The sequence below is a fragment of the Amycolatopsis sacchari genome, assembly GCF_900114035.1.
Taxonomy (GTDB): domain Bacteria; phylum Actinomycetota; class Actinomycetes; order Mycobacteriales; family Pseudonocardiaceae; genus Amycolatopsis_E; species Amycolatopsis_E sacchari.
Genome location: NZ_FORP01000007.1, coordinates 1 through 56030 on the forward strand (window position 1 = coordinate 1; position 56030 = coordinate 56030).

The 56030-nt window shown below is 71.8% G+C and carries 51 protein-coding genes (1 of these 51 running past the window's edge); 22 read left to right on the top strand and 29 right to left on the bottom strand.

Going from position 1 to position 56030, the window contains the following annotated elements; genetic code table 11:
- On the top strand, positions 1 to 333 hold a 333-nt coding region (locus BMZ92_RS13850; protein WP_425425806.1), incomplete at its 5' end, for an AMP-binding enzyme.
- On the opposite strand, the gene BMZ92_RS13855 is transcribed toward BMZ92_RS13850, so the two are convergent.
- Positions 330 to 1667, bottom strand: coding sequence for an FAD-dependent monooxygenase (locus tag BMZ92_RS13855; protein WP_091507109.1), 1338 nt, complete (start codon positions 1665 to 1667; stop codon positions 330 to 332). The two genes, BMZ92_RS13850 and BMZ92_RS13855, sit on opposite strands and share 4 nt — an antisense overlap.
- A 51-nt stretch (positions 1668 to 1718) precedes the next feature.
- On the opposite strand from BMZ92_RS13855, the gene BMZ92_RS13860 reads away from it, so the two are divergent.
- Positions 1719 to 2318, top strand: coding sequence for a TetR/AcrR family transcriptional regulator C-terminal domain-containing protein (locus BMZ92_RS13860; protein WP_091507111.1), 600 nt, complete (start codon positions 1719 to 1721; stop codon positions 2316 to 2318).
- Between the two features lie 15 nt (positions 2319 to 2333).
- Here the strand turns inward: BMZ92_RS13860 and BMZ92_RS13865 are convergent, their stop codons facing one another.
- The 3 genes from BMZ92_RS13865 to BMZ92_RS13875 form a co-directional block, all read right to left on the bottom strand.
- Entirely contained in the window at positions 2334 to 3077 is a 744-nt protein-coding gene (locus BMZ92_RS13865; RefSeq protein ID WP_091507114.1) for an SDR family NAD(P)-dependent oxidoreductase, read from the bottom strand.
- An 88-nt stretch (positions 3078 to 3165) separates the two neighbouring features.
- On the bottom strand, positions 3166 to 4338 hold the full coding sequence (locus BMZ92_RS13870; protein ID WP_091507116.1) for an NAD(P)/FAD-dependent oxidoreductase: 1173 nt from the start codon (positions 4336 to 4338) through the stop codon (positions 3166 to 3168).
- An 82-nt stretch (positions 4339 to 4420) separates the two neighbouring features.
- Positions 4421 to 5365 (bottom strand): RNA polymerase sigma-70 factor, encoded by a 945-nt coding sequence (locus tag BMZ92_RS13875; RefSeq protein WP_091507119.1) that lies wholly within the window; start codon positions 5363 to 5365, stop codon positions 4421 to 4423.
- A gap of 251 nt (positions 5366 to 5616) precedes the next feature.
- On the opposite strand from BMZ92_RS13875, the gene BMZ92_RS13880 reads away from it, so the two are divergent.
- The gene (locus BMZ92_RS13880; protein ID WP_091507122.1) at positions 5617 to 6357 is read left to right on the top strand and encodes an RraA family protein; all 741 of its coding nucleotides are present in this window, start codon (positions 5617 to 5619) and stop codon (positions 6355 to 6357) included.
- Positions 6358 to 6366: 9 nt separating this feature from the next.
- On the opposite strand, the gene BMZ92_RS13885 is transcribed toward BMZ92_RS13880, so the two are convergent.
- The 5 genes from BMZ92_RS13885 to BMZ92_RS13905 form a co-directional block, all read right to left on the bottom strand.
- Positions 6367 to 7653, bottom strand: a complete 1287-nt coding sequence (locus BMZ92_RS13885) for a mandelate racemase/muconate lactonizing enzyme family protein (protein ID WP_091507124.1) — start codon at positions 7651 to 7653, stop codon at positions 6367 to 6369.
- Positions 7650 to 9677 carry an ABC transporter permease gene (locus tag BMZ92_RS13890; protein WP_091507127.1) on the bottom strand — a complete coding sequence of 676 codons (2028 nt, stop codon included), beginning with the start codon at positions 9675 to 9677 and terminating at the stop codon, positions 7650 to 7652. The genes BMZ92_RS13885 and BMZ92_RS13890 overlap by 4 nt, the downstream gene beginning before the upstream one ends.
- On the bottom strand, positions 9674 to 11098 hold the full coding sequence (locus BMZ92_RS13895; RefSeq protein WP_091507128.1) for an ABC transporter substrate-binding protein: 1425 nt from the start codon (positions 11096 to 11098) through the stop codon (positions 9674 to 9676). Before BMZ92_RS13895 ends, BMZ92_RS13890 begins: the two co-directional genes overlap by 4 nt.
- A gap of 96 nt (positions 11099 to 11194) precedes the next feature.
- The gene (locus BMZ92_RS13900) at positions 11195 to 12343 is read right to left on the bottom strand and encodes a Gfo/Idh/MocA family protein (protein WP_091507130.1); all 1149 of its coding nucleotides are present in this window, start codon (positions 12341 to 12343) and stop codon (positions 11195 to 11197) included.
- Between the two features lie 57 nt (positions 12344 to 12400).
- Positions 12401 to 13144, bottom strand: coding sequence for a FadR/GntR family transcriptional regulator (locus BMZ92_RS13905; protein WP_245783046.1), 744 nt, complete (start codon positions 13142 to 13144; stop codon positions 12401 to 12403).
- 83 nt (positions 13145 to 13227) lie between these two features.
- Between BMZ92_RS13905 and BMZ92_RS13910 the strand changes: the two genes are divergently transcribed.
- A complete protein-coding gene (locus tag BMZ92_RS13910; protein ID WP_091507134.1) occupies positions 13228 to 14385 on the top strand; it encodes a mandelate racemase/muconate lactonizing enzyme family protein in 1158 nt (385 codons plus the stop codon).
- A 191-nt stretch (positions 14386 to 14576) separates the two neighbouring features.
- On the top strand, positions 14577 to 15713 hold the full coding sequence (locus BMZ92_RS13915; RefSeq protein WP_091507136.1) for an FAD-dependent oxidoreductase: 1137 nt from the start codon (positions 14577 to 14579) through the stop codon (positions 15711 to 15713).
- 333 nt (positions 15714 to 16046) lie between these two features.
- On the opposite strand, the gene BMZ92_RS13920 is transcribed toward BMZ92_RS13915, so the two are convergent.
- The 5 genes from BMZ92_RS13920 to BMZ92_RS13940 are packed head-to-tail and all read right to left on the bottom strand — an operon-like array spanning position 16047 to position 20652.
- Positions 16047 to 16781, bottom strand: coding sequence for an HpcH/HpaI aldolase family protein (locus BMZ92_RS13920; RefSeq protein ID WP_091507139.1), 735 nt, complete (start codon positions 16779 to 16781; stop codon positions 16047 to 16049).
- Positions 16778 to 17530 carry an SDR family NAD(P)-dependent oxidoreductase gene (locus tag BMZ92_RS13925; protein ID WP_245783047.1) on the bottom strand — a complete coding sequence of 251 codons (753 nt, stop codon included), beginning with the start codon at positions 17528 to 17530 and terminating at the stop codon, positions 16778 to 16780. Before BMZ92_RS13925 ends, BMZ92_RS13920 begins: the two co-directional genes overlap by 4 nt.
- Positions 17527 to 18822, bottom strand: coding sequence for a histidinol dehydrogenase (gene hisD, locus BMZ92_RS13930; protein ID WP_091507144.1), 1296 nt, complete (start codon positions 18820 to 18822; stop codon positions 17527 to 17529). The genes BMZ92_RS13925 and hisD (BMZ92_RS13930) overlap by 4 nt, the downstream gene beginning before the upstream one ends.
- Positions 18823 to 18832: 10 nt before the next feature.
- Positions 18833 to 19513 (bottom strand): alpha/beta fold hydrolase, encoded by a 681-nt coding sequence (locus BMZ92_RS13935; RefSeq protein WP_091507147.1) that lies wholly within the window; start codon positions 19511 to 19513, stop codon positions 18833 to 18835.
- Positions 19510 to 20652, bottom strand: coding sequence for a cupin domain-containing protein (locus tag BMZ92_RS13940; protein ID WP_091507149.1), 1143 nt, complete (start codon positions 20650 to 20652; stop codon positions 19510 to 19512). Before BMZ92_RS13940 ends, BMZ92_RS13935 begins: the two co-directional genes overlap by 4 nt.
- A 117-nt stretch (positions 20653 to 20769) precedes the next feature.
- On the opposite strand from BMZ92_RS13940, the gene BMZ92_RS13945 reads away from it, so the two are divergent.
- Positions 20770 to 21765, top strand: a complete 996-nt coding sequence (locus BMZ92_RS13945) for a LacI family DNA-binding transcriptional regulator (protein WP_091507151.1) — start codon at positions 20770 to 20772, stop codon at positions 21763 to 21765.
- 4 nt (positions 21766 to 21769) lie between these two features.
- Here the strand turns inward: BMZ92_RS13945 and BMZ92_RS13950 are convergent, their stop codons facing one another.
- Positions 21770 to 22609 (bottom strand): carbon-nitrogen hydrolase family protein, encoded by an 840-nt coding sequence (locus tag BMZ92_RS13950; RefSeq protein WP_091507153.1) that lies wholly within the window; start codon positions 22607 to 22609, stop codon positions 21770 to 21772.
- Positions 22609 to 23937: a histidinol dehydrogenase gene (gene hisD / locus BMZ92_RS13955; RefSeq protein ID WP_091507155.1), complete on the bottom strand. Its 1329-nt coding sequence runs from the start codon at positions 23935 to 23937 to the stop codon at positions 22609 to 22611. Before hisD (BMZ92_RS13955) ends, BMZ92_RS13950 begins: the two co-directional genes overlap by 1 nt.
- 72 nt (positions 23938 to 24009) lie before the next feature.
- Here hisD (BMZ92_RS13955) and BMZ92_RS13960 point away from each other — a divergent pair, with 72 nt between their 5' ends.
- The gene (locus BMZ92_RS13960) at positions 24010 to 24960 is read left to right on the top strand and encodes a LysR family transcriptional regulator (RefSeq protein WP_091507158.1); all 951 of its coding nucleotides are present in this window, start codon (positions 24010 to 24012) and stop codon (positions 24958 to 24960) included.
- A gap of 11 nt (positions 24961 to 24971) precedes the next feature.
- Here BMZ92_RS13960 and BMZ92_RS13965 read toward each other — a convergent pair whose 3' ends face one another.
- On the bottom strand, positions 24972 to 26309 hold the full coding sequence (locus tag BMZ92_RS13965; RefSeq protein WP_091507161.1) for an MFS transporter: 1338 nt from the start codon (positions 26307 to 26309) through the stop codon (positions 24972 to 24974).
- Positions 26310 to 26823: 514 nt separating this feature from the next.
- Between BMZ92_RS13965 and BMZ92_RS13970 the strand changes: the two genes are divergently transcribed.
- The 3 genes from BMZ92_RS13970 to BMZ92_RS13980 are packed head-to-tail and all read left to right on the top strand — an operon-like array spanning position 26824 to position 30261.
- A complete protein-coding gene (locus tag BMZ92_RS13970; protein ID WP_091507162.1) occupies positions 26824 to 27030 on the top strand; it encodes a heavy-metal-associated domain-containing protein in 207 nt (68 codons plus the stop codon).
- Between the two features lie 25 nt (positions 27031 to 27055).
- Positions 27056 to 27979, top strand: a complete 924-nt coding sequence (locus BMZ92_RS13975; RefSeq protein ID WP_091507165.1) for a hypothetical protein — start codon at positions 27056 to 27058, stop codon at positions 27977 to 27979.
- A gap of 17 nt (positions 27980 to 27996) precedes the next feature.
- A complete protein-coding gene (locus BMZ92_RS13980; RefSeq protein ID WP_091507168.1) occupies positions 27997 to 30261 on the top strand; it encodes a heavy metal translocating P-type ATPase in 2265 nt (754 codons plus the stop codon).
- Positions 30262 to 30274: 13 nt separating this feature from the next.
- Here BMZ92_RS13980 and BMZ92_RS13985 read toward each other — a convergent pair whose 3' ends face one another.
- Both BMZ92_RS13985 and BMZ92_RS13990 read right to left on the bottom strand, forming a co-directional pair.
- A complete protein-coding gene (locus tag BMZ92_RS13985) occupies positions 30275 to 30850 on the bottom strand; it encodes a TetR/AcrR family transcriptional regulator (RefSeq protein ID WP_091507170.1) in 576 nt (191 codons plus the stop codon).
- Positions 30850 to 31260 (bottom strand): ester cyclase, encoded by a 411-nt coding sequence (locus tag BMZ92_RS13990; protein ID WP_245783048.1) that lies wholly within the window; start codon positions 31258 to 31260, stop codon positions 30850 to 30852. The genes BMZ92_RS13985 and BMZ92_RS13990 overlap by 1 nt, the downstream gene beginning before the upstream one ends.
- 154 nt (positions 31261 to 31414) lie before the next feature.
- Between BMZ92_RS13990 and BMZ92_RS13995 the strand changes: the two genes are divergently transcribed.
- The 3 genes from BMZ92_RS13995 to BMZ92_RS14005 are packed head-to-tail and all read left to right on the top strand — an operon-like array spanning position 31415 to position 34070.
- Positions 31415 to 32290, top strand: a complete 876-nt coding sequence (locus tag BMZ92_RS13995) for a helix-turn-helix domain-containing protein (RefSeq protein ID WP_091507174.1) — start codon at positions 31415 to 31417, stop codon at positions 32288 to 32290.
- The gene (locus BMZ92_RS14000; RefSeq protein ID WP_091507177.1) at positions 32287 to 33168 is read left to right on the top strand and encodes an NmrA family NAD(P)-binding protein; all 882 of its coding nucleotides are present in this window, start codon (positions 32287 to 32289) and stop codon (positions 33166 to 33168) included. Before BMZ92_RS13995 ends, BMZ92_RS14000 begins: the two co-directional genes overlap by 4 nt.
- On the top strand, positions 33165 to 34070 hold the full coding sequence (locus BMZ92_RS14005) for an MBL fold metallo-hydrolase (RefSeq protein WP_091507179.1): 906 nt from the start codon (positions 33165 to 33167) through the stop codon (positions 34068 to 34070). The genes BMZ92_RS14000 and BMZ92_RS14005 overlap by 4 nt, the downstream gene beginning before the upstream one ends.
- Here BMZ92_RS14005 and BMZ92_RS14010 read toward each other — a convergent pair.
- The 3 genes from BMZ92_RS14010 to BMZ92_RS14020 all read right to left on the bottom strand — a co-directional run bounded on the left by BMZ92_RS14010 (position 34049) and on the right by BMZ92_RS14020 (position 37319).
- Positions 34049 to 34336, bottom strand: coding sequence for a hypothetical protein (locus BMZ92_RS14010; protein ID WP_091507181.1), 288 nt, complete (start codon positions 34334 to 34336; stop codon positions 34049 to 34051). The two genes, BMZ92_RS14005 and BMZ92_RS14010, sit on opposite strands and share 22 nt — an antisense overlap.
- Before the next feature lie 69 nt (positions 34337 to 34405).
- Entirely contained in the window at positions 34406 to 35152 is a 747-nt protein-coding gene (locus BMZ92_RS14015) for an SDR family NAD(P)-dependent oxidoreductase (RefSeq protein ID WP_091507184.1), read from the bottom strand.
- A gap of 97 nt (positions 35153 to 35249) precedes the next feature.
- Complete coding sequence (locus BMZ92_RS14020; protein WP_091507187.1) at positions 35250 to 37319, bottom strand: glycoside hydrolase family 36 protein; 2070 nt, start codon at positions 37317 to 37319, stop codon at positions 35250 to 35252.
- A 63-nt stretch (positions 37320 to 37382) separates the two neighbouring features.
- Between BMZ92_RS14020 and BMZ92_RS14025 the strand changes: the two genes are divergently transcribed.
- Positions 37383 to 38156 carry a GntR family transcriptional regulator gene (locus BMZ92_RS14025; RefSeq protein ID WP_177228689.1) on the top strand — a complete coding sequence of 258 codons (774 nt, stop codon included), beginning with the start codon at positions 37383 to 37385 and terminating at the stop codon, positions 38154 to 38156.
- An 8-nt stretch (positions 38157 to 38164) separates the two neighbouring features.
- On the opposite strand, the gene BMZ92_RS14030 is transcribed toward BMZ92_RS14025, so the two are convergent.
- The 4 genes from BMZ92_RS14030 to BMZ92_RS14045 are packed head-to-tail and all read right to left on the bottom strand — an operon-like array spanning position 38165 to position 42476.
- Positions 38165 to 39109, bottom strand: coding sequence for a DMT family transporter (locus BMZ92_RS14030; protein ID WP_091507190.1), 945 nt, complete (start codon positions 39107 to 39109; stop codon positions 38165 to 38167).
- A complete protein-coding gene (locus BMZ92_RS14035) occupies positions 39102 to 40112 on the bottom strand; it encodes an N-acetylglucosamine kinase (protein ID WP_245783049.1) in 1011 nt (336 codons plus the stop codon). The genes BMZ92_RS14030 and BMZ92_RS14035 overlap by 8 nt, the downstream gene beginning before the upstream one ends.
- A complete protein-coding gene (locus tag BMZ92_RS14040) occupies positions 40096 to 41196 on the bottom strand; it encodes an SIS domain-containing protein (protein WP_091507194.1) in 1101 nt (366 codons plus the stop codon). Before BMZ92_RS14040 ends, BMZ92_RS14035 begins: the two co-directional genes overlap by 17 nt.
- Positions 41193 to 42476, bottom strand: a complete 1284-nt coding sequence (locus BMZ92_RS14045; RefSeq protein WP_091507197.1) for a D-tagatose-bisphosphate aldolase, class II, non-catalytic subunit — start codon at positions 42474 to 42476, stop codon at positions 41193 to 41195. The genes BMZ92_RS14040 and BMZ92_RS14045 overlap by 4 nt, the downstream gene beginning before the upstream one ends.
- A 64-nt stretch (positions 42477 to 42540) precedes the next feature.
- Here BMZ92_RS14045 and BMZ92_RS14050 point away from each other — a divergent pair, with 64 nt between their 5' ends.
- The 4 genes from BMZ92_RS14050 to BMZ92_RS14060 all read left to right on the top strand — a co-directional run bounded on the left by BMZ92_RS14050 (position 42541) and on the right by BMZ92_RS14060 (position 47756).
- On the top strand, positions 42541 to 43317 hold the full coding sequence (locus BMZ92_RS14050) for a GntR family transcriptional regulator (RefSeq protein WP_091507200.1): 777 nt from the start codon (positions 42541 to 42543) through the stop codon (positions 43315 to 43317).
- Positions 43318 to 43533: 216 nt separating this feature from the next.
- Complete coding sequence (locus tag BMZ92_RS38590; protein ID WP_281245172.1) at positions 43534 to 43662, top strand: hypothetical protein; 129 nt, start codon at positions 43534 to 43536, stop codon at positions 43660 to 43662.
- A 51-nt stretch (positions 43663 to 43713) separates the two neighbouring features.
- A complete protein-coding gene (locus BMZ92_RS14055) occupies positions 43714 to 46536 on the top strand; it encodes a lantibiotic dehydratase (RefSeq protein WP_091507202.1) in 2823 nt (940 codons plus the stop codon).
- Entirely contained in the window at positions 46533 to 47756 is a 1224-nt protein-coding gene (locus tag BMZ92_RS14060; protein ID WP_091507204.1) for a lanthionine synthetase C family protein, read from the top strand. The genes BMZ92_RS14055 and BMZ92_RS14060 overlap by 4 nt, the downstream gene beginning before the upstream one ends.
- On the opposite strand, the gene BMZ92_RS14065 is transcribed toward BMZ92_RS14060, so the two are convergent.
- Positions 47745 to 48950, bottom strand: a complete 1206-nt coding sequence (locus tag BMZ92_RS14065) for a glycosyltransferase (protein WP_091507207.1) — start codon at positions 48948 to 48950, stop codon at positions 47745 to 47747. The genes BMZ92_RS14060 and BMZ92_RS14065 overlap by 12 nt on opposite strands.
- Before the next feature lie 100 nt (positions 48951 to 49050).
- On the opposite strand from BMZ92_RS14065, the gene BMZ92_RS14070 reads away from it, so the two are divergent.
- Both BMZ92_RS14070 and BMZ92_RS14075 read left to right on the top strand, forming a co-directional pair.
- Positions 49051 to 49731 (top strand): glycosyltransferase family protein, encoded by a 681-nt coding sequence (locus BMZ92_RS14070; protein WP_091507209.1) that lies wholly within the window; start codon positions 49051 to 49053, stop codon positions 49729 to 49731.
- A gap of 95 nt (positions 49732 to 49826) precedes the next feature.
- Positions 49827 to 51284, top strand: a complete 1458-nt coding sequence (locus BMZ92_RS14075) for a serine hydrolase domain-containing protein (protein ID WP_091507212.1) — start codon at positions 49827 to 49829, stop codon at positions 51282 to 51284.
- Positions 51285 to 51287: 3 nt separating this feature from the next.
- On the opposite strand, the gene BMZ92_RS14080 is transcribed toward BMZ92_RS14075, so the two are convergent.
- Positions 51288 to 52514: a cytochrome P450 family protein gene (locus tag BMZ92_RS14080; RefSeq protein WP_091507214.1), complete on the bottom strand. Its 1227-nt coding sequence runs from the start codon at positions 52512 to 52514 to the stop codon at positions 51288 to 51290.
- A 90-nt stretch (positions 52515 to 52604) separates the two neighbouring features.
- Between BMZ92_RS14080 and BMZ92_RS14085 the strand changes: the two genes are divergently transcribed.
- On the top strand, positions 52605 to 54365 hold the full coding sequence (locus BMZ92_RS14085) for an MOSC and FAD-binding oxidoreductase domain-containing protein (RefSeq protein ID WP_091507217.1): 1761 nt from the start codon (positions 52605 to 52607) through the stop codon (positions 54363 to 54365).
- A 6-nt stretch (positions 54366 to 54371) separates the two neighbouring features.
- Here the strand turns inward: BMZ92_RS14085 and BMZ92_RS14090 are convergent, their stop codons facing one another.
- Positions 54372 to 55310, bottom strand: a complete 939-nt coding sequence (locus BMZ92_RS14090) for an SMP-30/gluconolactonase/LRE family protein (protein WP_091507219.1) — start codon at positions 55308 to 55310, stop codon at positions 54372 to 54374.
- 192 nt (positions 55311 to 55502) lie between these two features.
- Here BMZ92_RS14090 and BMZ92_RS14095 point away from each other — a divergent pair, with 192 nt between their 5' ends.
- Positions 55503 to 56030, top strand: the 5' end (the start) of a protein-coding gene (locus BMZ92_RS14095) for a long-chain fatty acid--CoA ligase (protein WP_245783050.1). 1113 nt of this gene lie beyond the right edge of the window; the window shows 528 of its 1641 coding nt (coding positions 1-528); its start codon is at positions 55503 to 55505; its stop codon lies off the right edge, out of view.

Sequence of the window (56030 nt, forward strand, 5' to 3'; positions counted from 1 at the left end):
GTCGAGTCGGCGCTGGTCTCGCACCCGACCGTCGCCGAGGCCGCCGTGGTCGGCGCGACCGACCCCACCACCGGGCAGGGCATCGTCGCGTTCGTCATCCTGCGCGGGGAAGCGGCTGTCCAGGAGCTGCGCGACCACGTCGCGAAGGAGATCGGCCCGATCGCCAAACCGCGGCAGATCATGGTCGTGCCCGAGCTGCCCAAGACCCGCTCCGGCAAGATCATGCGCCGCCTCCTGCGTGACGTCGCCGAAAACCGCCAGATCGGCGACGTCACCACCCTCGCCGACAGCTCCGTCATGGACCTCATCTCCGCGAAACTCGCCGAAGCCTAGTTCGCCCAGGCGACGTAGCCGTCCGGGCGGACGAGTGCGGACCGCACCCCCGCCCACTGCGGCGGAGCACCCACCAGCTGTATCCCGTCGAGGCGCACCGGCTCCCCGGAACGCAGGAGCGACAACAGGTTGCTCCCATCGGTGAGTGCGAGATCGGGAGCACGGGTGCCGGTCAGCGGATGGGCGCCGGGGTCGGCGGACGGGTAGGCGACGTCGAGCGCCGCCAGCCGTTCGGCGAGGACCCGGGACAACTCCGGCACTTCGGCGATCAGTCCACTGAGGACGGACCGGAGCGCCCGTCCCTCCGGCGTGTAGGCGGTCATCAGCGCGGTTTGCGCCCGGGTGTGTTCGAGCAGGGCCGCGCCGACCGGGTGCCGTTCGGCGTGGTAGCTGTCGAGCAGCCCGTCCTCGGCGGTGCCGTGCACGGCGGCGGCGAGTTTCCAGCCGAGGTTGGTGGCGTCCTGCACCCCGACGTTGAGGCCCACGCCCCCGGCGGGGAAGTGCATGTGCGCGGCGTCGCCCGCCAGGAAGACCCGGCCACTGCGGTAGCGGACGGCTTGGCGCGTGGCGTTGCCGAAGCGGGACAGCCAGTGTGGATCGCGCATGCCGAAGTCGGTCCCGAGCACCCGCGTGGTCTTGGCGCGCAGCTCGTCGAAGGTCAGTTCGCCGGGGTGGGCGCCCTGGTCCTCGGGCGTGTGCCCGACGATCCGGCTGATCCCACCCGGCAACGGCACGAGCATCACGCCGCCGTCCTCCCCGGCGACGTTGACCGGCTGTGCGGGCGGCTCGTCGAGGACCACGTCGCCCAGCCAGCCCCACACCGTGGCGTCGGTGCCCGGGAAGCCGATCCCGGCGGCCTGGCGGACGGTGCTGCGGGTGCCGTCGCAGCCGACGACGTACTGCGCGTGCAGCCGTTCACCGCCTTCGACCTCGACCGTGACCCCGTCCGCGTCCTGCGCCAGGCCGGTCACGCGGTGGCCCCACCGGATGTCCGCGCCGAGGGCACGCGCGTGCTCCTCCAGCAGTTCCTCGGTGCGGACCTGCGGCAGGAACAGCGTGTACGGGAACGGTGTGTCGAGCACGGCGAAGTCGAGCCGGTTCTCCAGCGCGCCGAAGTGGCCCGTCGGCACCGGCAGCCCCGCCGTCGTGAACCGGTCGGCGATCCCGCGCATGGCGAAGATCTCCAGCGTGCGCGGGTGGAGGGTGAGCGCTTTCGAATGCGGGCTGCGCTCCCGCCGCGCCTCCAGCACCGTGACCGCGACCCCCTGCAGCCGCAGTTCGGCGGCCAGCCACAGCCCGGTCGGTCCGGCGCCGGCGATCAGTACGTCCGTCATGGTTCTCCTCTTGGTCAGTGACCTAGTGACTTGATCCAGTAAACTAGGTCAATGACCAAGGCGCAAGGTTCCCGGCTGACCCCCGAAACGGTCGTCGCCACGGCGCTCCGCCTGCTCGACGAGCGCGGCCTGGAGGCGGTCACGACACGGGCGGTGGCCGAAGCGCTCGGCGTGCGGATGAACACGGTGCTGTGGCACATCAAGAACAAGGCGCGGCTGCTGGAACTGATGGCCGACGCGGTGGTGGGCGAGGTCGCTTACGACGGACTCCCCGAGGACGGTACGGAACGGGCACGCGAACTGCTGCGCCGCTACCGCCGGGCGCTGCTCGCCCACCGGGACGGCGCCGCGCTCGTCACCGGCACCTACGCGGCCGACCCGGGCACCCTCCGGTTCGCCGACGCCGTGCTCGCCGCGCTCACCGCCCGCGGGGACAGCGCCGAGGCGGGGGCCTGGACGCTGTTCGCGTTGATCTACTTCACGCTCGGGCTCACGCAGGAGGAACAGGCGGTTTCCAGCGCCGACGAGCCCCGGCTGCACGGTGCCGTGCTGGCGGGTGAGTACCCGGCGCTCCAGCGGGCCCTGCCCCACCTGACGGGCAACACCTTCGAGGACCGCTTCAGCGACGGGCTGAACCGGATCCTCGGCTGAGGCGCCCGATCAGGGTCAGAACTGGTTCTCGCCGCCGTCGACGTAGATGTTGGCGCCCAGGATGAAACTGCTCTCGTCCGAGGCGAGGAACGCGACGGCGGCGGCGACCTCCTCTGCGGTGCCCACCCGGCCGATCGGTACCCGCGCCGCGAAGCCCGCCTTGACCTCCTCGACGTTCTCCTCGCCCACCATGCCGGTGAGAGCGGGCGTGTCGATCGTGCCGGGCGAGACCGCGTTGACCCGGATGCCCCGGCCCTTGAGCTCGTTGGCCCAGGTCCGGGTGTAGGAACGCAGGGCCGCCTTGGTGGCGGCGTACGCGCCGAACGCCTCGACGCCGTCGTCTGCGCGGACGGACAGGTTCACGATCACCGAAGCACCCTCGTTGAGCAGTGGAAGCGCTTTCTGAACCGTGAACAGCGTGCCACGGACGTTGACGCCGAAGATCCGGTCGAAGTGCTCCTCCGTCGTTTCCTCCAGCGTCGCGAACCCGGCCGCCCCGGCGTTGGCGAAGAGCGTGTCCAGCCCCTTGCCCCGGGCACGCACCGCGTCGTAGAGCCGGTCCAGGTCGGCCGGGTCCGCGATGTCGCCGCGCACCGGGGTGGCCGAGCCGATCGCCTCGACCGCCGCGTCGAGCTCGTCCTTGCGGCGGCCGGTGACGAAGACGTGGGCCCCCTCGTCCGCGAGGCGGCGGGCCGCGGCCAGGCCGATCCCGCTGCTCCCGCCGGTCACGACCGCCGTCTTGCCTTCGAGCTGACCCACGTCTTCACCCTCCGCATAGTTGTGTACCGATCAGTACCGAAGTGGACCGTAGCACTTCCGTATCGATCAGTACACAACAAGAGGGGTGTCACACAGCGGTCGCGAGGACCTCGACCGGCACCAGGTGGCGGTGGCGGACCGGGAGCATCGACGTCGGGTGGGAAACGCTCCAGACGGCGGTCCTGCAGATCAGCTCCTTCATCCGGGCGGCCGCCTTGCCCGTGACCGCGGACGGTTTGACCTGGTCATCGGGGGTCACCCACTGCAGGACCCCGTCGCGGCGGCCCAGGCTGACGCACTGGGCGTTGTAGCCGATCTTGTTCGGCGGGACCGGCCGTCCGGTCAGGCGCGCGGCGATGACGTCGGCCGCGTGGTGGGCCGCCGGAACCCCCGAGGCGCACGACATGCGCAGCGGACTGCCACTCGCGCCCGGCGCAAGCGCGGCATCCCCGACCGCGTAGACGTCCGGGTGCGAGACCGACCGCATCGTCTCGTCGACGATGATCTGCCCCTCCGCGGACACCTCCAGGGTCGTCGCCGCGGCGATCGGGTGCACGGCGAACCCGGCGGTCCACACGGTCACCTCAGCCGGGATCTCCCCGCCGCCGGCGGTGATCGCGCGGCCCGGCTCGACACCGGTGACCTCGGTGTGCTCGTGCACGGTGATGCCGAGCCGGCCGAACGCCGTGCGCAGGTGGCTCTGGGCCTTCTCGCTCAGCCAGTCACCGAGGCCGCCGCGCGCGGCGAGCGCGACCTCGAGGTCCGGCCGCGCCTCGGCGATCTCGGTGGCGGCCTCGATACCGGTGAGGCCACCACCGACGACGAGCACGGTGCCGCCCGCGGCGAGATCGGCCAGCCGCGCACGCAACCGCAGCGCGGACTCCCTGCCCGCGACGTAGTGGGCGTGCTCGGCGACGCCGGGGACGCCGTGGTCCGCGGCGGTGCTGCCGAGGGCGTAGACGAGCGTGTCGTAGGCGATCTCACCGGCACCCTCGGTGTGCACGGTCTTGCGTTCGGCGTCGACGGCGGTGACCCGCGCGATCCGCACCTGGACCCCCGTGCCCGCGAAGACGTCGGCCAGCGGGCGGGGCTTGAGGTCCTGGCCGGTGGCGAGCTGGTGCAGGCGGATGCGCTCGACGAACCCGGGCTCGGCGTTGACGAGGGTGATCTCGGTGTCGGCGGGGTGCAGCCGCCTGGCCAGCCGCCCGGCCGCGTTGGCCCCGGCGTATCCGGCCCCGAGGACGACGATGCGGTGCTTCATGGTCTCACTCCTGTCCGGTTGGTGTGTGCCCCCTGAACCGGACAGCGGCGCGAAACCTGACAGGAGCGAGACGTGACCTGCGTCACCAGGTGTCGGGAAGCGCTTCCCCGTGCTCGCCCGCGGCCCACTCGCGCGTCACGCGCTCGAGCTTGCCGGGGTTGACCTGCGCGTGGACGGCCGCGATGCCGTCTTCGGTCACGTCCAGCGACACCACCCCGGCGACCCGGTCACCGACCACCAGCACCAGCGCGGGCACGCCGTTGGCGACCGCGGCGAACAGGGTGGGCCGCCCGCTGATCAGCTCCCACTTGGCCTCGCTGGGCTCGAACAGCCCGCGCAGGAACCGCGCCACCCGCAGCGCACCGGTGACGGGCCGCGGCAGCGAGAAGACCACGCCCCCGCCGTCGCCGATGCTGATCGCGTCGTCGGTCAGCATCTTCACCAGCGAGTCGGTCCTGCCGCTGAGCGCCGCGGCGAGGAACTCCTCAACGATCTTGCGTGCGGCGGCCGCGTCGACCGCGACCCGGCGCCTGCCTGCGGCCAGGTGCTGCTTGGCGCGCCGGTAGATCTGCTGGCAGTTCGGCTCGGTGAGGTCGAGGACCTCGGCGATCTCGCCGTGCGAGTAGCCGAACGCCTCGCGCAGCACGTACACGACGCGTTCCCTGGCCGAGAGCCGCTCCATCAAGGTGAGCACCGCGATCGAGACGGATTCCCGCTGCTCGACGGTTTCCGAGGGCCCGAGCATCCGGTCACCGGCGAGGACCGGCTCCGGGAGCCATTGCCCCACATACGTTTCCCGCCTGGCGCGCGCCGAGGTGAGGCGGTTGAGGCAGATGTTGGTGAGCACTTTGGTCAGCCACGCTTCGGGCGTCTCGATGCCCTCCCGGTCGGCGGCCTGCCAGCGCAGGAACGTGTCCTGCACCGCGTCCTCGGCGTCGTTCGCCGACCCGAGCAGCCGGTACGCGATCGCCTCCAGCCGCGGCCTGGCCGCCTCGAACAACCCGACCTCTTGCGCACCGAGCAGCATGGTGCCCAGTTAACCATCCGTGCTGGTGGTGATCGCTTGGACACGGCGCGACGGCCCGTCGTGCCGGGTGCATCAGGTTGTCGAGGAGAGCACCTGTTCGAAGGGCTGCACCCAGCAGAGCGCAGAAGATCCAGGGTCAAGCCCGGAAAGGATCTTGCTCACGGTCCGGCATTCTCTGATCATGAGCCCCGTTTTGCGGTAGCCTGGCCGGCGGCAGTTCCGGTCAGTGCGGACCCGAGGGAGCCACCGACGTGGTCGAGACGCCCGACATCGTTCGCCCGCCCGCCGAGCTGAGTGCGGCCCTCGCGGCCATCGGCAGCGCCACCGCCAGCGCCGAGCTCAGCCGCATGGGCATCCGCAGCGCCTTCATCCGCGGCCCGGTCACCGTGACCCCCGGCGTGCGCGTCGCCGGGCCGGCGCTCACGCTGCAGTTCCTGCCCAAGCGCGAGGACCTCTACCCCGTCGACGAGTACGCCGAACCGGAAAAACAGCTGCACCGGCACGTCATGTACCACACCCGGCCCGGCGACATGATCATCGTGGACGCGCGCGGTGACATGAGCAGCGGCGTGTTCGGCGAGATGATGCTGACCTACTTCAAGGGCCGCGGCGGCGTCGGCGTGGTGGTCGACGGGTGCCTGCGCGACATCGGCGAGGCCAAGAAGCTCGGCCTCGGGCTGTGGATCCGCGGCGCCACACCGAACTTCCACGCCCAGACCGACATCGTCCCGGCCGCCGTCAACGTGCCCGTCGCGTGCGGGGGCACGCTCGTCGAGCCGGGCGACATCGTCGTCGCCGACGACGACGGAGCGGTCGTGGTGCCGGTCAAGCTCGCACCCGCCCTGCTGGCCGCCGCCCAGGAACACGCGGAATGGGAGGAGTTCTCCCGGATCCGCCTGTCCCAGGGCGGGGACATGCGGTTGTACTACCCCCTGTCGGAGGAGGCCCGGCCCGAGTACGAGCGGTGGCGCGCCGAGCAGGACGGGGCCTGACAGACACCTTCAGCTCCACAGCCGGTCGTGGCTCGATTCGGCGTCCCAATGCGTCGTTTCCGCGAAGAACACGGGATCGCGCGGGTCGAGGTGGCGGCGCACCAGCTCCTCGTCGAGCTCGCCGAACCCGAGCCCCGGTGTGTCCGGCACCGTGATGTGCCCGTTCTGGATCAGCGGCCGGGGCAGCCCGGTGACGAGGTCGTTCCAGAACTCCACATCGGCCGCGTGGTGTTCGAGCGCCAGGAAGTTCTCCGTGGCCGCCGCCAGGTGCACGGACGCCATCGTCGCGATCGGTGACGCCGCCAGGTGCAGCGCCATCGGGATCCCGCGCTGCTGCGCGTAGTCGCCGACCCGCTTGGTCTCCGCGATCCCGCCCGCCGTCGCCGGGTCGGGGTGCACGACGCGGATGGCGCCCGAGTCCAGCAGCGCCCGGAAGCCGTCCAGCAGGTAGATGTCCTCCCCCGTGCACGTCGGGACGGCGACGGCCTCGGTGAGCTGGCGCCACTGGTCGATCAGCTGCCACGGGATCAGGTCCTCGATCCAGGCCAGGGTGAACGGTTCCAGCGCGCGCCCGATCCGGATGCACGAATCCAGCGCGATGTGACCGAAGTGGTCGGCGGCGAGCGCGACGTCGTAGCCGACGACCGACCGGACGGTGTCCACATAGGACGCCAGGTGTTCGACACCCTTCGCGGTGACCTGGATGCCGGTGAACGGGTGCATCGTCGTCAGATCCGCACGGGCACCCGCGGGCGCGATCAGCGCCCCCGGCACGTCCCACAGCAGGTCGATGCCCACGTCCATCTTGAGCATCGTGAACCCGCGCCGCTTGCGCTCCAGCAGTCGCGCGCCCATCGCATGCGGATCCGGCAGCGACGGCGTGTCCGCGTAGCAGCGGACCTCGTCCCGGAACCGGCCCCCGATCAGCGCGTACGCGGGCACCCCGTACGCCTTGCCCGCCAGGTCCATCAGCGCCATCTCGACGCCGGAGACCCCGCCGCCCTGGCGGCCGTGGAACCCGAACTGCTTGATCTTGCGGAAGATCTTGTCGAGGTTGCACGGGTTCTCCCCGACCAGCCTGCTCTTGAGCATCAGCGCGTAGGTGGCGCTGGCCTGGTCGCGCACCTCCCCGTAGCCGGCCAGCCCCTGGTTGGTGTCGATGCGGATGATCGACGACCGGAACGGCACCCCGGCCAGGTTCGCCACGCGCAGGTCGGTGATGCGCAGGGCGCTCGGCCGGGACCCCTGCGCGACGTGCTCCTCCGTGATCGCCGCGGTCTCGCTGTGCACACTCATCCCTTCACGGCCCCGGCAGTGAGGCCTTCGGTCAGGAACCGTTGTCCCAGCCCGTACATGAGCACGACCGGGATGCTGATCAGCAGCGACGCGGCGGCCAGCTGCCCCTGCGGCACGACGTCACCGAAGATCATCGACTGCATGCCCACCGGCAGCGTCTTGTAGTCGTCCTTGGTGATGAACACGAACGCGAACAGGAACTCGTTCCACGCGTTGGTGAGCGTGAACAACGCGACCGCGAGCAGGCCCGGTTTGGCCAGCGGCAGCACGATCCTGGTGAACGCGCCGAACCGCGTGCAGCCGTCGACCAGCGCGGCCTCCTCCAGGTCCGCCGGGATCGACTTGAAGTACCCGACGAGCAGCCACGTCGCGAACGGCAGGGTGAACGTCGGGTACGCGAGCACCAGCGACCACAGCGAATCGTTGAGCCCGATCCCGCTCACCAGCTGGTACAGCGGGATGAACAGCAGCGCGCCCGGCATCACGTAGGTGAGCAGGATCGTCACCGTGAAGCTCTGCGAACCGCGGAACTTCAGCCGTGCCAGCGCGTACCCGGCGAGCGCGGCGCAGACCAGTGCGATCACGGTGGACGCCACCGACACCAGTACCGTGTTGACGTACCAGGTGCCGAACGCCCTGCCGGAGAACAGGTTCGTGAACTGCTCGGTGCTCCACGGGTTCGGCCAGAGGTCGTCGGTGCGCGCGACGATCTGGTCGTCGGACTTGAAGGCCGTGATCGTCATCCAGTAGAGCGGGGCGAGCACGAAACCCAGCAGGGCCAGGAGCGCCACACCCGAGCCGGTGCCGCTGACCAGGCGTGCGGCCAGCCGGTTGCCGCGCGTGGCGAGCACGGAGACGAGCCGCCCGACGGCGGCCGTGACCGCCACGAACACGCCCAGCACGAGCGCGGCCTTCCACACGATGTGCGGCGAAGCCCAGGCCAGCAGGAGCACCCCGGCCGCGACGACCACCCACGGCAGCGCCTTGCGCTGCGCGGGACTCAGGCGTCTGCGCCCGAGATCCGCCGCGCCCGGCTGGTCACCGCGCCGCATCAACCGCACGAGGATCACCACGAGCACCGCGATGATCGGCAGCATCACCAGCGTGACCGCGGCGCCCGCGCCCAGCTGCAGCTGCTGGATGGCCTTCGAGTACGCGACCATCACGTACGGGGCCGTGGCGTCGCCGGGCCCGCCCTGGGTCATCAGCCAGATCAGGTCGAAGTTGTTGAACGTCCAGATCGACGACAGCAGCACGGTCACGATCATCACGGGACGCAGGCCCGGCAGCGTGATGTGCACGAAACGCTGCCACGGCGACGCGCCGTCCACCATCGCCGCCTCGTGGAGGTTGCTGTCGATCGCCTTGAGCCCGGCCAGGAACGTCACCGTGAAGAACGGGATGCCCTTCCAGACGTTCACGAGGATCACCGCGGGCATCGCGAGCGCGGGATCCGACAGCCACTCCGCGGGCCACCGGTCGACGAGCCCCACCGCGGCGAGCGCTGGCCCGATCCCGGAGTCGGTGAGCAGGACGTTGACGCTGCCGAAGATCGGGTCGAACAGCGAGCGCCAGGTGAACGCCGTGACCACGGTCGGGATCACCCACGGCAGCAGGATCACCCCGGCGACGACCGCCTTGCCGCGCCGCATGTGGTGCAGCATCAGCGCCGCGATGAGGCCGAAGACCACCTTGAAGATCTCGGCGTACGCGGTGAAGACGAACGAGTTGAGCACTCCCTTGTGGAACAGCGCGTCGCCGATGAGCGCGGTGTAGTTGGCCAGCCCGACGAAGGCGGTCTCCGCTCCGTGGCGCTCCGTGGTGCTGGTGACGACCGAATCGGCGATCGGGACCAGGATCAGGCCCGCGACCAGCAGCAGCGTCGGCCCGATGAACACGACGGCGAGGCGCCAGTCGCGGCCGAGCAGGCGTTGCCACCTCGTGAGCGAGGAGGACCCGCCCGGTGACGGGCGGGCCTGCGGCGACCGCGTCAGTTCTGTCCTCTTTGGACGCAGGACCGTCATTGCCGGTAACCCTGCTGCTCGAAGATCTGCACGATCCGGCTGTGCGTCGTGGCGACGGCGTCGGCCGGGCGGGTGCCCTGGATGACCGACTGCATCATGTCGGTCAGCAGGTAGGCGGCGACGGCGGCCTGCTCGCCCGGGCTCGGCGCCTGCGGGAACGCGTAGCCGGTCTTGGTGGTCACCGGGAGGGGCACGCGGGTCTGCTCGCGCAGCGCGGGGAACGCCGGGTCGCCGCTGGTGTAGTACGGGTCGGAGTCCCACACCTTGTCCCACGACGGGTTCACCAGGCACGGCGCCTCCTTCGCGACGCCGAGCAGCGCGCTCCCGCCCGCCATGAACTTCGCCACCAGCTTGGCTAGATCGGGGTTCTTCGCCCCCTTGAACACGACGAACGAGTTGGACTCGCCGAACGCGAGCGGCCGGTCGAGCGCGGGCCCGGTGGCGCCGTTGAACGGGTGCGTGTCGGCGTAGACCGGGTTCTTCTTGGTCTTCGAGTCGGCGTAGACGCTGAACTGGTTGAGCGTCAGGCCCAGGATCTGCGCCAGCCAGTTCTCGTTGTTGCTCGAATCCGTCCAGCTCCCCACCCCGGGCGGCAGCATCGGCGCGTACTTCGGGTTCTTGTAGATGTCACCGATGAACGCGACGGCCTCGACGGTCTCGGGGGAGTTGAACACCACCTTCGTGCCGGTGTTGTCCGCGATCGCCCCGCCGTAGGTGTTGATGACGTTCTGGATGAAGCCGTTGGCGTCACCGGAGCGGTTCACCGTCAGCCCCCAGCCGAAGCGCCGTTTCGACGGGTCGGAGACCTCCAAAGCGTTGTCGCGCAACTCTTCCCACGTGTAGTAGGGCTTGAGCGGCAGGCCCTTCTCCGCGTACCAGTCCTTGCGCAGGTACATCCCGGACGCGATGAAGTGGTACGGGATCGCGTACCAGCGCCCGTCGAACACGCAGTAGTTGTTCGCCTCCGTGGCGGGCGCGCCGTAGAGCGTGCGCATCTCCTCGACCACGTCGGTGACGTCGGTGAGGTCGCCGAGGTTGTGGAGCTGGCCGACGAACCGCCGGTCGCTCACGAACGCCAGGTCGCGGCTGTTGCCCGCCTTCACGTCGGCGTCCATCTTCGCGACCATGTCCCCGGCGTCGCCGGAAACCAGGTCGTTGCGGATCGTGGTCCCGGTGGCCTGCGCGAACACCTGCAGCGACTTGTCCAGCGCCCGGTTGGCGGCCTCCGAGTACAGCTTCTGCGAGAGCATCCCGACCGACCCGCCGCGGAGTGCGGCGGCCTGGTCGAGCAGCGCCTTGGGCACCTGCACGTCCACCTGCGGCGGCGCGGCGGGGCCGCTCCCGCACGCGGCGAGACCGAGCGCGCCCAGCGCGCTCATCCCGAGGAACGCGCGCCTCGACCAGTCCGTTTTCTCTTCCATGACCACTCCTCTCGCGTCCGGGCGGGCGGACGCATACCGACGGGGCGACGTTGCAACCGGCGGGACAGCGGGGCGAGTGCCGCGCTGCCGGGTCGTTCATGCGGCGAAGGACGCCGAACTGCTGATGCGTTGTCCTGGCAGCCCGTCGAACAGCCCGGCCGAGCCGCGGGGCCGCCACAGCGGTACCGGGCCCGCGCCGGACACGGGGTCGAGCGCCAGTGCGGCCGCCCGTTCCGCGGAGTCGAACGCCCGCTGGACGACCATCGTGTTGGCCACGCTCTGCGCGACGCTGCCGACGGGCCGCGCGCCGAACCGCACGGCATCGGCGAAATCGACGAGTTCCGCGCGGTAGCCGTTGTCGCTGCCGCGGAAGACCGTCGTGTGCGTGGTGGCATCGGGGCCGCTGCGCGTCACGCGGCGCTCCGACTCGGATCCGGCGAGCACGAGCACGCCTTCCGTGCCGTACAGCCGCATCTCGTTGGGTTCGGGCGGCACCGGGATCTCGGGGTAGGAAGCGGTGTAGTTGCCGATGGCACCTCCGCTGAAGACGAGGGTGAGGGTGAGGTCCGACGGCGCGTCGATCGTGCTGTTCGCGGTCTGCACGGCACCGTGCACCCGCGCGATTTCGCCGCACAGCAAGCGGATCTGGGCGATGTGGTGCACGCCCGCGTCGAGGTGCACGCCGCCGCGGTACCGCGGCCGGTGCCGCCACGGCGTGCTGGTGAACGAGCCCTCGCGGGGCACCACCTGGCCGGCGTGCCGCCACGCCATCAGGTGGAGGCGGCCGATCGCGCCGGCGTCGACCAGCTCGCGGGCGTAGCGCAGGTCGTCGCGGTAGAAGAAGTTCTCGCCCACCATGAAGGTGCGGTCCGGGTGCTCGGCTTCGAGTGCGAGGAAGGCGGCGGCCTGCTCCGCGTCGACGCCCGCGGGCTTCTCGCAGAGCACGTCCTTCCCCGCCGCGAGCGCGTCGCGCGCCACCTCGTACAGGTGCGGGATCGGCACCGAGATCAGCACGGCGTCGACATCGTCACGGGCCAGCAACGCTGCCCGGTCGGTGGCGGCCAGTGCCTGGTCGACCCCGCTGTAGGCGGCGAACCGCCTGCCCTGTTCGGCGGAGGAGTCGGTGAACGCGGTGACGGTGTACCGGTCGGTGAGCGTGCGCAACGCCGGCCAGTGCAGCTTTTCGACCGCGAGTCCGGTGCCGATCAGTCCCAGCCGGATCGGTGAGATCGCCGGTGCTGCCATGCCTGGTCCGTCCTCGTCAACGGTTGCCGGATCTCGGTCGTGCAGTGCGTGCTGTGCCTAACGCCGCCGGGCGGCCCGCTTGCTTCGCTGCTCCTTCTGCGCGAGGAGCGTGGAGTTGTTGCTCAGGTGCTTGCGCATCGCCTCGCGGGCCCGTGCCGGGTCGCGGGCGACGAGCGCCTCGTAGATCTCCGTGTGGTCGGTGGTGGCGCAGCGTAGCGCGGCAGGCGCCTGGTTGGTAATACGCCGACTGGCCGTGCCGAGCCAGCGAGCGGAGTACATGATCCGGTCGAGGAGGCGGTTTTCGGCGGCCCGGCAGATCTCCATGTGGAACTCGTGGTCGACCTCGAGGTAGGCGTCGGGATCCGCCTCCAGCGCCGACATGCGGTCGATCTCGTCCCTGAGCCGGCCGAGCGTCTCGTCGGTGATGCCGGCCGCGGCCATCGCGGCGAGTTCGGGCTCGAGCAGGACGCGCAGCTGGTGCAGTTCCTGCAGCAGCTCGCCGACGGTCTCCTCGGGCAGCCACTCGATCAGCAACGGGCTCAGGTAGTCCCATTCCGCGTGGGGGCGCACGACGACGCGGCGGCCCTGCGCGACGTCGACGATGTCGAGCGAGGCGAGGATCTTGAGCGTCTCCCTCGCCACCACGCGGGAAACCCCGAACTCCTGCGAGATCTCGAGCTCCGACGGGGCGCGGCCGTCCTCGATCTCGCCGCTGACGATGCGCCGGGTCAGGTGTGCCGCCACCTGCACCGGGAGAGTCCGGATCTTGACAGCGTCCGGAGACTCCTGTCTCCTTTGCATGTGATGAGCTTATAGGACAAGTCGGACAGCGCGACAGTCCGTTTTACCTGCGTTTACCTGCACGACCCGGCGGCGGGAGAGCGATGCGGATCGTCAACGTCACGACGGCGGTGGTGGCCTACCACGGTCAGGCCACCCTGGTGCGGATCGACACCGACGAGGGGCTCAGCGGGTTCGGCGAGGCCAATCCCGACGCCGGCGCGGGCGGTGTCGTGGGGGTGATCAATTCCCTGACCCCGCTGCTGATCGGTGAGGATCCGCGCAACGTCGAGCGGTGCTGGGAGAAGTTGCGCCGCAGCAAGGTTTTCGCGGGTCCGCAGGGCGGGGTGTTCGTCATCGCCCTGTCCGGGATCGAGCTCGCGCTGTGGGACCTCGCGGGCAAGGCCGCGGGCCAGCCGGTGTACCGGCTGCTCGGCGGGAAGTTCCGCGACAGGATCCGCGTCTACGCCGACTGCGGCGACGGCGACGACCCGGCCGGTTCGGTCGCCGGGTGCGTCGACCGGGCCCAGCGGATGGTCGCCGAAGGCTTCACCGCGCTCAAGTTCGACATCGACGACCTGAGCCACCCCGCGAAGTTCGACGCGTTCAACCACACGATCAACGCCTCGGAGCTGCGGTCGATGGTCGACCGCGTGGCGGCCGTCCGGGAGGCGATCGGCCCGGAGGTCGACCTGGCGATAGATCTGCACGCCCGCTACGACGTGCCGAGCGCGTGCCGGATCGCGTGGGAGCTGGAGCCGTTCAACCTGATGTGGCTGGAGGAACCGCTGCCGGCGGAGAACGTCGACGCACTGGTGCGGGTGCGCGCGCAGACCCGCACGCCGATCTGCGCGGGCGAGAACCTGTACCTCCGGTGGGGATTCCGCGAACTGCTCGAACGCGGGGCGGTGGACGTGATCGAGCCGGACGTGCCGAAGTGCGGTGGCCTCGCCGAAGCCAAGAAGATCGCCAACCTCGCGGAGATCCACTACGTCCCGTTCGCGCCGCACCTGGTGTCGACCCCGCTCGGCACGATGGCCACGTCGCACCAGTGCGCCGCGATCCCGAACTTCTTCGTGCAGGAATGGCACGCCCTGGAGGAACGCGCCGTGTGGGACAGCTACGTCCACGCCCCAGACGGCAGCGACTCCATCGTGAAGGACGGTTACATCACGCTGCCGGAGGCCCCGGGCATCGGCGTGGAACTCGACATGGACGGCGTGCGGGCGCACGCCGTGGAGGGGTTCGGGGTGTTCGAGTAGGGGACCTCAGCGCCGGGCGGGTTGGTCACGCCGCCTCCGGATACGAGGCCTCCAGTCCGGCGAACACCGCCCCGGCACAGTGACAGCGCACTGGTACGCCGTACCAGTGCGCTGTCAGCGACGCGTGCGCACGGTGCCAGCCGCCCTGGCCAGGATCGAACCCGGTTACCGAAAGGGCGGAAGGAGCTCCCATGCATGTTCCAGTCACGATCATCGGCGCCGGGGTCGGCGGGCTGACCCTCGCGCGGGTCCTGTGGGTCCACGGGATCCCGTCGGTGGTGTACGAGGCAGAACCTTCTCCGACGGCGCGGGCGCAGGGCGGGATGCTAGACATCCACGACTACAACGGGCAGCTGGCCATCGAGGCCGCCGGGCTGGCGGACGAGTTCCGCGGCCTCGTCCTCCACGGCCGCCAGGCCTTCCGGGTGCTCGACCGGGACGGGAACGTCCTGTTCGACAAGGCCGACGACGGGACCGGGGGCCGTCCCGAGGCGTTGCGGGCGGACCTGCGGCGGATGCTGCTCGACTCGCTCCCGTCCGGTACCGTCCACTGGGGACACAAGGTCACCGGCGCCCGCGCGCTCGGCGGCGGGCGGCACGAGGTGAGCTTCGCAGACGGGAGCACCGTCGCCACAGGCCTGCTGGTGGGGGCCGACGGTGCGTGGTCGCGGATCCGGCCGCTGCTCACCGACGCCGCACCCGAATACGTCGGCACGTCGTTCGTCGAGACCTACCTGTACGACGCCGCGACGCGCCACCCCGCCACGGCGCGGGCGGTCGGCGGCGGGTCGATGGTCGCGAACGGGCCCGCCCCGGACGTGGCGATCAACGCGCACCGGGAAAACGGCGACACGCTGCACGCCTACATCCAGCTCACCCGGCCGCTCGACTGGTTCGCCGCCATCGACTTCACCGATCCGGCCGCGGCCGCCACCCGGATCGCGGCGGAGTTCGACGGCTGGGCACCGGAACTGACCGCGTTGATCACCGACTCCGACACCGCACCGGTACTGCGGCCGCACCACACGCTGCCGATCGGGCACAAGTGGGAGCGGCAGCCGGGAGTCACCCTGGTCGGCGACGCCGCGCACCTGACGGCCCCGAACGGCGAAGGCGCCAACCTCGCCATGCTCGACGGCGCCGAACTCGCCCAGGCACTCGCCGCCCACCCCGACGACACCGAGGCCGCGCTGGCCGAGTACGAGCAGGCGATGTTCACCCGGAGCGCCGCCCCGTTCGACGAAGCCCTCGTCATGGAAAGCCTCTTCGGCGACGACATCCCCGAGCAGCTGGCCGAGCTGTTCAAGGACCACGACCAGACGGCCTGAGCCGGGTCCCCGTGGCCCGTCCCGAGGGGCGGGCCACGGCCTCGCGGGGACTGTGGTGTGGATCACCGGCACCACGGGCCGGTTGTGCGAAGTGGACACCGCGGTGCTGGACGGGCTGATCAGCGCTGTTCAGCACCAGAGCGCACGGCACGTCAGCTACCCGGCCCACTCCTGCGGCGCGCTGGATCCCTGGTCGATCCTTCATCGGCGGCCGCGCCTCCCCGACCACTCAGCCCGACGCGGCGTCCTGCGTGATCAGAACCGACCTCGGTCCGGCCCCGGTCGCGGGTGAGCACGAGCTGGCGAGCCTGACGAGCTGCCCGGCCACTGACCTCACCGGGCCAGCCCGCGCAGGGTGTGGAGCAGGACGTGGGCCAGGTTGTAGATCACCGCGCCCGGTGGGGCGGCCGCGGCCTGCTGGACGGAACCCACGATGCTCACCATCGGCTTGCCCGCCCGGGCCGCCGCGGCCGCGACGTCCGCCATCGCCTGCGCGACAGCGGGTTCGGCCGCACCACCGGTCAGTCCCATCGCGACGGACAGGTCCGCAGGGCCCACGAGCACCGCGTCGACACCCGGCACCGCCAGGATTTCCGGCGCCGCGGTGCACGCCGAGGGTGTCTCGATCATCGGCACGACGATCGTCGTCTCCGCGGCGTATTCCAGGTGCTCGGCGATGCTCCGCGCGCCGAACCGGCCGGCTCGGCTGTACGTCGCGAAACCCCGCTCCCCCAAGGGCGGGTAACGCGCGGCCGTCACGACGGCGCGGGCCTGCTCCGCCGTGTCCACGTGGGGCACGATGATCCCGTCGGCTCCGAGGTCGAGGACCCGCAGCACGAGCGCGGGCTCGGCGGCCCCGACCCGGACCAGCACGCCGAGTCCGTGCGCCTGGGCCGTCACCACGTGCTGCTGCAACGGCACCAGATCGGCGGGCCCGTGCTCGCAGTCGAACACCACGAAGTCGAGCCCGGCCACGCCCACCATCTCGACGAGCGTCTCCGACGGCAACCGCAGCAACCCGCCCAGCAGCCGCTCCCCCGCCACCAGCCGATGCCGCAGCCCGCTCACCGCGCCACCATCCCCGCCGACAGGTCGATGTCCGCCGCGCACAGGCCCGGCATCCGCAGCATCGCGAGCACGGCGGCCGCCACCTCGGCCTCGGTGACCATCCGGCCCAGCGCCGCCCGCCCGGTGAACGCCCGCTCCGCCTCGGCGTAACTCGTCCCGGTGTGCTCGGCCTCCAGCCGGAAGTTGCGCGCCATCCGCTCCCCCTCCACCGGCCCCGGCGACAGCGAGTTCACCGCCACCCCGGACGGCCCGACCTCGCCCGCGAGCGTGGCCGTCAACCCGATCACCGCCATCTTCGACGCGCAGTACGGGGTGCGGCGCAGCAACGGCCGCTTCCCGCTCACCGACGCGATGTTGATGACGTCCCCGGCCCCGCGCTCGACCATCGCGGGCAGGAACGCCCGGCACACCAGGTACATCCCGCGGACGTTCACCGCGAAGACCTCGTCCCACTCCTCCGGCGTGACCTCGACCAGCGGCTTGACCGGGCCCGCGATGCCGGCGTTGTTGACGAGCACCGAGATCTCCTCGTCCGCCAGCTCACGAGCCAGCGCGGCGACCGAGTCCGGGTCGGCGACGTCGCACACCGCGGCCCGGCCCGGTCCCGGCAGTTCCGCCACCGTTTCGTCCAAACTGGACTTCCGCCGCCCGGTCACGACGACCCGCGCCCCGGCCTCCGACAGCGCGACCGCGATCGCGCGGCCCAGGCCGTTGCCGCCACCGGTCACGAGCGCGGTCCGCCCCCTCACGCCCACCGCAGCTCCCCACGGCGGAACCCGGCCGCGCGCACGTCCCCGGACCGGGCGTGCCCCTCGAACAGCTCGACGCGCGCCGCCCGCCCGCAGACCTCACCGAGCAGCACACTCGACTCGCTGCTCGTGACCTCCTGGTACGTCACGGTTTTCAGGTACTTGCCGACCCACAGCCCGCCGGTGTAGCGGGCGGCGCCGCGCGTCGGCAGGACGTGGTTCGTGCCGATCACCTTGTCCCCGAAGGACACGCACGTACCGGGCCCGAGGAACAGCGCCCCGTAGTTCCGCATCTTCTCCAGCGCCTGCCGCGGCTGCGCGGTGAGGACCTGGACGTGCTCGGACGCGTAGGTGTCCGCCAGCGCGAAGGCCTCGTCGACGGTGTCCACCACGTGGATCTCGCCGTGGTCGCGCCACGCCGGTTCGGCGAAGTCCCTGGTGGGCATACCGGGCAGCAGCGCCTCGACGTGGTCGAGCACCTCCCGCGCCAGCTCCTCCGACGTGGTGATCAGCACCGCCGGCGAGTCCGGCCCGTGCTCGGCCTGCGACAGCAGGTCCACCGCGACGACGAACGGGTCGGCGGTGTGGTCGGCGACGATCAGCACCTCGGTCGGGCCCGCGAACAGGTCGATGCCGACCTCGCCGAACAGCTGCCGCTTGGCCTCGGCGACGTAGGCGTTGCCCGGCCCGGCGATCAGGTCGACGCGGCCCATAGTCTCGGTGCCGACGGCGAGCGCGGCCACGGCCTGCACCCCGCCGAGGAGGTAGATCTCGTCGGCGCCCGCGAGGTGCATGGCCGCCACGGTGGCGTCCGGTACCTCACCGCGGATCGGCGGGGTGCACGCGGCCACGCGCGGCACCCCCGCCACCTTCGCGGTCACGATCGTCATGTGCGCTGAGGCGGTGAGCGGGTACCGGCCACCGGGGACGTACGCGCCGGCGGCGGCCACCGGGACATGTTTTTGTCCCAAGTGGACACCGGGTAGCGTTTCGACCTCGAACTCCCGCAGCGAGTCGCGCTGGTGCCGGGCGAACGCGCGCACCTGGTCCTGCACGAACCGGATGTCCGCCAGCACCTGGGCGGGCACCCGGGCGACGATCTCCTCGACCTGGTCGGGCGAAAGCCGGAACGACTGGGGCGACCACGAGTCGAACTCCGCCGAGTAGTCGCGCACCGCGGCGTCGCCGCGCTCCCGGATGTCGGCGATGATCGCGCGGACGCGGTCGGCGACGTCGCTCCGCTGGGCGGCGACCTGGCCGGCGGGCACCGCGGACTTCAGGACCTTGGGCATGGGAACTCCTTCATCGGATCAGGCGGAGCCAGTCGCGCAGCAGGGTGGCCACGGCGGTGGGCTCCTCGAACGTGAGCAGGTGCCCGGCCTCCGGGAGCACCCGCAGGGTCGCCTCGGCCGCGTGCGCGGCGATCGCGTGGTGGAACGACGGCGGGCACAGCGCGTCGCGTTCCCCGCACACCACCAGGACCGGGCAGGACAGCCCCGCGATGGCCGCGTGGGCGTCACGCCGGGTGGCCTGCGCGGCCAGCTGGGCGCGGAAGGTGCCCGGGCCGACCCGGTGGGCCATGTCGAGGAACCGTAGCCCCAGCGGGGAATCCGGTTCGGCGAACATGGTCGGCAGGATCCGCTCGACGGCGGAGTCGAAGCCGCCGCGAGCGGTGAGGCGGTCCAGTTCGGCCCAGCCGGCCAGCTGCGCCGCGGTCGGGGCTCCCGCGTTGGTCGACAACGCGCAGAACCCGGCGAGCCGCTCCGGGGCCTGGCGGGCGACCTCGAACCCGGCGATCGCGCCGAGGCTCAGTCCCGCGAGCACGAACGGACCGTCCACTGTAGACAGAATCTGCTCGGCCATGCCGCCGATGGTCGGGGCGGTGATCCGCGCGTGCACCACCGGTCCCGGCGGCTCGACGCCGGCCCACAGACCGGCGTCGCACAGCATGCCGGGGACCAGCACCACCGGCGGTGCCGTCACCGCCCGGCCGGCCTGGGCAGGAGGTGGTAGGGCGCGAGGTAGCCGTTGTGGTCGAGGCCGACCCCGGCGTCGGCGGCCGCCTTGACGACCTCGTCGTCCCAGTCCAGGCGGACCCGGCCGTCCCCGCCGTTGACGACGAGCAGGGTCGCGGTTTCGCCGGAGACGTTGCGGAGGCTGCGCCACGCGCCGCGCGGCACGGACAGCATGTCCCACGGGCCGAGGCGGACGCTGACCTCGTCGTGGCGGTTGAGGGTGACCTCCCACTCGCCGTCCTTGACCAGCAGCACCTGCGTCTCGTCGTGGCGGTGGAGCGGCACACCCTCCCCCGGCTCCGCCCGCAGCCACGCGATGTTGTGCCCGTGCGGGTGGTAGATCCGCGGTTCCTGGTCGCGGTCCTCGGTCATCCCGAAGCCGATCACCGGGGCCAGCTCGGCGCGCCCGCCGGGCAGGACGCCGCCCAGCAGGGCCCGCGAGGACCACTGGAGGTCGTCCGTCGTGACGACCCGGCGGCGCAGCTTTTCCACGTCGTAGGACGGCAGGGCGGCGATGTCCTCGGCGACCATCGGGCGGACCAGCTCGGCCGGGTCCGGCACCTCGTCTCCCGCGACGGTGTCCACGAGGCGGTTGTCCGCCGTCAGGTAGAGGCCGTGGCCCTCGGCCTCCCGCAGCACGGACGGTCCCCAGATGATCCCGCCGGTGTCGTCGTGGCCGAGGACGGTGAACAGCCAGCCGTCGTCGGGGCCGATGTTGGTGAAGCCGCGGAAGATCCACGTCGGGATCGAGGCGATGTCACCCTCGCGCAGCACCAGCTCGCCCTCGTTGCCGTCGGCGCCCCAGCGGAGCAGGAACTCGCCGCGGAAGCACAGGAACACCTCGGCGGTGAAGTGCAGGTGCAGGTTGTTGGTGATGCCGTGCGGCATGGCGGCGGCGCCGATGTTGAACCCGTGGGGCTCGCGCAGGTTGACCACCTGGTCCGGGTTCTGCGTCACGCCCGGCCCGATCATCGAGTAGTTCTCCTTGCGGTCCGAGCCCGGCGTCCGGCAGTCGATGAACGCCTGGTCGCAGGAGACGAAATCGGCCCGCCGGATCGTGCGGCGGCGCAGTTCCGCCGCCGTCACCCGCCCCTCGCCGTTGCGCATGACATCCTCCGAAGTCGTTGTTAATACGTATGCAGAACACCATCCACAAGCGGGACCTGTCAAGGGATGGATTCCGGTAGGATCCGTATGCACGCCCGCGCTCAGGGAAGGACGCCGATGTCGATCACGAGCCATGACGTGGCCCGGCTCGCCGGGGTCTCGCAGCCCACGGTCTCCCGTGCGCTGCGCGGCGATCACCGGGTTTCGGAGGCCACCCGCGCGCGGGTGCGCGAGGCGGCGGAGGCGCTCGGGTACGTGCCGAGCGAAGCGGGCCGGAGCCTGTCGACGCGGTCGACCCGCCGCGTCGGCGTGGTGGTCACCGACCTGACCAACCCGTTCTACCCGCATCTGATCGGCCCGCTGCACGACGAGCTCGAGCGGCACGGGTACCGGATGATGCTGTTCACCGAGCGCAGCGAAACCGCGCTGGAGACCGAGCGGCTGCTCGACCGCTCGATCGACGGCGTCGTGCTCACCACGGCGGTGATCGGCTCACCCCTGCCCGCCGAGCTGAACCGCCGTGGCCTGCCGTTCGTCTTCCTCAACCGCGAGACCGGCAATGACGGCGCGGACGCGGCGGTGGTCGACAACGAGGCGGGCGGCAGGCTGGTCGCCGAGGAGCTCGTGCGCCTCGGGCACACCGACGTCGCCCTGATCGGCGGCCCCGCGGACACCACCACCGGGCGCGACCGCGAGCTCGGGTTCCGCGTCGGTCTGTCCGAGGCCGGGGTCGGCCTGCCCCGCCACCGCGTGCGCCGGGGGCCGTTCGACTACGGCACCGGTTACCAGGGGCTGCTCGAGCTCGCCGCGGACGGGCCCCGTCCGACAGCGGTCTTCTGCGGCAACGACGTGATCGCGATCGGGGCGATGAACGCGGCGCGGCGGCTGGGGCTGGACGTGCCGGGCGACCTGACGCTGATCGGCTTCGACGACCTGCCGATGGCCTCGTGGGAGACGTTCGACCTCACCACGGTCCGGCACGACCTCGACGGCATGGCCAAGGCCGCCGCGGGCCTGCTCGTCGAACGCCTTTCCGGTGGCGCGCCGGAGGAACCGCGCCGCGTCACGTTCGCCCCGGAGCTGGTGCCGAGGGGAACGCACGCGGCGCGGTGACGCCTCACCGCCGGTCCGCCTCGGCCCAGGCGGACGGGGTCAGCGCACCTCCGTAGAGCGGCATCGGGATCGGCTCGTCGTCCTCCCGCAACTGCTTCCACACGCGGGTGACGCCGAAGCTGCCGTGGCGGCGGACGGCGGTGACCGAGTCCAGGTCGATCACCGCCGTGAGCACGCCGGTGGCGGCGCCGGGCAGTTCGGCGAGCACCTGCCCCTCGGGTCCCACCAGCACCGAATGCCCCAGCCCGGTCTGCGCGGCCGCGTTGACGCTCGCGACGAACACCTGGTTGACGGTCGCGTTCGCGCGGGCGAGCACGACCTCCTGGGCGCGGTCGGCGGTGTCGGTGCGGACCACGTTGAGCACCAGCTCGGCACCCAGCCACGCCAGATGCCGGGTCACCTCGGGGAACCAGGCGTCGTAACACACCGAGAGCCCGATGCGGCCGACGCCGGGGATCGGGAACACCACGAACTCCCGCCCCGGCCGGAACGGCTCGTGCGGCCGCCAGGGGAAGACCTTCCGGTAGGCGGCGGCCAACTCACCCTCCGGCGAATACACCACGGCCGTGTCGTAGACGTGGCCGTCGGCACCGAGTTCGGCGACGCTGCCCGGGCACAGCCACACCCCCAGGTCTCCGGCCAGCTCGGCGAAACACCGGTGCCGCGGGCCGTCCCGGACTGGCTGAGCGTCCACATCCGACTCACCGGTCAGGTGCAGCTCCGGGTAGACCAGCAGCCTGGTGCCGGGGAACCGCCGCAAGGTCGCCGTGACGTGCCCGGCGAAACCACCGAGATCCCGCCGTGCCGGAACCTGGGCCAGCGCGAGGGTGAGCGGCCTGCCCATCACACCTCCTGCGGGACCAGCCGCCGCGTGCGCAGGGCGGCGGTGGCGCGGTGGGCGGCCATGCCCTCGGAAGCGGAGATGACGTCGACGGCGTCGGCGAGCGCGGGCGTGGCTTCCCCGGCGACGCGCTGGTAGGTCAGCGGCCGGAGGAACCGCGACACCGACAGCCCGGCACTGTGCCGTGCACCGCCCGCGGTCGGCAGCACGTGGTTCGTCCCCGCCATGCCCTTGTCGGAGTAGGCCACCGTGCTCCACGGCCCGAGGAACAGCGAGCCGTACGCGGTCAGGTTGTCGTGGTACCAGCCGTCTTCGGCGGTCTGGATCTCCAGGTGCTCCGGGGCGAGGTCGTCCATGAGGGCCGCCGCCGTCTCGCGGTCGGCCGCCACCGTGATCGATCCGTGGTCGCGCCACGCGGGGCCGGCGATCGGCGCGGTCGGCAGGGTCGCGAGCTGGCGTTCGACCTCCGCGGTGACCGCCGTCGCGAGGTCACCGCTGGTCGTGATCAGGGCCGCGGGCGAGTCCGGGCCGTGCTCGGCCTGGCCGAGCAGGTCGGCGGCGACGAGTTCGGGGTCGGCGGTCCCGTCGGCGATCACGGCCACTTCGGACGGTCCGGCGAGGAGGTCGATCGCGACGGTGCCGAACAGCTGGCGCTTGGCCTCGGCCACGAAGGCGTTGCCCGCGCCGACGAGCATGTCCACCGGCGTGTCGCCGACGAGCCCGTAGGCCATCGCCGCGAGCGCCTGCACACCGCCGAGCAGGAAGACCCGGTCCGCACCGGACACGTAGGCGGCGTAGAGGACGGCGGGGTTGGGGCCGCCGTCCGGCTGCGGCGGGGTGCACGCGACGACGGACGGGACCCCGGCTGCCTTGGCGACGTTCACGGTCATGAAAGCGCTGGCGGTCAAGGGAAACCGGCCTGCGGGCAGGTACGCGCCGACGCGCTGCACCGGCAGGTAGCGGTACCCGGCGACGAGCCCCGGTTCGAGCTCGACCTCCATGTCCTTGAGCGCCTCGCGGGAGGCCTTCGCGAACGCCGCGGTGCGGGCGGCGCCGAGTTCGATGGCCGCGCGCAGGTCCTCGGGCAGCCGCTCACCACTGCGGCGCATCTCCTCGCGCGAGACCTCCAGCGGGCGGCCGTCGTACCCGTCCAGTTCGGCCGCGTACCGGCTGACCGCGTCGAGGCCCTCGGTACGGATCCGGTCGAGCATGCGGGTGACGGTCTCGATGACGGCCGGGTCGCGCTGGGCCGGGGCTCCCCCGGCGGCAGGTGCCTTGACGACGGTGAACCGGCCGGCGAACCGGCGCTGGATGGCTTCGCTGAAGTACATGTCCCGAAAGCTAGTTCCGCGCAAGGCACAGGAACACCTTGTCTTCCATTGGACTACCTATAGGGTTTCCTTGTGACACTGACGCAATTGCGCGCGCTGGTCGCGACGGCGGAGCTCGGCTCGTTCACCGCCGCGGGCACCGCACTCGGCTACACGCAGGCGGCGATCTCGGAACTGGTGCGCCGCCTGGAGGAGGAGTGCGGGCTGCAGTTGTTCCACCGCGGCGGGCGGCGACTGACGCTGACGCCCGCGGGTGCGCAGCTGCTGCCCCACGCGCGCCAGACGGTGAGCGCGGCGCAGAACGCCGAGGACACGATGAAGGCGGTGCGGGGGCTGACCGGCGGGGTCGCCTCGTTCGGCCTGTTCCGCAACGCGGACTTCTACCTGCTGGCCGAGCTCGGCGAGCGGTTCGCCGCGGCGCACCCGGACGTGCGGGTGCGGCTGGTCGGGGTGAACGCCGCGCTCGTCGCGGAAGCGGTGGCGGCCGGGGATCTGGAGGCGGGCATCGTGGTGCTGCCGGTGACGCCCTCAGGACTGGAGATCACGCCGCTGGCGCGGGACGAGGTGCTGTACGTGTCGGCGGACCCGGAGCACGTCGCGGCCCCGGTGGACATCACGACGCTTGCGGCGCGGCGCCTGGTGCTCTACGACGCCCACGTGGGCTGGGCGGACCCCGACCGGCTGCAGCTGGCGGAGCGCGCGCAGGTCGCCGGGGTGCGGCTGGAGCCGTTCATAGAGGTCGAACAGGCCCAGGCGGCGCTGCACCTGGTGGCCCGCGGGGTCGGCGACACGTTCCTGTCCCGCGCCGTCGCCGAACGGCTCACGCGGACCGAGGGCCTGCGGCTGCACACGACGACGTTCGACCCGCCGCTGCACAACACGTTCGCCCTGATCCGCCGACGGCACACCCAGCTCTCCCCCGCGACGGCGGAACTCGCGCGGCTCGCGGTGGACCTCCTGCTGCACCACTCGATGCTCGAACACCGGCGGCCCCTGCCACCGCAGGAGCCGCCGGAGCCGTGAGGGAAGCGCTTTCAGCGGGCGAACTTGTCGGCCGCGAGCTCGCTGCGGTAGGTCTCCTTCATGAACACCGTGATCACCACCAGCGCCAGCACGGCCGCCGCGGCGAGGTACACCCACACCGCGTAGATCGTGCCGAACGCCGACACCAGCAGGGTCGCCACGAACGGCGTGATGCCCATGAAGATCGAGAACGAGCTGTTGTAGGCGATCGAGCTCGCGCTGAACCGCGTGCGCGTCGCGAACAGCTCCGCCGCACAGACCGTGACGATGCCGGTCAGGAAGAACTCCGGGACGAGGTAGATCAGCTGGCTGCCCACCGCGGCGGCGAACGTGCCCCGCTCCCCCACCCAGAACGCGAGCGGCACCAGCACGATGCACGCCACCGCGCCGGTGATCAGCATCGGCTTGCGGCCGATGCGGTCGGAGATGATGCCGGCGACCGGCACGAGCGGGATCAGCACGGCGACGGAGATCATGTTCGACAGCCAGGCCGAGGACTGGGACAGGCCCAGCGTGTCCGACAGGTACTCGGGGTAGAAGGTGACCCAGGTGTAGGACAGGATCGCCAGCATGATCGACGCGCCGCAGAACACGAGGATCGGCCGCCACTGCGATCGCAGCGCCTCGCGGAACGGCGCCGCGACGACGTTCGTCCCGTGCTCGGTGGCCGCCTCGAACTCCGGCGTCTCGCCGATCCGGCTGCGCAGCCACATCCCGACCAGGCACAGCGGCAGCACCGCGAGGAACGGGATCCGCCAGCCCCAGCTGTGCAGCGCCGCGTCGGTGCACACCGCGCTCATCAGCGCGGCCACGCCGGCTCCCGCCAGGATGCCGAAGAAGCAGCTGTTGGACGCGAACGAGGTGTAGTACGCGCGCCGGCGCGGCTCGGCCCACTCGACGACGAACGCGACGGCGCCGACGTACTCGCCGCCCGCGACCATGCCCTGCACGACCCGCAGCACCAGCAGGATCAGCGGGGCGGCCAGCCCGATCTGGCCGTAGGTCGGCAGGACGCCGATCAGGGCCGTGGAGATGCCCATGAACACGACCGTCCACAACAGGACGCGCTTGCGGCCGAACCGGTCGCCCCACCGGCCGAGCAGGCTGCCGCCGAGCGGCCGGACGAGACACGCGATCGCGATCACGGCGTACGCGCTCAGGACGCTGGCCGTGTGGTCGCTCGCCGGGAAGAACGACGAGGCGAGGACGGGTGCCATGTAGCCGTACAACCCGTAGTCGAACTGCTCGACGAAGTTGCCGATGCTGCCGGCGACGATCGCGCGGCGGATCACCTTTCGACGTCCGGCCGCATCGGGGGACGCGGCCGTGGTCGGCGCGAGGGTGGACATGACACCTCCGATTGTGCCACAACGGCAGAGCCGTTCTGCATACGTATAGAGCAGCAACATAGGTGGGTGTCAGCGGCTGGTCAAGGGGCGCAAGAGTGGCTTGCGGTGACCAATGCATACGAATACAGTGCTCGCTTCACGCCATGGGGGTCGCCGGACCCCGGTCGCCATCGTGCATCGTGGCCTCGTCGCAGGCCGGGGCGGGGTGAGGCCGACGCGAAGCCGGCGGGCTCCGCACTTGCGGACCGCGGGCCGTGCGAGCGAGACCGCGGGCGGCGCCCAGCTACCCCGGGACCGCGATCCTCCCGTCGCGCTGGCGGAACGCCTTGCAGCCCTCGAACACGATCTGCCGATTCTCCAGTGCGGGCGCGGGCCGGGCACAGCACATTCAGCCCAGTGGGAAACACGCACGCAGCATGCTCCGGAAGCCGGGCCCGGCACGTTGACTCCTACCCCCGGGGGGTATAAGTTACCCATACCGATACGGGGTACCCCCACCAGGAAGGACGCGGAGATGACCCAGCAGACCTACACCGTGACCGGCATGACCTGCGAGCACTGCGTGCGCTCGGCGACCGAGGAGGTCGGCGGGCTGCCCGGCGTCACCGACGTCGCCGTGGAGCTGCCCACCGGGAAGGTCACCGTCACCAGCGAAGCGGAGCTCCCCACCGACCTGGTGCGCTCCGCCGTCGAAGAAGCCGGTTACCAGCTGACCGCGTAGCGGCCGCGCGAGAACAGGGAATGCCATGAACACAGCAGGGAAGCTCTCCGCCTACGGTGCGGCGCTCGTCCTGGTCGCCGCCGGCGCCTGGGCGATCGGCACCGCTGTCGGTCCCGTCGCCGGCGAGACCGGCGTGCACGGCATGGAGGAAGCCGCGCACGGGGACGACCACAGCGGCACCGTCGCGGAGATCCAGCCCGCGGGACTGGCGTCGTCCAGGGGCGGTTACACCCTCACGCCCACCAGCACGACGCTCGCCACGGGCACCACCGAGTTCGCCTTCCGGATCACCGGACCCGACGGCACGCCCGTCACCGCGTTCGACGTCGAGCACGACAAGCGCATGCACCTCATCGTCGTGCGCCGCGACACGGCGGGCTTCCGGCACGTCCACCCCGCCATGGCGGCGGACGGCACCTGGACGGTTCCGCTGGACGTCGCCGAAGCGGGCAGCTACCGCGCCTTCGCCGACTTCAAGCCCACCGGGGGCGAGGCCACGACGCTGGGGGTCGACCTGGCCGCGGCAGGCGACTTCCAGCCGCGGACCTACACGCCCTCCCGCGAGTCGGTCGTGGACGGCTACCGCGTGCGCCTCGACGGCGACCTCACGCCGGGCCGGTCGTCGAAGGTGACCGTCACCGTCACCAAGGACGGGCACGACGTCACCGATCTGCAGCCGTACCTGGGCGCCTTCGGCCATCTCGTCGCGTTGCGCGAAGGCGACCTGGCCTACCTCCACGTCCACCCGGACGGCACGCCGGGAGACGGCACAACCCGTCCCGGACCGGACGTGACCTTCTACGCGGAGGTCCCGTCGGCCGGCACTTACCGGCTGTTCCTGGACTTCCAGCACGAGGGCAAGGTGCACACGGCCGAGTTCACGGTGCCGACCGGGCCACAACCGGCCACCGCGCCACAGCCGCCCGCCGCCGAACACGGCCACGGCTGACCGAGGAGGGATGACCGATGACTTCCACGCTGCCCGGCTCGCCGGCCACCGGCGAGCGGCGTGACCTCGAACTCGCGATCGGCGGCATGACCTGCGCCTCCTGCGCAATGCGGATCGAGCGCAAGCTCAACAGGCTCGACGGCGTCACCGCGAGCGTCAACTACGCCACCGAGAAGGCGAAGGTCAGCTTCCCCGCCGGCCTCGACCCGGCCACGCTGGTCGAGCAGGTCGAGGCGGCGGGCTACACGGCCACCTTGCCGCGGGCGGAGGCACCGGAGTCCGAAAAGGACACTGATGACCCGGCTCGGTCCTTGCGGCAGCGGCTGACCGGCTCGGTGGTGCTGTCGGTGCCGGTGGTCGTGCTGGCGATGGTCCCGGCGCTGCAGTTCACGTACTGGCAGTGGATCTCGCTCACGCTGGCCGCGCCGGTGGTCGGGTGGGCGGCCTGGCCGTTCCACAAGGCGGCGTTGACGAACCTGCGGCACGGTGCGGCCACAATGGACACCCTCGTGTCGCTGGGCACGCTGGCCGCGTTCGCCTGGTCGCTGTACGCGCTGTTGTTCGGCACCGCCGGCGTGCCCGGCATGACGCACCCGTTCGAACTGACCATCGAGCGGATCAGCGGCGACGGCGCGATCTACCTCGAGGTCGCCGCAGGGGTGACGACGTTCATCCTCGCCGGCCGCTACTTCGAGGCCCGGTCCAAGCGGCGGGCCGGGGCCGCGCTGCGCGCGCTGCTGGAACTGGGCGCGAAGGACGTGGCGGTGCTGCGCGACGGCCGTGAGGAGCGGGTCCCGGTCGAGCAGCTGGCCGTGGGTGCGGAGTTCGTGGTCCGGCCCGGCGAGAAGATCGCGACCGACGGCGTGGTCGTCGACGGCAGCTCGGCGGTCGACGCGAGCCTGCTCACCGGCGAGTCCGTGCCGGTCGAGGTCGGTCCGGGTGACGCGGTTACCGGGGCGACCGTGAACTCGGGCGGGCGGCTCGTGGTGCGGGCGACGCGCGTCGGCGCGGACACCCAGCTCGCGCAGATGGCGAAGCTGGTCGAGGAGGCGCAGACGGGCAAGGCCGCCGTGCAGCGGCTCGCGGACCGGATCGCCGGGGTGTTCGTGCCGGTCGTCATCGCGCTGGCGATCGGGACGCTCGCGTTCTGGCTCGGCGCGGGCGGCACGGTCTCGGCCGCGTTCACCGCGGCGGTGGCGGTGCTGATCATCGCCTGCCCCTGCGCGCTGGGGCTGGCCACGCCGACCGCGCTGCTGGTCGGCACGGGCCGGGGCGCCCAGCTCGGCATCCTGATCAAGGGCCCGGAGGTGCTGGAGTCCACCCGCCGCGTCGACACGGTCGTGCTCGACAAGACCGGCACCGTCACCACCGGCCGGATGGCGCTGACCGCGGTGCATCCGGCGGACGGCGCTGACGCCGAGGAGGTGCTGCGCCTGGCGGGTGCGCTGGAGCACGCCTCCGAGCACCCGGTCGCCAAGGCCATCGCCGCGGGCGCCCGGGAGCGTGTCGGCGAGCTGCCGCCCGTCGAAGGCTTCACCAACGTCGAAGGGCTTGGGGTGCAAGGGATCGTGGACGGAAAGGCCGTGCTGGCCGGACGCGCCGCGCTGCTGGCGGACTGGGGGCAGCACCTGTCCCCCGAACTCGCCGAGGCCAAGGCCGCGGCCGAGCGGCAGGGCAGGACGGCGATCGTCGTCGGCTGGGACGGCGAGGCGCGGGCGGTGCTGGTCGTCGCCGACACCGTCAAGCCGACCTCGGCCGAGGCCGTCCGGCAGCTGCGCGGGCTCGGGCTCACCCCGGTCCTGCTCACCGGGGACAACGAGGACGCGGCGAAGGCGGTCGCCGCCGAAGTCGGCATCGAGCGGGTCATCGCCGAGGTCCTGCCCCGCGACAAGGTCGACGTGGTCCGGCGCCTGCAGGACGAGGGCAAGGTGGTGGCGATGGTCGGCGACGGGGTCAACGACGCCGCCGCGCTCGCCCAGGCCGACCTCGGGCTCGCGATGGGCACCGGTGCCGATGTCGCCATCGAGGCGAGCGACCTGACCCTGGTGCGCGGCGACCTCCGCGTGGCGGCCGACGCGATCCGGCTGTCCCGGCGCACGCTGCGCACGATCAAGGGGAACCTGTTCTGGGCGTTCGCCTACAACGTCGCCGCACTGCCGCTGGCCGCGGCGGGCCTGCTCAACCCGATGATCGCGGGCGCCGCGATGGCGTTCAGCTCCGTGTTCGTGGTGAGCAACAGCCTGCGGCTGCGGGGGTTCCGCGCCGCCACGCCGTCGTCCTGACCGGGGGTGGTGCTCACCCCCGCACGAGCGATGTCACCAGGGTCTCGGCGATGGCGCGCAACTCGGCGGGGCCGTGGCCGGCCCTTTCCATCACCGCGATACCCCGGGTGGTCGTGACGATCAGGCACGCGGCCGCCCGGGGATCGACGTTCAGCACGCCGTCGCCGAACGCGGCCAGCCCGTCGTGGACGACGTTCTCCAGGTCGTCGAGCATGGCGCGCACCGCGGTCGCGAGGCGGGGGGACGCGGTGGCCGCCTCGATGGCCGTCCGGGTGGACAGGCAGCCACGGGGCGGCGACCCGCTCGTGATCGCGCCGACGCAGTAGCCGAAGAAGGACAACAGCGCCGACCGCGCGTCCGGGCGGTCGAGCGCCGCCGCGGCTCCGGCCAGGAACCGCTCGGTGTGGTCGCGGAAGGCGCGGAGGAAGATCTCCTCCTTGCCCCCGTAGGCGTGGTAGAGCGAGCCCCGCTGGACACCCGTGCCCGCCGCCAGGTCGAGCATCGACGTGTCGCGGAACCCCCGCTCCTCGAACACGTTCAGCGCGCGCGAGAGGGCGACCCGCTCGTCGAACTGCCGTACTCCCGCCATCAGGCCGGTGCCGTGGTGAGGCGCTGGAAGAGCTCCCACGACGCGCGCTCGACGTGGTTGTGCACCAGCTTCCCGTCCTCGCGCACCTCCCACACGGCCGTGCCGGTGAACGAGATCGGGCGCCCGTCCGGCTCGGTGCCGAGCACGCCGTTGTTCCGCCCGTGCACGCGCCACCGCGACGCGACCCTGCTGCCGTCGTGGTTCTGGAACGTCTCCAGCACTTCCAGCTCGAAGTCGTGGACCTGGGCCAGGAACGCCGCGATCCACTTCTTGAAGTTCTCGCGGCCCTCGATGCGCTGACCGGCGTTGGTGATCACGAAGTCCTCGACGACGTACTCGTCGACGGCGGCGGGATTGCGCGCGTTCCACACGTCACGCCAGAACGATTCGACCACTTCCACCGCGTTCACACGCACCACCTCCGCGAGCTATGTTTGACACCGCTGACAAACATAGCAGAGGACCACAGCCCGCTGCCTGTCCATCGCGTGGACAGGCACCGGCAGCGGGTCGCGATCCACACTGGGCCCGGGAAGTCCGCCGGGAGACGAGAGTCTGGAGGAAATGGTGGTCGGCAAGCCGTCGCCGGGAGAACTCGGTGAGTTCCTCCGTTCCCGCCGGGCCTCGGTCAGCCCGCGGGAGCTGGGCATCACCCCGTCCTACGGGGAACAGCGCCGGGTGCCGGGGCTCAGGCGCGAGGAGGTCGCCGAGCTCGCCGGGCTCAGCACGACGTACTACACGCGGCTGGAACGGGGCGAGAACCACCAGGTCTCGGACGCGGTCCTGGACGCGATCGCACGTGTACTGCGGCTTTCCGCCGACGAAAGGGCCCACCTCTACCGGCTGGCGCGGGCCCTGCCGCCGGTCCGGGGGTCCGGGCACGAAGACCGCGTGCGAGGTCCCGTCCGCGATCTCGTCGCCGGGAGCCTGGGCGCCGCCGTACTCGTCGGCAGGCGCACGGACATCCTCGCGGGCAACCCGCTCGGATACGCGTTGTGGTGCCTGACGGAGGCGGAAGTCGCGGCCGTCGGGACGCCGGAACCGCCGAACCAGGCCCGGCGGGTCTTCCTCGACCCGGCCGCCCGCGAACTCTTCGCCGACTGGGCGCGCCAGGCCGAGGACCTCGTGTCCTACCTGCGGATGGCGACGGCCGAACGACCGGACGACCTCGCGCTCCACCGGCTCGTGTCCGAACTGGCCACCGGCAGCGAGGACTTCTCGCGCCTGTGGCGGCACCACCCGGTGCGCGACTGCCTGCACACCGTGCGCCGCTACCGGCACCCGCTCGTCGGGGACCTCGTGGTCAACGAAGAGATCCTCCGCCTGCCCGACGACCCCGGGCAGCGCCTGATCATCAGCGCCGCCGAGGCCGGCACGCCGTCGGCCGAGCGGCTCACCCTGCTCGCCACCCACGCCGCGAGCCGAAAGGAACAACCATGATCGTGGTGTCCTCTGCCACCAGCCACACCGGTTCCGCCGTGGCCGACGCGCTGCTCGCCGCCGGCCAGAAGGTCCGGGTACTCGGGCGCAGCCGCGGCCGGCTGCGCGCCTTCGCCGACCGTGGCGCCGAAACCGCCGAAGTCCGCACGGACGACGAGGTCAGCATCCGCGAGGCCTTCGCCGGTGCCGACGCGGCGTTCGTCATGATCGCCCCCGGTCTCGTCCCCACGAGCACCGATTTCCCCGGCTTCCAGCAACGGGTGATCACCGCGCACCGGAAGGGCCTCGCCGGGCTCGAGGGGCTCACGCGGATCGTGAGCCTGAGCGGCTGGGCCGCGAACCACCCGGGTGCGCGGGGACCGGTGTGGGGGCTGCGCCCGCTCGAAGAAGCCCTCGACACGCTCACCGGCGTGGAGACGATCCACCTGCGCCCCGGCTGGTTCATGGAAAACGCCCTGCCGATGATCGAGGAGGTCCGGGAGACCGGCACCGCGCGCGGGCTGATCCCCGCGGACCTGCCGCTCCCCGCGATCGCCACGGCGGACATCGGGGCGGTCGCCGCCGATCTCCTCAGCGGGCGCCGGAAAGCCCCGCGCCGGGTGCTCGAACTGCACGGCCCCCGCGACGTGACGCTCGACGAAATCGTTGCCGCCATTGGCAAAGCCGTCGGACGGCCGGACGCCCGCTACGAGCGGATCGACGCCACCGCGATGCGCGACGGCCTCCTCGCGGCGGGGTTCTCCGAGCACATGGCCGACGGGACCACCGCCATGACCTCGGACGTCGCCGACCGCCGGATCGCCATGGTCCAGCCGCGGGACGCCGAAACCACCACACCCACGACGTTCGAGGACTTCCTCGCGAGGGTCATCGCATGAAACCGTCCACTTTGCTCCCGGCCCCTGGCTTCACCCGCACCCGCGTCGGCGCGATCACGATCACGACCGTCTACGACGGCGCCCTGCCGATCCACGCCGCCGACATGCACGACGAGGCGCCCGAGCGGATCACCGAGCTGCTGGCCGACGGGTTCCTCCCGCCCGAAGGGGACCTCCTGACGGCCGTGAACACCTTCCTGTTCACCACCGGCGGACGCACCGTGCTGGTCGACGCCGGTGCGGGCACCTCCCTCGGGCCCGGCACCGGCCACGTGCTCGAAAACCTCGCTGCCGCAGGGCATTCACCCGCGGAGGTCGACGACGTCCTCATCACGCACCTCCACCCCGATCACGTCTTCGGCCTGATCACAGCCGAGGGTGACCCGGCGTTCCCGTCGGCGACCGTGCACGTGTCGGCGGAGGAAACCGGGCACTGGCTCGACGACGCCGTCGCCGCGCAAGCCGACGGGGTGCAGGCACAGATCCACCACTGGGCGGCACAGGCCCTGCTCCCCTACCGCGCGGCGGGACGGCTCGCCACGTTCCGGCCGGGAGACCAGCCGGTGCCGGGGGTGACCGCGGTCGACCTGCACGGCCACACGCCCGGCCACACCGGTTACCTCCTGGGCAGCGGCGGGGAACACCTGCTGTTCTGGGGCGACACCATGCACTCCCACACCGTTCAGCTGCGCGCTCCGCACGTCACCATGGAGATCGACAGCGACCGCGCCGGTGCCCGCGCGGCACGGCTCCGCGTGCTGGAGGAGGCCCGGACGCGGAAGTGGACCATCGGGGCCGCGCACCTCCCGTTCCCGGGAATCGGGAGGATCCGCTTGCACGACGGCGAATACGAGTGGGTCCCGGTGCCGTACCGGCCGCTTCAGCCGCCTGCCGACGCGTAGCACGGAACGGGCGGCGGCCCGACGCGGGCAAGACGGCGTCGGGCCGCGAAGCAGGCGATGCTCACGGAGCTGATCCGCGAGAAGGTCACCAGCGCGCTGGTGGAAATCCTCGACACGAGGGTGTCGGCACCACGGCGGGCGGCGGCGCGTGGGTGCTGCAGGCCGCCGTCGGCCGTGGCGAGCTCCCGTCCGGAGTGGACCTGGAACTCGGCATCGACCTGCTGATCGCCCCGCTCGCCTTCCGGATACTGGTCACCCGGTCCCATCGACGACGAGTACGTGGGACGCCACCGCGCTGACGGCGGCCACCGCCGTCCACCGCCGTTCGCGGGCGGTTATGCCGCGTACCCGCCGTCGATCCTCAGCACCGCGCCGGTGACGTAGGAGGCCTGCGGGCTGGCGAGGAAGACGACGCCCGCGGCGATCTCTTCCGGCCTGCCGTACCGCCCCATCGCCGCGGTCGGGAGGAACACCGATGCGGCCGGGCCGTCGGCGGGGTTTCCTTCTGTGTCGACGAATCCGGGCTGGACGACATTCACCGTGATGCCCCGGTGCGCCAGATCGCGGGCGGCGCCCCGGCTGAAGCCCTCGAGGGCCGCCTTCGTGCCCGTGTAGTACGCCATCCCCTGGAAACCCGCCCGGGTGGCCACACCCGAGCTGATGCTGACGATCCGTCCGCCGTCGGGCAGCAGCGGCACCGCCGCCTGGACCGCGGCCACCACACTCGTGTAGTTGACGGCGAGCTGCCGATCGATGGCGGCCTGGTCGGCGGGTTCAACGCCGAGCAGGCCTCCACCGCCCACGGCCGCGTTGTTGACCAGGATGTCCAGCTTCCCGAACCGCTCGGCCACGCGCCGGATCAAGCCCGCCGCCTGGGCCGCATCCGCCTGGTCGGCCTGGAAGGCCGCCGCACGCACCCCTTTCGCCTCCAGGTCGGCGACCACGGCCTCGGCCCGCTCCGCCGAGGACGAGTAGCTGATCGCGACGTCGGCTCCCTCGTCGGCCAGCGCCAGTGCCGACGCCGCCCCGATCCCCCGTGACCCCCCGGTCACGATCGCCACCTTGCCGTCCAGCTTTCCCATGTGCTTCCCGCTTTCCCCGTGCAGCACGGCAAGACGTTCTTGACCGTATGGTCCACTATAGGTTTTGTGGACCATACGGTCAAGAACCCGGCTCACCTCAGCCGATCGGCTCCGCCACGATGAGCTGGAAGCGCTCGAAGGCCAGCTGCACCGTGTTGTGCCGCGCATCGACGACGCCGAGCGACGCACCCGCGAACGGGTCCGTCAGGCGGTACCGGCCCCGGCCGAGGCCGCGCAGTTCGACCTTCCCGTCCCACCGGGCGGCGTAGAAGGCGTAGTGCAGGGTCCTCCCCTTCGCCACCACGTGTGCTTCCGGCTTGTCGAAACCGATGTCGTACAGCTCGCCCCGGTACTCGCCCGTCGAGAGCATGTTCTTCCGGTACAGGCCCACCCATTTCCGCCAGAGCACCTCCTTCTCCGGGGTGAGCACGTACGGGTCCTCCGCCGACGCTGCCGGATAGGTGAACTTCGTCGACAGCACCGCGCCCACGCCGTAGCTGGACGCGAAATCGTCGCCGCCGTCGCTGAGTTCGACGTGGTCGCCGGCATAGCTGCTGCCGGGGCCCATCAGCGCCTTCATCGTCTTGCCCTTGCTGCGGACCTGGTAGGACGACTCCGGGTCCGAGGCCGGGTACTGGTCCACATAGGGCAGGTTGTGGAACGCGAAAGCCGTGCCACACGGGCAAAGTTCGACCACCGCGTCGCGGTTGGCCTGGTGCACCGCGTCGTGGATGCGCTTCCAGAACCGCGCCAGGCCCTCAGTCGACTCCTCGGGCCGGGCGTGCCGGTGCGCCGGGTTGTGGCAGGGCAGCACGGCGTTGAGGTGCTGGCCGTCGATCTTGAGCCCTTCGTAGCCCCAGTCCCGGATGAACTTCGTCGCCTGCGCGACGAAATACTCCACAGTGGGCTCGTACGCCGGGCACAGCGTGAAGGCGTCCCACCACGTCACCTGCTGCTTGTTGCCCGCACTGTCCAAAAGCAACATATCGGGACGCTGCCGGAACAGGTTGCTGTCCGGGTCCGCTGCGAGCGGGGCCCACCACAGGCGCGGCCGCATGCCCGCCTCGCGGATCCGCCGCGTGAAGTCGCGCATGTCCGCTTCACCGCGCGGGAACTTCTCCCGGTTGAGGTCCCAGTCGCCCTCGTTGGTCTGCCAGCCGTCGTCGAGCACCGCCCACTTCAGACCCACGTCGGCCGCCTTGGGGAGGGTGCCGACAACCTGCTCCACGGTGAACCCGCGCTCGTAACCCCACGCGCACCAGATGGGTTCGAGCGCGGCGGCCGGGGTCTCGGGAGCGCGCTGGCCGATGTCCCCCATGTACTGCCGGTACCGTTGCAGCGGAACGAAATGATCGCCTACGTGGGCCACCAGGAAGGTGGTGTCGGTGGCCAGCCGCCCGCCCGGCGCTAGCCCACCAGCGGCGTCGCCTTCGACCGCGATGCTCGCACCGGCCGCGGTCCTCCGCACCGGCAGGCGCAGGATCCTGGCGACCGGTTCGACGTGTCCCACCGACAGACCGCCGTCCCGGCGCCACACGGTCGCCATCGGGGTGCCGCCGCCGTAGTCGGAAGCCACCATCCCCAGCGAGTTCTCCTGGGCGAACCCGTCCGTCACCGGCTGCACCCAGTCCCGCCGGTCCTCGTGCGTAGTGCCGGAGAACGTGTAGAAACCCCCCGGTGCGGCCAAGAGCTCGTGCGCACCGCTGCGCCACCCGGTGACGGGCAGCGCGGCACGGGACTGGTTGGTGTAGGTCACCTTCATCACGACCATGCCCGCGAGGCGCTGGAACGACGTCAGCTCCACCGTCTTGCGCACGCCCTCCGCGGAATCGCCCTGGAGCGTCACCTGGACTCCCGGGCCGTGCTGCGGGTGCCAGGTGTCGCGGGTCTGGTGGCCGCGGTAGCCGAACTCCTCGATCGTCCGGCCCCCGAGCACCAGGGCTTCGCTCGCGTCGAACCGCGTGACCGCCTTGCCCGCCAAGGTGACCCGGCTGCGGAGCCGGTCGTCGAACTCCACCGTGATCGAGCTGTCGCCGACCCCGGCGAAACCGGGCGGGCGGCCGGGTGTCGCGGCCGCCGCGCCGCCACCGGCCAGCACGGGGAAGGCGGCCAGTCCGGCACCTCCCAGCGCCACCTTCAGCACGGTCCGCCGCTGCATGTTCGCCATGTCGCACTTCCCTTCGTTCTGGATCTCGGATTCCGGCGCCGGGAGGACCGGTATGGTTCTGGTATGACCGTTGCGAGGACGCCGCTGCCCCGTGGCCTGTTCGCGGACGACGCGCTCCCGCTGTACGAGCGCACCGCCGCCCGGTTGCTGGACGAGCTGCGCGCCACCGGGGCCCGCACGGGCGACCGGTTGCCGTCCGAGCGAGCGCTGTCCGCCCGGTACGGCGTTTCCCGCGTGACGCTGCGCGCCGCCCTCGCCGAACTGGAAGCGCGGGGCATCGTGCGCCCGACGTCGTCGCGCGGGTGGTTCGTCGCCGAGCTCGGCGCCCCGGCGCCCGCCGCGGCGGCCCCGCAGGTCCAGGGCTTCGCCGACTACGCCGAGGTCAACGGCCTGACGGCGAGCAGCCGGGTGCTGTCGGCGACGGTCCGCCCGGCCACGGTGCCCGAGGCCGAACAGCTCCGCATCGCCCCCGGCGCCGACCTCTTCGACCTGCACCGGCTGCGCTTCCTCGACGACCTGGTGGTCGTGCTGGAGCACAACCGCCTCCCGCTGGCGGTCTGCCCCGCGCTGGCCGAAACCGACTTCGGCAAGGCCTCGCTGTACGCGACCCTCCGCGCGGCGGACCCGCCGCAGCTGCCGCGCGTCGCCGACTACTCGGTCGAGGCCCGGCACCCGACGCCGCGGGAGCGGGAGCTGCTGGAAACCGGCGACAGGATGCCGATGCTCGTGGCGACCCAGCTGACCTTCAACCAGGAGGACCGCCCGATCGAACTGACCGTCCAGGTCTACCGCGGGGACCGCTACCGCTTCCGCGCCTCGATCACCAACCAGGCCTGAAACCGCCGTCAGGACCGGTCGGAGTGGACGGCGGCGCCGACGTCACCCATGACCTCGGTGGCGGGGCCGGACTCGTCGGCGTAGACCATCAGCGTCGAACCGCCGATCGCCAGGACGATGCCGATGAACCCGTACACCGACGGCAGGGTCTGGTAGACGATCAGCGAGAGGATGATCGTGAGCACCGGCGCGAGCGCGTTGGTCACCGGCGCGACGATCGTGGCCTTGCCGCGGGAAAGCGCCATCACGAGGAACAACGCGCCGACGGCGTTGAGCAGCTGGGTGCCGAGCGTGAGCGCGGGCGCCTGCCACGGCGCGTGGCTGGGGAACTCCCCCATCATGAACCACGCGACGGGCACGAGGAGCAGGCCGCTGATCGTCATCCACACGAACGTCGTGGCGTCGTTGACGCCCACGGTGGCGGCCTTCTTCATGTAGTAGGCCTGCACGCCCCAGGCGATCATCACGATCAGCGCCAGGACCAGCCACGGTCCCGTCGCCGCGTCACCCGAGCCGCTGCTGATGCTGAACAGGACGATGGACGCCAGCGCCGCGACCACGCCGACGGTGGCGAGCGGGCGGATGCGCTCCCGCAGGATCGCCACGGCCATCAGCACGGTGATCGCGGGCGAGATCGAGATGAGCGGGAAGATCAGGTACGCCGGGCCGATCGTCAGCGCCTTGAACAACACGAGCTGCCCGCCCGCGCCGGTGAGGCCGACGATCAGGCCGTACAACGCCGCGACCGGCCGCCGGTCGAGCTTCTGGCCGCGCATCGCGAACGCGGCCGGGATGATCATCGTGACCGCCCACAGGATGTAGACCATCTCGTTGGGGTAGTCGTACAAGGAGGTCGGGGTGCCGGAGAACGCACCCCACACCCCCCAGAACAACACGAGCAGTCCGGCGTAGGGGATCCAGCGGTTGCCGCGGGGTTTCGTCAGGTCAGGCATCGTCGCCTCCTTGGGGAACGGTGGTCGCGTGGGTCCGCAGCCGGTCGACGGCTTCGGCGCGCAGTGGGGTGCCGGCCAGCCGGGCCGCGTAGAGCGCGGCGCCGAGTACCGGCGGGAGGAGCGGGGTGCACAGCTCGACGGGTGCGCCGTCGAGCCGTTCGCGGAAGGCCTCACGCACTTCGTCGCTGGCGAAAACGCCGCCGGACCACGACACCGGGACGACCTCTCCGGGTGCGTAGCCGAGCCGGTCGACGGTGGCCAGCACGAGATCGGCCAGCCGCACGCCCGCCTCGCGGAGGATCGCGGCGCATTCGGTGTCGCCGTCGGCCGCGGCGGCGGTGACGACCCTGGCGAGTGCGGCCACCCGCATCCGGTCGCCCTGCCAGCGGTTGAGCACGACGTCGACGAGGTCGAGGTCGGTGGCCAGGCGCAGGTGGTCCCGCAGGTGCCGGAGCAGCGGCCCGGCGGGCAGCCGCCCGTCGGACATCCGCGCGAACGCGTTGAGCCCGCGGATCGCGATCCAGTAGGCGGAGCCCTCGTCGTCGAACAGCTCGCCCCAGCCGCCGACGCGCAGTCCACGGCCCGCGCGCTCGCCGTAGGTCATGGACCCGGTCCCGGCGATCACGTTGACGCCGTCGACGGCACCCAGCGAACCCGCCCAGCCGGCGACCATGTCGTTGTCGCAGCGGTACCGCTGGTGGCCCAGCACCCGGCCGGGGATCGCGTTCAGCGTGTCGAGGTCGGCGCTCACCTCGCCGTAGCCGGGCAGCGCGACGAACGCGTACGTGAACTCCGCGGCGGGGATCCCGGTCTCGCCGCACACCGACTCGACCCCGGCCCGCAGGACCTCCTCGACCAGGTCGATGCTGTGCCCGAGGTAGTAGCTGCTCGGCGCGAGCGCGGTGGCGAGCAGCTCGCCGTCGCCGGTCAGCAGCGCGAACGCGGTCTTGGTGCCACCGCCGTCCACCCCGAGGAACACGCCGGCTTCATTCGTCGAGGGCATGGATGGTGACTCCCTTCACGACCCGGTTCACTTCGTGGCCCGGGAACGGGTTGTCCGGGTCGAGCCCGAGCGCGCGGGACGTCGCCAGTGCGACGTGCTGTGCGGCGAGCAGGAGCACCGGTGCGACGGTGGCGTCGGGCAGGTGGCCGAGCCCCGGGAACGACCACGTCTCCTCCTCCGCGTCGTCGCGGCAGCCGATGGTGATCACCTGCCCCTCGGGCAGATCCGCGCGGAGCTCGCGGGCGATGTCGAGGTCGTAGCGGCGCGTGTAGGGGTCGTTGGACAGGTACACGAGGGCGACCGTGGCGGGGTTGAGCACGGACTTCGGCCCGTGCCGGAAACCCAGCGAGGAGTCGAAGTAGCTCACGACCCGGCCCGCCGTCAGCTCCAGCAGCTTCAACGCGGACTCGCGGGCGAGCCCGGTCAGCGGGCCGCTGCCGAGGTAGACGAACCGGTCGGCGCCGTCCTCCGCGAGCACGCGCGCCCGCTTGGCGAGGTCCGGCAGCGCGTCGGCCGCGACGTCCGCGAGGAGCGTGACGTCCGGGTTCGCGCCCAGCACGGTGAGTGCGGCCAGCATCATGCTGGTGACGCTGGAGGTCATCGCGAAACCGCGGTCGTTGGTGCCCTCGGGCATCAGCAGCGCAAGGCTGTGCTCTCCCGCGGTGTTCCGGTACAGCTGCCCGTCGGGGTTGCACGTGAGGACCAGGTGGTGGCATTCGGAGAGCACCTCCTCCGCGAGCTCGACCGCGGCGAGCGACTCGGGGCTGTCCCCGGAACGCGCGAAGGAGACGAGAAGCGTCGGGACGTCCTCGGCCAGGTACTCGCGCGGGTTGCTCACCAGGTCTGTGGTGGCGACGGCGTCGATCCGGCGGCGCAGCGTCCTCGACAGCCCGGGCGCGAGGATCTGCCCGGCGAACGCCGAAGTACCCGCGCCGGTGAGCACGATCCGCAGGTCCTCTTTGGCCAGCAGCGGCGCGAGGAACGCGTCGATGCGCGGCTTGTCGGCGTCGAGGGACGTGGCGAGCGTGCGCCAGACGTCCGGCTGCTGGGCGATCTCTCGTGCGGTCCACAGGTTCCCGGTCATGCGGTGACCTTGCCGCAGGCGTAGGCGTAGTCGCGCAGCACGTCGCGGACGTGGTCGATGACCAGCGCCCGTGCGCTTGTGGACAGCTCGCCGGTGCGCACACGCCGGTACTGGTCCGGGAGGTGCTGGCTCAGCATCGGCAGCGGGATGCCGACGGTGTCGAGGTTGTGGAACAGCCGGTCCACGGCCGCCGCCACGGCGGGCTGCGGCCAGTAGTACCGCGACCGGTCGCTGTAGCTGTAGCGGCGGGCCAGGCGCTGCTCGCCGGGATCGCCGTCGTAGTACCCCGCCCACCACACGGGGTCGGCGAGCATGGCCGCCTCCAGCTCGTCCACCAGGCGCGACCGGTCGCCCTCGGGCACCAGCTCGTCCTCGATCGCCGCGAGTGCGAACAACGCCTCGCGCAGGGCGAACGTCAAGCCGGGCCCGACCTTGAGCACCGCCCAGTGATCACGCACCAGCCGCGCCAGCGCGTCGCGGGTCTGGTAGTCGGTGGAGTGCGCCTCGAAGACCAGACCGGGGTACTCGGTGACGACCGCGCTGAGGTTCCGCGCCGCCTCGGGCGCGTAGTCGAACACCCGCACGTGGTCGAACTCCACCCCCGGCTGCACGACGAGCGCGATCACCCGCTGCCACGCGTCCGCAATGCCGGCTTCGGCGAACGCGGCGCGGTGTTCGGCGACGGTCGCGCGTGCCGCATCGGGGGTGGTCGGGGTGAGCGACTCGATGGTCTCGCGCGCCCCGCCCGGGACCGGGACCTCGGTGCCGATCACGTAGCTCAGCTCCGCCGGCCTGCCCAGCTCGACGGCCGCCTTCTCGGCCGCCCTGGCGAGCCGGGCGGCCCGCTCGGCGACCAGGGTGCCGGGCAGCGGAACCGGATCGCCCGCGCACGCCTCGCTGCAGTCCAGGTGGATCTTGGTGAAACCCGCCCGCACGTAGGCGGTCACGAGGACGTCGGCGCGGTCCATCGCCTCTTCCGGACCGAGGTCACGCCACCGCTGCGGGCCCAGGTGGTCCCCGCCCAGCACGACCCGCTCGCGCGGCAGGCCGACGCGGTCGACGATCTCGTGCACCAGCGCCGCGAAGTCGGCCGGTCGCATACCGGTATACCCGCCGTACTGGTCGACCTGGTTCGACGTCGCCTCGACCAGCAGCAGCCCGTCACCGGCCAGCGCCTCGAGCGCGGCGGCCTCGATGACCAGGGGATGCGCGGAACACACGGAGGTGACGCCGACTCCGCCGTCCCGGTGCCGGGACGGCAGTTCGTGCAGTGAAGTCATGCCGCGAAAAGGTAGGGAGACGCAGACTGGTCTGCAATGAATCTGATACTGGTATCGTACTGGTATGTCTGGTCCCTACCGAGGGCTCAAGCCCCTCCCGCTCCCCCGCGGCGCGTTCGACCCGGGTTCGCTCCCGCTGTACGAGCGCATCGCCGGCCGGCTGTGGGAGGACCTGCGGGCGAGCGGGGCGCGCAGCGGTGACCGCCTCCCGTCCGAACGCGTCCTCGCGGAGCGCTACCACGCTTCGCGGGTGACGATGCGCTCCGCGCTGGCGTTCCTCGCCGAGCGCGGGGCCGTGCAGGCCGCCCCGGCCCGGGGCTGGTTCGTCGCGGGCGAGGTGACCACCGCGACCGCCACCACCCACGTCGAGGGGTTCGCCGACTACGCCCGCAAGCACCGGATCCCGCTCAGCAGCCGGGTTCTGCTGTCCCGCGTCCGGCCCTGCACGGTCCGGGAGGCGCAGCGCCTGCGCATCACCCCGGGCGACGACCTCTTCGAGATGCGGCGGCTGCGCTCGCTCAACGGGATGGTCGTCGTCCTCGAACACAACCGGCTGCCGCTCGCCCTGTGCCCGGCCCTCGCCGACACGGACTTCACCCGGGCCTCGCTGTACGCCACGCTGCTGACCGCCGACCCGCCCCAGATCCCGCGCCGCGCCGAGTACGCCGTGGAGGCCAGGCCCCCCAACCGCGAGGAGCAACGACTGCTGGAGCTGGAAGGCACGTCGGTCCCGGTCCTGATGGCGCGGCAGCTCACCTACAGCCAGCACGGGCATCCGCTGGAGGTCACCGACCAGGCGTACCGGGGGGACCGGTACCAGTTCCGGGCCGGGATCACGTAGCACGGATATCCGGGACATTTCCGGCGCGACCTCTGTCCACAACGGACTGTGTTACGCACATCCCGGCACCGGGGAACGAAAGCGCACAACGAAAGTCGTGATTGATCAGGCAAGGTTCGGTGGACTATATGGCAGTCAGGGTCCTGCCGGGACGGGCTCCGTTATCGTCGGAAACGCTCCATCCGAGCGCACTTTCCTGACCAGAGGAGGAGATCGATGCACGCGAACGAAACGCAAGACCTGCTGGAACTCGACGTGCAGGAGTTCGAACTGCCCGCCACGGCCGCTGAGCCGCCGAGCCAGCAAATCCCGCCGCGGACCGTGACCGCCTGCACGCTCTGCTGACCGGCGGGCGGGCTCGTCGACGGGCGGGCCCGCCCACTGGGGGAACTCATCGTGGACACCGTTTTCCGTTGCTACCCCACGTTTTTGCTGCGTGCTCCCCTGCTGCCGCGACACCGGCTGCGTGCCGCGCCGACCGCGGACGACGGGATGCGCGAGCGCCTCGGCTCCCCGTTGCTGCGCGAGGCCGTCGCGGTCGCGAGCCCGGCGTTGGCCGCGGCGGCGGACAAGGTGCAGGCCGGGCAGGAACCGGCATCGCCGCGCTTGCGGAGCGCGCTGGCTCGCTACGAACTCCGCATGGCCGGGCGCCCCACCCCGTTCGGGCTGCTCGCCGGAGTCGCCCTCGGTGAGTTCGCCGACCACGTGGACGCGGTGCTGGGCTCCGCGCACCGCCGGCACGTGCAGCCGGATCATGCGTGGCTGTCGGACTGGGCCGACGAACTGGAGGCGGACGCCGAAGTACTGGCGCGCCTGGAAGTCAGGCCCAACAACCTGTTCACCCGACACGGCGACCGGCTCTCCGTGCCCCACGGCAAGCGGCTCGCCAGCGTGCGCGCGACCGCTGTGGTCGATCACGTCCTGCGTGCCGCGGCCGACGGCATCCGCGTCGCCGATCTCGTCGACGTTGTCGCACAAGGGTTTCCCGGCCTCGACCGCTCCCGGGTCGCGCCACTGGTGACGCAGCTGGTGCGGTTGGGCTTCTTGCGGACGCCCCTGCGCCACGCCGAGGACCCCCTCGCGGCATTCCCGGACCACCAGCGGGCGGCGCGGATCCAGGACCTGATCGACGACTACCGCCGCAGTCCACTCGGTTCGGGTACCGCTCAGCTGGCCGCCCTTCGGTGCGCGACCGGTGCCGATTCCCCGGTCCAGGTCGACCTGGAGCTGGACGCGCGGGTGAAACTTCCCCGTAACGTGGCGCGCGAGCTGGAACGGACCGCCGACGCCGTGTGGCGGCTGTCCGCAATGGACAATGCCCGGTCCCGCGCCCTGACCGCTTACCACGCCAGGTTTCTGGAGCGTTACGGGCTGGGCGAGCTGGTCCCCGTGACCGACCTGCTCGACCCGGACGTGGGCATCGGCCCTGCCGCGGACTACGAAAAGCCGTGGACGGCCGACCCGGACGACGCCCGGCAGCCGGTGCTGAACCGCCTTCTGGTGCAGGCGCTCGTCGACGGTGTCCGTGAAGTCGTACTCGACGACGACCTGATCGCCCAGCTGTCCCCGCCCGGCGGCACTCCCCCGGCCACCGCCGAGCTGTTCACCACCCTGCACGCGGTCTCGCCCGAGGCGCTGGACCGGGGTGAGTTCGAGCTGGTCCTCAATCCCGTCATGGGCACCCAGCTGGCCGGGGCGTCCTTCGGCCGGTTCGGCCACCTCCCCGGTGTCCGCGAACTGCTCGCGGATCTCGCCTCGCGCGACGACCGGGTCCCGGTGCAGCTCACGCACGTCACCACCGAGCCGCGGCACGCGAACGTGACGCGTGCGCCGCTGGTGCTGGACCATTCGCTGGCCGTGGGCACCGGGCAGGCGAGCGAGCTGCGGTTGACCGAGATCGCCGTGGCCGCGGACGCCCACCGGTTGCGGCTGTACTCCGTGTCGCTGGGCCGCGAGATCGTGCCGCGTCTGCTGCACGTGCTGGACATCAGCACGGCGGCGCCGGAGGTCGTGCGGTTCCTGTGGGACGTGTCGATGATGGGCGTGCGCACGCTGAAGCCGTGGAACTGGGCCGCGCTGCGGGATTCCCCGTTCCTGCCCGCGATCCGGTACGGGCGCGCGGTGCTCTCCCCCGCGACCTGGCGGGTCACCGCGGACGACGTGGCCACCGACGACGCGCTGACGGCGTGGCGGAAACGGTGGGGCGTGCCGGACCGGGTGCGGCTGACGCAGGTCGACCAGCAGTTGTGCCTGGACCTGACCGCCTCCGAGCACCGCGTGCTGCTGCGCGAGGACACGCGCAAGTCGGGCACCGCCGTGGTGTGCGAGGACCGGGCGCCGGACCGGGACCAGGGATGGTTGCGGGGGCCGGAGGGCGTCCACGAGGCCGAGCTGGTCGTGCCGCTGATCGCCGTCGAACCCGTGGCGCGCCCGGTGAAGACGCCGTTCCCGCTGCGCACGAAGCCGGTGGTCCATCTGCCCGGCGGCGAGTGGGTGTCGGCGCACCTCCAGTGCTCGCCGCACCGGCAGCGCGAAGTGCTCGCCGGGCACCTGCGCCCGTGGCTCGCCACGCTGGAGTCCGAAGTGGACCGATGGTTCTTCGTGCGCTACGAAGCCGAAGACCAGCGGCCACACATCCGCCTCCGCCTCCACGGCGACGTGCTGCCCCGCTTGCGCGAACAGCTCGCCGCGCTGGCCGACGCGAGGCTCGCCGGTGAGTTTTCGCTGCACGTCTACCGTCCCGAGGTCGAACGCTACGGCGGCGAGCACCTGATCGGTCTGGCCGAGCGGTTCTTCACCGCCGACAGCCGCCTCGTACTGCGGAGGATGGCCACCGGTCAGGACATCGTCGCGGTCGCCGCCGACGTCGTGGCGCTGGTCAGCCTGTTCCACGGCGAGGACTGGCCCCGCTGGCTGCTGTCGGCCTTCCCGAAGAACGAGACCACGCACAAGGCGTTCACCCGGCGGCGCCGCGACGCGCTGGCGGCCGTCACGCTGGACCCCGTTCCCGGGGACGAGGAATGGGCCGAGCTGTTGACCCGCTACGGGAAGGAGGCCGCGACAAACGCTGGGGCATCGCCGGACGAGATCCTGCGGGCGTTGCTGCACCTGCACTGCAACCGCAGGCTGGGCACGGACTTCCGGGCCGAGGCCGAGGTCTACGCCATCGCGAGGGGTGCCGTGCAGGCACACCTCGACCGCAGACGGGCGGCCCGGTGAACCCACGGGCGTGGCTGGCCGGGGCCGCCGCCCGGCTCAGCCGTCCCGCCGAGGTGGACCTCGGCGACGGCGACTGGCCGCACCACCCGATGTCGCTCGCCGATGGGCACAGCGGGTTCGCGATGGTGTTCGCCCGCCTCAGCGAGGAGTCCCCTGAGCTGCGGAAAGTGGCCCACGAGCACCTTTCCACCGCTGCGCGCGCACAGCGGCCCGCCGTGGAGAACCTGTTCGACGGCTTGCCTTCGCTGGGGTTCGCCGCGCGCACCATTGCGAGGGCCGAAGGGGACTACCGGGGTCTCCTCGCCCGGGTCGACCCATCGGTGCTGCGGCTGGCCGAAAACCTGGTCGATGCGGAGGAGGCCCGGCTGCGTGACGGACAGCCCGGCGCCAGGATGGCGCGCTACGACGTCACTTCCGGTCTGGCCGGGCTGGGCCGGTACCTGCTCGCCTGCGGGGCCGAGGCCGTGCTGGCGCGGGTGCTCGGATACCTGGTGCGGCTGACCGAACCGGTCGTCGTGCACGGTCACCGCATACCGGGGTGGTGGACGCCGGATCCGCCGATGCTGGCGGATCCGATGTCACATCCCGACGGGCATCTCAACATCGGGATGGCACACGGCATTTCCGGCCCGCTCGCGTTGTTGGCCTTGAGCCACCGGCACGGGATCGTCGTCGACGGGCACGAGGCGGCGATGCGCCGGATCGTCACGTGGTTGCTGGCTCGCCGGGGCAGCGACCAGTACGGCCCGTACTGGCCCGCGCTGGTGCCTCTGGAGCAGGAACTCGCCGGTACCGTGGAATCCTTGGCGCCCAGCCGTGTCGCGTGGTGTTACGGCGCGCCCGGGGTGGCACGAGCGGTGCAGCTGGCGGCGACGGCACTGGGCGAACCCGCGTGGGCCGAGGAGGCGAAGTCCACGTTGCGGGCGGCCTTGCGGCGTCCGTGGGAACACTGGGGCATCCGGGACGCGTCGCTGTGCCACGGTTCCGCGGGTGCCCTCCACGCCACGGCGCTCGTCCTCGGCAGGGAGGCCGAAGCGCTGCCGATGCTGTGCGATCACCTGCTGTCGCTACGCGAAGGGGACGCCGTGGTCACCGTGCCCCCGAACCGGCCGGGGTTCCTCGACGGCACGGCGGGAACGTTGTTGGCGCTGCACGAACACCTGAACCCGTCGTCGTCTCCCGCTCGCCTGCCGTGGAGCGCCGCTTTGCTACTGGCGTGAACCGAGCAGCCGCCTGGCCGCGAGCATCGCGCCGTCGGTACCGACCCTCGCGGCCAGCGCCTTCGCCCGGGCACGGGTTTCCGGCGCCAGTGCCGTCTCGATCGCGGCGTACAGCGCGGCACTGGCCGGAGCTCCCCCGTGCAGTGCCACGCCCACCCCGAGGTCCGCGATCCGGTCGGCCCAGTACGGGTTGTCTGCCACCGGCAGCGGGATCACCACCTGCGGCACACCCGCCCGTGCCGCCACCAGCGTCGTGCCCGCGCCGCCGTGGTGCACGACGGCGGCGACGCGCGGGAACAGCCGCTGCTGGTTGACCTCGCCGATGGCGAACAGGTCCTCGCGGCCGTCGACCAGGTCCAGGTCCGCCCAGCCGCGGGAGACGAGCACCCGGTGCCCTTGCGCGCGGATCGCCTCGACGGCCCGGTGACCGATGTCCGGTGACGGCCGCATGCTGCCGAATCCCACGTACACCGGCGCGGCTCCGGCGTCCAGGAACGCCACCAGCTCGGCCGGGAGCGGGCGTTCGTCGGGCAACGTCCAGGCACCGGTCTGGACCACGTCGAGGCCCGCGGTCTCCCGCCACGGGCCCAGGACCGGATCCGCCGCCAGCCACGGGCGGCCGGAGTAGACGTGACCGCGGACGTCGTCCACGGGTGGCAGGCCGAGCGCCGCCCGGTGTTGGTTGAGGGTCTCGGCGAACTCCGCGTGCACGCGGCGGGCGTCCATCTCCCACCGCGTCCGGTTGTCGTCCGACTCCGGCTCCGGCCAGCCCGGCCGCGGTGGCGGGGCGTGGTGCGGGGACGGCAGGTTGACGGCCGAGTAGGCCACGTACACGTAGGAAATGCCGGCGGCTTCGGCGACCGAGCGCGCGGCGACCTGCGCCAGGCCCGCCGCCACCAGCACGTCACACCCGGCGGCCGCCACGGGGAGGGCCTCGAACTGCGCGCTGACCAGCTTCGTGCGATACCGCGACAGTTCGGCCGCCGACAGCGGAGCCGTTTCGCGCATCAACTCCCGCACCGGCGAGCCCACGGGCACCCGCGGTATCCCGAATTCCGCGGGGCGCGGCGCGAAATCCTCGTCCGGCGGGGTGCAGATCCGCACCTCCGCCCCGAGTTCCCGCAGGCGCACCGCGAGTGCCACCAACGGTTCGACGTCACCCCTCGTCCCATACGTCGACAACAGCACCCGCACCCCCCGACGGTACTGCGAACTCTGCCCCCGTGGGCAGTGCCGGCCGTCGATCGGGCCCGAACGCGCACGACAGGACAACCGTTCGGTGCATAGTTCGTCCGTGCCCCTCCCCGATGTTTCGGTCGTGCTGCCCTGCGCCGGGTTCGGCACGCGCTTCGGCGCGCCCTACCCGAAGGAGCTGCACAGCCTGGCGCCCGGCGTCACCGTGCTGGACCGCAGCCTGGAGGGGGTCGTCGCCCTGGCCGACAGCGGCCTGGAAGTGCGGCTGGTCGTGGTGTGCAGACCCCACAAACTGGACACGGTGAGCTATCTCGCGCGCTACGCCGGGAAGTTCCAGATCGTCTTCGTGTTCCAGGACGACGCGTTCGAACCGGGACTCGGCGGGGCGATCCGGTCCGCGCTGCCGATGACCCACGGGCCGGTGGCCCTCGTGCTCCCCGACATCGTGGTGTCCGGCGCGGACAGCCTGCTCTCCGCGGTGCGGCAGCTCGGCACGACGGACTGGAGCGTGGTGGCCGTCGAAGAGCGGGATTCCGGCGTGCTGCGGGAGATGGGCGCGTTGGCGGTCACCGGCGAAAACGGTGTCGCGAAGGTCGAGGCGGCCGCCGAGAAGCCTGACGATCCCACGGGTTTCAACGCGTTCTGGGGCATGGTCGCGGTTTCCGAGCACGAGGCACACCGGTTGCCCGACGTGGTGCGGAAAGGAGCGGACAACCCGCTGGCCGGTGCGTTCGCGCTCCTCGTGGACCGCATCGTCAACTACAACACCGCAGACGGATGATCAGCGGCGGGAGTCCGTTCGGGCAGAGTTCGGCCGCGGCCGGCCGGCCGTGGTGTTAGCTGTCCGGAAGGACTGAAAGCGTTTCCCGGAGGAGCATGCTCGACGACGTGATGGCGGCCCTCGACACCGTCCTGCCCCGGCTGGCGGCGGTCACGGGCACCCCGGGGGTCGCCGTCGCGGTCGCGACGAGCACCGAACTGCGCACGGCCGCGACCGGGTTCGCCGACCTGCGCGCGGGCACCCCGATGACGGCCGACACGGTCGCACCGGCGGGCTCGCTCACGAAACCCGTGACAGGGCTGGCATTCCTGCGACTGGTGGAAGCGGGCGAAGCCGGCCTGGACACGCGGATCGACGAGGTGCTGCCTCGGGGTTTGCGTGGTCCGGACGCCGCGCCGGTCACCGCCGCGATGCTGGCCGCCCACCAAGGTGGTTACTACAGCGACATCGTGGCCGCTACGGCGCACACCGCGCCGGCCGAAGGAATCCTGGACTTCGTCCGCCGCCGGCACGAAACCGGACGCGCCGTGGAGTACGGCGGGGCGCTCCCGTTGACGACGAAACCGGGCTCGTACTCGTACTCCACCTTCGGCGTCGGGGTGCTCGGTGGCGCCGTCGAGCACCTGACCGGCGAACCCTACGGCGACCACGTGCGGCGGCACGTGTTCGCGCCGGCCGGGATGCGCGACACGAGCATCGACGACGGCGCGGGCCGGCCGCGGCCCGGTGGCGCGACCGGTTACATGGCGTTCGGCGACTGGTGCCTGCCCAGCCCGCCCCTGCGTTCGTCGGCGTACCCGGGCGTCGGGATGCACTGCAGCGCCACGGATGCCGGTCGGCTGCTGCAATCCCTGCTGCGCACCGCGAGGGGCGACCGCGGTGTCGTCGGGCCGGACTCGCTCGCGGCCATGGTGACGCCGCGGGTCGCGCGGCCGAGCCCGCACGGCGTGAAGTCGTTCTCCGGCCTGACACTCGAACTCGCCGACCCCGAGCTGGGTGAGGACTGGTGGTGGGGTCACACGGCGGCCTTCCCGTGGGGGTTCTGGTGGGAGGCCAGGGTCTGGCCGCACCGCGACGTCGCCGCCGTCGCGGTCGGCAACCGGTGGGACATGGCGCGGTTCCACAACCCCGCCGGCCGCAGCGCGCCCGGGCTCGCCGTCGAGTGGGCCGGGCGCCGGGCCGCGTCCGGTGTCCCGCAAAGCCTTCCGGCGCGAGACGGGCGGCTCCGCTGGACCGGGCCGCGGCCCACCCCGGAAAGCTCGTACTGGATGGGCGTTCTTGTCGGGGAACGCGTCCACGGGCTGTTGTCCGTGCCCGACCCGCTGCCGCCCGCGACGACGGAAGGCGCCCGCTGCCTCGGCGACTCCGAACCGGACGGCTGGGACCCGGAGGCGTTCAGGCGCGGGGTGGCGCAGGCGCGGGCCGCCTCCCCCGACCCGGAAGAGCTCCGCGCGCTGGGCAAGGACCTCGGCCACGGCGCGGCGTTGTGGATGCTGGAGTGCGGGGCGTCGAGCGCCGAGGTGACGATGCCGGTGGACTTCTTCGCCCGCTGACGCTCAGCGCAGCCGCACGTGCAGGCTGACCCGGTGGCGGGCGCGCGGCAGCGGCACCCACTCCGGCTCGTCCACCGGGTGCATCGCGGGAAAGCGCTCGAACAGGCCGCGCAACGCGACCTCCGCCTCCAGCTTCGCGAGGGCGACGCCGAGGCAGAAGTGCGGCCCCCAGCCGAACCCGAGGCTGCCCTCGCGGCGGCCGTGCTCGGCCTGCCAGCGCACGTCGGCGTGGCGCGGATGGGCGAACTGGGCCGGATCGCGGTTCGCGGCGCCGAGCACGGCCTGCACCGGGTCCCCCGCCGCGATCCGCACGCCGCCCACCTCCAGGTCGGTCGCGGCGTACCGCAACCGGGCGAGCTGCACCGGGCCGTCGGTGCGGACGAGTTCGCGCACCGCCGCCGGCCAGAGCGCCGGTTCGGCGCGCAGCAGCTCCCGGTGGGCGGGGTCCCGCATGAGGGCGAGTGCGCCGTTGGACAGCAGGTGCGCCATGGTCTCGTGCCCGGCGAGCACGAGGAACACCACCAGCGCCACGATGTCGACGTCGGTCAGCCCGCCCTGGGCGATGACCTGGCTCACCAGGTCGTCCCGGGGCTCGGCGCGCCGCCGCTCGACCAGCGCGTGGCAGGAGGAGACCATCTCGCCGAACGTCGGCGTGATCTGTGCCGGGTCTTCGCCGACGAGCACCTTGCCCCAGCGCCACCAGTCCGCCCAGTCGGTCTCCGGGACGCCGACCAGTTCGCAGACCACGGCCGTCGCCACCGGGTAGGCGAAGACGTCGAGCAGGTTCACGGGAGTGTTCCCGGCACCCGGCGCGGCCTCGACGTCGTCGAGCAGCTCGTCGACGATCTGCTGCACGCGGGGGCGGAGTTCGCTCACCCGCGAGGCGCTGAAGGCGTGGCTGATCCTGTGGCGCAAGCGGGTGTGCTCGGGCCCGTCCAGGCTGAGCATGCTCGCGCGCAGGTACGGCAGGTGCTCCGGAGGCGTGCCCAGCGCGAGGAAGGCCTGCTCCTGCGTCTGCGCGCCCTGGCCCGGCAGGCCGGTGGGATCGGTGCGCACGGCCGGGTTCGTGAGCACCGCGCGGACGTCCTCGTTCCGCGTGACGAGCCAGCCCTCCTCGCCGCTGGGCAGCCGGGCCCAGCAGATCGGCGACTCGGCGAGGACGCGGTCGTAACCGCACACCGGGTCGGCGAGGACGGCCGGGTCACGCAGGTCCACCACGGGTTCGGGCATTCGACCATGGTGCCACGCGGTTTTCGCCACGACGGCCGGTTGACACAGCGGGCAACGACACTGCCCGCCCGGTTCTCGTACCCTGGGCGGATGGCCACCCTGGTATCGGTCAACGTCGGGATGCCCGCGGACGTGCCGTGGCGCGGCAGGACGGTGCACACCGGCGTGTACAAGCGGCCGGTCACCGGCGCCAGGGTGGTCCGGCGGCTCAACGTCGACGGTGACGGGCAGGGCGACCTGGGCGGGCACGGCGGTGAGCACCGGGCCGTGCTGGTGTACCAGACGGAGGCCTACCGCTTCTGGCGGGCGGAACTCGGCCGCGAGGACCTCGAACCCGGTGCCTTCGGCGAGAACTTCACGGTCGACGGCCTGCTCGACGCCGAGGTCTGCATAGGCGATCGCTACCGCATCGGCGGTGCCCTGTTCGAGGTGTCCCAGCCGCGGGTGACGTGCTACCGGGTGGGGTTGCGCCTCGGCGAGGAGCGCATGGCGGCGTTGCTGGTTTCCCGCCGCCGCCCGGGTTTCTACCTCCGGGTGCTCGAAGAGGGCGAAGTCGAGGCCGGGCAGGAGATCGTCAAGGTCGCCGGCGGGCCGGAAGGGATGACCGTCGAGGAGCTCGACGGCCTGCTCTACCTGCCGGGACACACCCGCGAGCAGGTCGAGCGCGCGCTGCGGATACCGGCGCTCAGCCCCGGCTGGCAGGGCTCGCTGCGCAAGCTCCTCGACCGGGCGGACAACGAAACGGATGGATCATCCGGGAATGTGGGGCTCACCGACGCGGCGAGCGCCCCGCCTCCCGGCTGGCCGGGTTTCCGGCCGCTGCGCGTGGTGGACGTCAAGGCAGAGAGCCGCGAGGTGCTTTCGCTGACGCTGGCCGATCCCGGCGGCGCACCGCTGCCGGACGCGCGGCCGGGGCAGTTCCTCACGGTCAAGGTCCCCGCTGGGGACACGCCGCTGGTCCGCAGCTACTCGCTGTCCGGCGGGCAGGGCGTCGGCCGGTACCGGATCAGCGTGAAGATCGAGCCGCACGGCGCGGCCGGCGCCAGGCTGCGCGACGAGGTCCGGGCCGGGAGCACCCTCGACGCGGCCGCGCCCCGCGGCGTTTTTTCGCTGCAGGACGGCGAAGACCCGGTTGTCCTGCTGTCGGCGGGGATCGGTGTGACGCCCGTGCTGGCCATGCTCCACGCGCTCGCCCGGGCGCGGAGCGAGCGCGAGGTGTGGTGGCTGCACGGTGCCCGCGACGGCAGCGAGCACCCCTTCGCCGGGGAAACCCGTGCCCTGCTGGGAAAACTCCCGCACGCCCGCTCGTTCGTCTACTACAGCAGACCCCGTGCCGCCGACCGGCGCGGCGCCGACTACACGGAGGCAGGCCGGCTGACGGAGGACGTCATCCGCGCCTTGGCACTGCCCACCACCGCGGACGCTTACGTCTGCGGCCCGGCGGGCTTCCTGACGGACATGACGCAGGCGCTGACCGGATGCGGCTTGGCGCCCGGGCGCGTGCACACCGAGGTCTTCGGCGCCTTGGGCGCCCTCACGCCGGGGCTGCGCGAGGTCACGACCACGCCGCACCCGCCGCCGGGTCCGCCCGGCGGCGGGCCGGCTGTTTCGTTCGCGCGGAGCGGGCTCACCGTCGCCTGGGACGACCGGCACGGCTCGCTCCTGGAGCTCGCCGAGGCGTGCGACGTGCCGGTCCGCTGGTCGTGCCGGACCGGCGTCTGCCACACCTGCGAACTGGCCCTGCTCTCCGGCGCCGTCGGCTACCGGCCCGAGCCGCTGGAGCCCCCGGCGGACGGGAACGTCCTCATCTGCTGCGCGAAACCCGCCGAACCGGTCGTGCTGGATCTTTGAGCAGGGTCAGCGCCGCAGCCGGGCGAGCATGAGGGTGGGGTCGTCGCCCGCGAGGTTGGCGCCGTTGGTCACGTAGACCCGGTCTCCCCTGACGGCGACGGCCGTGGTGCCCTGCATGCCGTCCCCCGCGTCGAGGAGGGTGTCGTGCGTGCCGTTCGCGTTCACGCGCACGAGCTCGTTCGCCTGGTTGATCGCGGCGAGGATTTCGTCGCCCCGGTCCGTGAAGTCGAAGTCGTCGATGCCCGCCAGGCCCGTGGCGCGGACCTCCGCGCGGCCGGAGCCGCCGTCCCTGGTGACCGGGATGCGGACGATCGTGCCGCGGTCGGAGTTGCTCGCCCACACGGCGCCGTCGTGCACCTTCATGCCGTTCGCGCCGAAGAAACCGTTAGGGGCCAACGTCGGGTCCGCCGACCACACGGTCGCCCGGCCGCCGCCCAGCGGGGCCTGCCAGATGCGCCCACCGGCGGAATCGGTCACCAGAAAACGCTTTCGCGGGCCGTCGATGACGAGGGCGTTCGGCATCGTGTCGGCGGGCAGCGGTACGACGAGCCGCGGTGCACCCGAGCGAGGGAGCTGCCAGATGCCGGTCAACCCGCCCTGACCTGAGGAGTAAAGGAAGTACAGCGTCCCGCTGTCGGCGCGGGCCACGCCGGTGACGACGGGATCGCCGACGACGGGGGTGGTCCCGCCACCGCCCGGCGGCAACGGCATCGTGGTGAGCACGGCGACTGCCCCGTCCGGCGCGACGCGCACGACCTGGCGGGCGGGGATCATGCCGATGACCACGCCACCGCCGGGCTCCAGCGCGATGCTTTCGGCGGCCTGGCCCGCGGCCCGGTCGAAGTGGGCGAGGACGCGGACCTCGCCGAGGCTGCTCGCCGACGCGGGAACCGCGGTGCCGACGACGAGGAGTGCGGCGAGGCCGAGTGTGCGGATCGTTTTCACGCTCCCAGCATCGGTTCCCCGGCGGCGGTGCGACCAGGACCTGCCGGAACCCCCCAGCGTGGGCCACGTCACGGGACGGCAGTGTGAGGAACCGCCGCCGGAACCGCTGGACGAGTGGGAGGTTCGCACCTCTCCTCGCGCCCGGGAGCACGCCTAGTGTCGATCCGTGTCACCGAGGGAAAGCGAGGACCCATGCCTGTGACCAGGGACAACGACGTCATGGACGGGTTGATGCAGCCGCGGCCGCTCACCATCGCCCACATCCTGGAGCGGGCCGAGCGGCTCTACGCGCACAAGCACGTCACCACGGCGGGCGGCGAGCGGCTCACCTACGCCGAGGTCGCCGAGCACGTCCGCCGCCTCGCCACCGCGCTGGACTCCCTCGGCGTCCCGCGCGGCGCCCGTGTCGGCACCTTCGCCGCGAACACCCGCCGCCACCTGGAGCTCTACCTCGCGCTGCCCGTGACGAAGCGGGTGCTGCACTCCATCAACATCCGCCTGTCCGCCGAGCACCTCGAATACATCGTCAACCACGCCGAGGACGACGTGGTGTGCGTGGACCGGGGGCTGCTCCCCCGGATCTGGCCGAGCGCGGAGCGGATGCCCGGGGTGCGGTACTGGGTCGTGCTGCCGGACGGCACCGACACACCCGTCCCCGACGACCCGCGCATCCTGGACTACGACGAGCTGATCTCCGGCAGCGAGCCCTTCACGGGTTCG

What these genes read in the sequence shown, in the direction of transcription:
- BMZ92_RS13855 (WP_091507109.1), bottom strand. Translation starts at nt 1,667, where the DNA reads ATGACGGACGTACTGATCGCCGGCGCCGGACCGACCGGGCTGTGGCTG.
- BMZ92_RS14030 (WP_091507190.1), bottom strand. Translation starts at nt 39,109, where the DNA reads ATGCCTGACCTGACGAAACCCCGCGGCAACCGCTGGATCCCCTACGCC.
- BMZ92_RS13875 (WP_091507119.1), bottom strand. Translation starts at nt 5,365, where the DNA reads ATGCTGCTCGGTGCGCAAGAGGTCGGGTTGTTCGAGGCGGCCAGGCCG.
- hisD (WP_091507144.1), bottom strand. Translation starts at nt 18,822, where the DNA reads ATGCCCAAGGTCCTGAAGTCCGCGGTGCCCGCCGGCCAGGTCGCCGCC.
- BMZ92_RS13965 (WP_091507161.1), bottom strand. Translation starts at nt 26,309, where the DNA reads ATGTCCACCCTCGCGCCGACCACGGCCGCGTCCCCCGATGCGGCCGGA.
- BMZ92_RS14045 (WP_091507197.1), bottom strand. Translation starts at nt 42,476, where the DNA reads ATGACTTCACTGCACGAACTGCCGTCCCGGCACCGGGACGGCGGAGTC.
- BMZ92_RS13915 (WP_091507136.1), top strand. Translation starts at nt 14,577, where the DNA reads ATGCATGTTCCAGTCACGATCATCGGCGCCGGGGTCGGCGGGCTGACC.
- BMZ92_RS14080 (WP_091507214.1), bottom strand. Translation starts at nt 52,514, where the DNA reads ATGCCCGAACCCGTGGTGGACCTGCGTGACCCGGCCGTCCTCGCCGAC.
- BMZ92_RS14005 (WP_091507179.1), top strand. Translation starts at nt 33,165, where the DNA reads ATGAAACCGTCCACTTTGCTCCCGGCCCCTGGCTTCACCCGCACCCGC.
- BMZ92_RS13985 (WP_091507170.1), bottom strand. Translation starts at nt 30,850, where the DNA reads ATGGCGGGAGTACGGCAGTTCGACGAGCGGGTCGCCCTCTCGCGCGCG.
- BMZ92_RS13905 (WP_245783046.1), bottom strand. Translation starts at nt 13,144, where the DNA reads ATGCAAAGGAGACAGGAGTCTCCGGACGCTGTCAAGATCCGGACTCTC.
- BMZ92_RS14085 (WP_091507217.1), top strand. Translation starts at nt 52,605, where the DNA reads ATGGCCACCCTGGTATCGGTCAACGTCGGGATGCCCGCGGACGTGCCG.
- BMZ92_RS14025 (WP_177228689.1), top strand. Translation starts at nt 37,383, where the DNA reads ATGACCGTTGCGAGGACGCCGCTGCCCCGTGGCCTGTTCGCGGACGAC.
- BMZ92_RS14010 (WP_091507181.1), bottom strand. Translation starts at nt 34,336, where the DNA reads ATGGGACCGGGTGACCAGTATCCGGAAGGCGAGCGGGGCGATCAGCAG.
- BMZ92_RS13995 (WP_091507174.1), top strand. Translation starts at nt 31,415, where the DNA reads ATGGTGGTCGGCAAGCCGTCGCCGGGAGAACTCGGTGAGTTCCTCCGT.
- BMZ92_RS13945 (WP_091507151.1), top strand. Translation starts at nt 20,770, where the DNA reads ATGTCGATCACGAGCCATGACGTGGCCCGGCTCGCCGGGGTCTCGCAG.
- BMZ92_RS13950 (WP_091507153.1), bottom strand. Translation starts at nt 22,609, where the DNA reads ATGGGCAGGCCGCTCACCCTCGCGCTGGCCCAGGTTCCGGCACGGCGG.
- hisD (WP_091507155.1), bottom strand. Translation starts at nt 23,937, where the DNA reads ATGTACTTCAGCGAAGCCATCCAGCGCCGGTTCGCCGGCCGGTTCACC.
- BMZ92_RS13910 (WP_091507134.1), top strand. Translation starts at nt 13,228, where the DNA reads ATGCGGATCGTCAACGTCACGACGGCGGTGGTGGCCTACCACGGTCAG.
- BMZ92_RS13900 (WP_091507130.1), bottom strand. Translation starts at nt 12,343, where the DNA reads ATGGCAGCACCGGCGATCTCACCGATCCGGCTGGGACTGATCGGCACC.
- BMZ92_RS13890 (WP_091507127.1), bottom strand. Translation starts at nt 9,677, where the DNA reads ATGACGGTCCTGCGTCCAAAGAGGACAGAACTGACGCGGTCGCCGCAG.
- BMZ92_RS13980 (WP_091507168.1), top strand. Translation starts at nt 27,997, where the DNA reads ATGACTTCCACGCTGCCCGGCTCGCCGGCCACCGGCGAGCGGCGTGAC.
- BMZ92_RS13895 (WP_091507128.1), bottom strand. Translation starts at nt 11,098, where the DNA reads ATGGAAGAGAAAACGGACTGGTCGAGGCGCGCGTTCCTCGGGATGAGC.
- BMZ92_RS13885 (WP_091507124.1), bottom strand. Translation starts at nt 7,653, where the DNA reads ATGAGTGTGCACAGCGAGACCGCGGCGATCACGGAGGAGCACGTCGCG.
- BMZ92_RS38590 (WP_281245172.1), top strand. Translation starts at nt 43,534, where the DNA reads ATGCACGCGAACGAAACGCAAGACCTGCTGGAACTCGACGTGCAGGAG.
- BMZ92_RS14040 (WP_091507194.1), bottom strand. Translation starts at nt 41,196, where the DNA reads ATGACCGGGAACCTGTGGACCGCACGAGAGATCGCCCAGCAGCCGGAC.
- BMZ92_RS14035 (WP_245783049.1), bottom strand. Translation starts at nt 40,112, where the DNA reads ATGCCCTCGACGAATGAAGCCGGCGTGTTCCTCGGGGTGGACGGCGGT.
- BMZ92_RS14075 (WP_091507212.1), top strand. Translation starts at nt 49,827, where the DNA reads ATGCTCGACGACGTGATGGCGGCCCTCGACACCGTCCTGCCCCGGCTG.
- BMZ92_RS13970 (WP_091507162.1), top strand. Translation starts at nt 26,824, where the DNA reads ATGACCCAGCAGACCTACACCGTGACCGGCATGACCTGCGAGCACTGC.
- BMZ92_RS13940 (WP_091507149.1), bottom strand. Translation starts at nt 20,652, where the DNA reads ATGCGCAACGGCGAGGGGCGGGTGACGGCGGCGGAACTGCGCCGCCGC.
- BMZ92_RS14050 (WP_091507200.1), top strand. Translation starts at nt 42,541, where the DNA reads ATGTCTGGTCCCTACCGAGGGCTCAAGCCCCTCCCGCTCCCCCGCGGC.
- BMZ92_RS13870 (WP_091507116.1), bottom strand. Translation starts at nt 4,338, where the DNA reads ATGAAGCACCGCATCGTCGTCCTCGGGGCCGGATACGCCGGGGCCAAC.
- BMZ92_RS13860 (WP_091507111.1), top strand. Translation starts at nt 1,719, where the DNA reads ATGACCAAGGCGCAAGGTTCCCGGCTGACCCCCGAAACGGTCGTCGCC.
- BMZ92_RS14020 (WP_091507187.1), bottom strand. Translation starts at nt 37,319, where the DNA reads ATGGCGAACATGCAGCGGCGGACCGTGCTGAAGGTGGCGCTGGGAGGT.
- BMZ92_RS13975 (WP_091507165.1), top strand. Translation starts at nt 27,056, where the DNA reads ATGAACACAGCAGGGAAGCTCTCCGCCTACGGTGCGGCGCTCGTCCTG.
- BMZ92_RS14000 (WP_091507177.1), top strand. Translation starts at nt 32,287, where the DNA reads ATGATCGTGGTGTCCTCTGCCACCAGCCACACCGGTTCCGCCGTGGCC.
- BMZ92_RS14015 (WP_091507184.1), bottom strand. Translation starts at nt 35,152, where the DNA reads ATGGGAAAGCTGGACGGCAAGGTGGCGATCGTGACCGGGGGGTCACGG.